Annotated in this window: 60 protein-coding genes, 1 tRNA gene and 1 pseudogene (1 of these 62 only partly in view); 35 read left to right on the plus strand and 27 right to left on the minus strand. The window is 69.7% G+C overall.

Annotated features, from left to right (window positions below):
* Nucleotides 1-537: 537 nt before the first annotated feature.
* Nucleotides 538-1,035, minus strand: coding sequence for a response regulator (locus AB0D94_RS07785; protein ID WP_362047631.1), 498 nt, complete (start codon nt 1,033-1,035; stop codon nt 538-540).
* An 82-nt stretch (nt 1,036-1,117) separates the two neighbouring features.
* Between AB0D94_RS07785 and AB0D94_RS07790 the strand changes: the two genes are divergently transcribed.
* A tRNA-Arg gene (locus tag AB0D94_RS07790) sits at nt 1,118-1,189 on the plus strand.
* A 210-nt stretch (nt 1,190-1,399) separates the two neighbouring features.
* On the opposite strand, the gene AB0D94_RS07795 is transcribed toward AB0D94_RS07790, so the two are convergent.
* Both AB0D94_RS07795 and AB0D94_RS07800 read right to left on the minus strand, forming a co-directional pair.
* Nucleotides 1,400-2,776, minus strand: coding sequence for a site-specific integrase (locus AB0D94_RS07795; protein WP_362047155.1), 1,377 nt, complete (start codon nt 2,774-2,776; stop codon nt 1,400-1,402).
* A complete protein-coding gene (locus tag AB0D94_RS07800; protein WP_349253984.1) occupies nt 2,773-2,946 on the minus strand; it encodes a helix-turn-helix domain-containing protein in 174 nt (57 codons plus the stop codon). Before AB0D94_RS07800 ends, AB0D94_RS07795 begins: the two co-directional genes overlap by 4 nt.
* A gap of 1,020 nt (nt 2,947-3,966) precedes the next feature.
* Here AB0D94_RS07800 and hemC point away from each other — a divergent pair.
* Complete coding sequence (gene hemC, locus AB0D94_RS07805) at nt 3,967-4,884, plus strand: hydroxymethylbilane synthase (RefSeq protein WP_362047158.1); 918 nt, start codon at nt 3,967-3,969, stop codon at nt 4,882-4,884.
* 273 nt (nt 4,885-5,157) lie between these two features.
* Here the strand turns inward: hemC and AB0D94_RS07810 are convergent, their stop codons facing one another.
* A complete protein-coding gene (locus AB0D94_RS07810; protein WP_362047161.1) occupies nt 5,158-5,364 on the minus strand; it encodes a DUF397 domain-containing protein in 207 nt (68 codons plus the stop codon).
* A gap of 371 nt (nt 5,365-5,735) precedes the next feature.
* Nucleotides 5,736-6,176 carry an SDR family NAD(P)-dependent oxidoreductase gene (locus AB0D94_RS07815; RefSeq protein ID WP_362047634.1) on the minus strand — a complete coding sequence of 147 codons (441 nt, stop codon included), beginning with the start codon at nt 6,174-6,176 and terminating at the stop codon, nt 5,736-5,738.
* Between AB0D94_RS07815 and AB0D94_RS07820 the strand changes: the two genes are divergently transcribed.
* Nucleotides 6,090-6,614: a hypothetical protein gene (locus tag AB0D94_RS07820; protein WP_362047164.1), complete on the plus strand. Its 525-nt coding sequence runs from the start codon at nt 6,090-6,092 to the stop codon at nt 6,612-6,614. The genes AB0D94_RS07815 and AB0D94_RS07820 overlap by 87 nt on opposite strands.
* A gap of 359 nt (nt 6,615-6,973) precedes the next feature.
* Here AB0D94_RS07820 and AB0D94_RS07825 read toward each other — a convergent pair whose 3' ends face one another.
* Complete coding sequence (locus AB0D94_RS07825; protein WP_362047637.1) at nt 6,974-7,414, minus strand: nuclear transport factor 2 family protein; 441 nt, start codon at nt 7,412-7,414, stop codon at nt 6,974-6,976.
* Between the two features lie 232 nt (nt 7,415-7,646).
* A complete protein-coding gene (locus AB0D94_RS07830) occupies nt 7,647-8,699 on the minus strand; it encodes a TerC family protein (protein ID WP_362047167.1) in 1,053 nt (350 codons plus the stop codon).
* A 392-nt stretch (nt 8,700-9,091) separates the two neighbouring features.
* Between AB0D94_RS07830 and AB0D94_RS07835 the strand changes: the two genes are divergently transcribed.
* Together AB0D94_RS07835 and AB0D94_RS07840 are read left to right on the plus strand one after the other, a co-directional pair.
* The gene (locus tag AB0D94_RS07835) at nt 9,092-9,571 is read left to right on the plus strand and encodes a DM13 domain-containing protein (protein WP_362047640.1); all 480 of its coding nucleotides are present in this window, start codon (nt 9,092-9,094) and stop codon (nt 9,569-9,571) included.
* 73 nt (nt 9,572-9,644) lie between these two features.
* The gene (locus tag AB0D94_RS07840) at nt 9,645-9,869 is read left to right on the plus strand and encodes a hypothetical protein (RefSeq protein WP_362047170.1); all 225 of its coding nucleotides are present in this window, start codon (nt 9,645-9,647) and stop codon (nt 9,867-9,869) included.
* Between the two features lie 34 nt (nt 9,870-9,903).
* On the opposite strand, the gene AB0D94_RS07845 is transcribed toward AB0D94_RS07840, so the two are convergent.
* The 3 genes from AB0D94_RS07845 to AB0D94_RS07855 all read right to left on the minus strand — a co-directional run bounded on the left by AB0D94_RS07845 (nt 9,904) and on the right by AB0D94_RS07855 (nt 11,570).
* Complete coding sequence (locus AB0D94_RS07845) at nt 9,904-10,152, minus strand: hypothetical protein (protein WP_362047173.1); 249 nt, start codon at nt 10,150-10,152, stop codon at nt 9,904-9,906.
* Between the two features lie 38 nt (nt 10,153-10,190).
* A complete protein-coding gene (locus AB0D94_RS07850; RefSeq protein WP_362047176.1) occupies nt 10,191-10,772 on the minus strand; it encodes a TerD family protein in 582 nt (193 codons plus the stop codon).
* A gap of 222 nt (nt 10,773-10,994) precedes the next feature.
* Nucleotides 10,995-11,570, minus strand: coding sequence for a TerD family protein (locus tag AB0D94_RS07855; protein WP_362047179.1), 576 nt, complete (start codon nt 11,568-11,570; stop codon nt 10,995-10,997).
* Between the two features lie 364 nt (nt 11,571-11,934).
* Between AB0D94_RS07855 and AB0D94_RS07860 the strand changes: the two genes are divergently transcribed.
* The 3 genes from AB0D94_RS07860 (at nt 11,935) to AB0D94_RS07870 (ending at nt 14,250) form a co-directional block, all read left to right on the plus strand.
* On the plus strand, nt 11,935-12,336 hold the full coding sequence (locus AB0D94_RS07860; RefSeq protein ID WP_362047182.1) for a BlaI/MecI/CopY family transcriptional regulator: 402 nt from the start codon (nt 11,935-11,937) through the stop codon (nt 12,334-12,336).
* A 5-nt stretch (nt 12,337-12,341) separates the two neighbouring features.
* Entirely contained in the window at nt 12,342-13,274 is a 933-nt protein-coding gene (locus tag AB0D94_RS07865; RefSeq protein WP_362047185.1) for a M56 family metallopeptidase, read from the plus strand.
* A gap of 85 nt (nt 13,275-13,359) precedes the next feature.
* Nucleotides 13,360-14,250 carry a universal stress protein gene (locus AB0D94_RS07870; protein WP_362047188.1) on the plus strand — a complete coding sequence of 297 codons (891 nt, stop codon included), beginning with the start codon at nt 13,360-13,362 and terminating at the stop codon, nt 14,248-14,250.
* Nucleotides 14,251-14,410: 160 nt separating this feature from the next.
* Here the strand turns inward: AB0D94_RS07870 and AB0D94_RS07875 are convergent, their stop codons facing one another.
* The 3 genes from AB0D94_RS07875 to AB0D94_RS07885 all read right to left on the minus strand — a co-directional run bounded on the left by AB0D94_RS07875 (nt 14,411) and on the right by AB0D94_RS07885 (nt 16,323).
* Entirely contained in the window at nt 14,411-14,866 is a 456-nt protein-coding gene (locus tag AB0D94_RS07875; RefSeq protein ID WP_362047191.1) for a tellurite resistance TerB family protein, read from the minus strand.
* Nucleotides 14,867-14,970: 104 nt separating this feature from the next.
* Complete coding sequence (locus tag AB0D94_RS07880; RefSeq protein ID WP_362047194.1) at nt 14,971-15,999, minus strand: sporulation protein; 1,029 nt, start codon at nt 15,997-15,999, stop codon at nt 14,971-14,973.
* A gap of 105 nt (nt 16,000-16,104) precedes the next feature.
* A complete protein-coding gene (locus AB0D94_RS07885) occupies nt 16,105-16,323 on the minus strand; it encodes a hypothetical protein (RefSeq protein ID WP_362047197.1) in 219 nt (72 codons plus the stop codon).
* 376 nt (nt 16,324-16,699) lie between these two features.
* Here AB0D94_RS07885 and AB0D94_RS07890 point away from each other — a divergent pair, with 376 nt between their 5' ends.
* The 3 genes from AB0D94_RS07890 (at nt 16,700) to AB0D94_RS07900 (ending at nt 20,587) form a co-directional block, all read left to right on the plus strand.
* Nucleotides 16,700-18,034: a hemolysin family protein gene (locus AB0D94_RS07890; protein WP_362047200.1), complete on the plus strand. Its 1,335-nt coding sequence runs from the start codon at nt 16,700-16,702 to the stop codon at nt 18,032-18,034.
* A complete protein-coding gene (locus tag AB0D94_RS07895; protein WP_362047203.1) occupies nt 18,031-19,053 on the plus strand; it encodes a hemolysin family protein in 1,023 nt (340 codons plus the stop codon). The genes AB0D94_RS07890 and AB0D94_RS07895 overlap by 4 nt, the downstream gene beginning before the upstream one ends.
* Before the next feature lie 487 nt (nt 19,054-19,540).
* Nucleotides 19,541-20,587 carry an L-threonylcarbamoyladenylate synthase gene (locus AB0D94_RS07900; RefSeq protein WP_362047205.1) on the plus strand — a complete coding sequence of 349 codons (1,047 nt, stop codon included), beginning with the start codon at nt 19,541-19,543 and terminating at the stop codon, nt 20,585-20,587.
* Nucleotides 20,588-20,833: 246 nt separating this feature from the next.
* Here the strand turns inward: AB0D94_RS07900 and AB0D94_RS07905 are convergent, their stop codons facing one another.
* The gene (locus tag AB0D94_RS07905; RefSeq protein ID WP_362047208.1) at nt 20,834-21,475 is read right to left on the minus strand and encodes a carbonic anhydrase; all 642 of its coding nucleotides are present in this window, start codon (nt 21,473-21,475) and stop codon (nt 20,834-20,836) included.
* Between the two features lie 521 nt (nt 21,476-21,996).
* A complete protein-coding gene (locus AB0D94_RS07910) occupies nt 21,997-22,329 on the minus strand; it encodes a MarR family transcriptional regulator (protein ID WP_362047211.1) in 333 nt (110 codons plus the stop codon).
* A gap of 221 nt (nt 22,330-22,550) precedes the next feature.
* On the opposite strand from AB0D94_RS07910, the gene AB0D94_RS07915 reads away from it, so the two are divergent.
* Nucleotides 22,551-22,871: an STAS domain-containing protein gene (locus tag AB0D94_RS07915; protein WP_362047214.1), complete on the plus strand. Its 321-nt coding sequence runs from the start codon at nt 22,551-22,553 to the stop codon at nt 22,869-22,871.
* A gap of 129 nt (nt 22,872-23,000) precedes the next feature.
* Here the strand turns inward: AB0D94_RS07915 and AB0D94_RS07920 are convergent.
* Nucleotides 23,001-23,298: pseudogene (locus AB0D94_RS07920) on the minus strand (SpoIIE family protein phosphatase); the annotation flags it as partial.
* A 107-nt stretch (nt 23,299-23,405) separates the two neighbouring features.
* Here AB0D94_RS07920 and AB0D94_RS07925 point away from each other — a divergent pair.
* From AB0D94_RS07925 to AB0D94_RS07945, 5 genes are all read left to right on the plus strand, one after another.
* The gene (locus tag AB0D94_RS07925; RefSeq protein ID WP_362047217.1) at nt 23,406-23,648 is read left to right on the plus strand and encodes a hypothetical protein; all 243 of its coding nucleotides are present in this window, start codon (nt 23,406-23,408) and stop codon (nt 23,646-23,648) included.
* An 82-nt stretch (nt 23,649-23,730) separates the two neighbouring features.
* Nucleotides 23,731-24,216, plus strand: coding sequence for a hypothetical protein (locus AB0D94_RS07930; RefSeq protein WP_362047220.1), 486 nt, complete (start codon nt 23,731-23,733; stop codon nt 24,214-24,216).
* Between the two features lie 182 nt (nt 24,217-24,398).
* Nucleotides 24,399-25,115, plus strand: coding sequence for a Crp/Fnr family transcriptional regulator (locus AB0D94_RS07935; protein WP_362047223.1), 717 nt, complete (start codon nt 24,399-24,401; stop codon nt 25,113-25,115).
* A 101-nt stretch (nt 25,116-25,216) separates the two neighbouring features.
* Nucleotides 25,217-25,810, plus strand: coding sequence for a redoxin family protein (locus AB0D94_RS07940; RefSeq protein WP_362047226.1), 594 nt, complete (start codon nt 25,217-25,219; stop codon nt 25,808-25,810).
* Nucleotides 25,811-25,816: 6 nt separating this feature from the next.
* Nucleotides 25,817-26,692, plus strand: a complete 876-nt coding sequence (locus AB0D94_RS07945) for a cytochrome c biogenesis protein CcdA (protein ID WP_362047229.1) — start codon at nt 25,817-25,819, stop codon at nt 26,690-26,692.
* Between the two features lie 834 nt (nt 26,693-27,526).
* On the opposite strand, the gene AB0D94_RS07950 is transcribed toward AB0D94_RS07945, so the two are convergent.
* The 7 genes from AB0D94_RS07950 to AB0D94_RS07980 all read right to left on the minus strand — a co-directional run bounded on the left by AB0D94_RS07950 (nt 27,527) and on the right by AB0D94_RS07980 (nt 33,258).
* A complete protein-coding gene (locus AB0D94_RS07950; RefSeq protein ID WP_362047232.1) occupies nt 27,527-27,832 on the minus strand; it encodes a MazG-like family protein in 306 nt (101 codons plus the stop codon).
* Nucleotides 27,833-27,911: 79 nt separating this feature from the next.
* Nucleotides 27,912-28,412: a hypothetical protein gene (locus tag AB0D94_RS07955; RefSeq protein ID WP_362047235.1), complete on the minus strand. Its 501-nt coding sequence runs from the start codon at nt 28,410-28,412 to the stop codon at nt 27,912-27,914.
* Nucleotides 28,409-29,362, minus strand: coding sequence for a nucleoside 2-deoxyribosyltransferase (locus AB0D94_RS07960; RefSeq protein ID WP_362047238.1), 954 nt, complete (start codon nt 29,360-29,362; stop codon nt 28,409-28,411). Before AB0D94_RS07960 ends, AB0D94_RS07955 begins: the two co-directional genes overlap by 4 nt.
* 25 nt (nt 29,363-29,387) lie before the next feature.
* Nucleotides 29,388-30,230, minus strand: a complete 843-nt coding sequence (locus AB0D94_RS07965) for a PfkB family carbohydrate kinase (protein ID WP_362047241.1) — start codon at nt 30,228-30,230, stop codon at nt 29,388-29,390.
* Nucleotides 30,223-31,047 carry a hypothetical protein gene (locus tag AB0D94_RS07970; protein WP_362047244.1) on the minus strand — a complete coding sequence of 275 codons (825 nt, stop codon included), beginning with the start codon at nt 31,045-31,047 and terminating at the stop codon, nt 30,223-30,225. The genes AB0D94_RS07965 and AB0D94_RS07970 overlap by 8 nt, the downstream gene beginning before the upstream one ends.
* A complete protein-coding gene (locus AB0D94_RS07975) occupies nt 31,044-31,721 on the minus strand; it encodes a hypothetical protein (protein WP_362047247.1) in 678 nt (225 codons plus the stop codon). The genes AB0D94_RS07970 and AB0D94_RS07975 overlap by 4 nt, the downstream gene beginning before the upstream one ends.
* Nucleotides 31,722-31,737: 16 nt before the next feature.
* Entirely contained in the window at nt 31,738-33,258 is a 1,521-nt protein-coding gene (locus tag AB0D94_RS07980) for a radical SAM protein (RefSeq protein WP_362047250.1), read from the minus strand.
* A gap of 212 nt (nt 33,259-33,470) precedes the next feature.
* On the opposite strand from AB0D94_RS07980, the gene AB0D94_RS07985 reads away from it, so the two are divergent.
* A complete protein-coding gene (locus AB0D94_RS07985) occupies nt 33,471-34,856 on the plus strand; it encodes a hypothetical protein (RefSeq protein WP_362047253.1) in 1,386 nt (461 codons plus the stop codon).
* A 9-nt stretch (nt 34,857-34,865) separates the two neighbouring features.
* On the opposite strand, the gene AB0D94_RS07990 is transcribed toward AB0D94_RS07985, so the two are convergent.
* Complete coding sequence (locus tag AB0D94_RS07990) at nt 34,866-35,675, minus strand: SDR family oxidoreductase (RefSeq protein WP_362047256.1); 810 nt, start codon at nt 35,673-35,675, stop codon at nt 34,866-34,868.
* A gap of 314 nt (nt 35,676-35,989) precedes the next feature.
* Between AB0D94_RS07990 and AB0D94_RS07995 the strand changes: the two genes are divergently transcribed.
* From AB0D94_RS07995 to AB0D94_RS08005, 3 genes are all read left to right on the plus strand, one after another.
* Nucleotides 35,990-36,814: an ATP-binding protein gene (locus AB0D94_RS07995; protein WP_362047259.1), complete on the plus strand. Its 825-nt coding sequence runs from the start codon at nt 35,990-35,992 to the stop codon at nt 36,812-36,814.
* Nucleotides 36,811-37,464: a hypothetical protein gene (locus AB0D94_RS08000; protein WP_362047262.1), complete on the plus strand. Its 654-nt coding sequence runs from the start codon at nt 36,811-36,813 to the stop codon at nt 37,462-37,464. The genes AB0D94_RS07995 and AB0D94_RS08000 overlap by 4 nt, the downstream gene beginning before the upstream one ends.
* Nucleotides 37,465-37,668: 204 nt before the next feature.
* Entirely contained in the window at nt 37,669-39,462 is a 1,794-nt protein-coding gene (locus tag AB0D94_RS08005; RefSeq protein ID WP_362047265.1) for a hypothetical protein, read from the plus strand.
* Here AB0D94_RS08005 and AB0D94_RS08010 read toward each other — a convergent pair.
* Nucleotides 39,457-39,873 (minus strand): NUDIX hydrolase, encoded by a 417-nt coding sequence (locus AB0D94_RS08010; RefSeq protein WP_362047268.1) that lies wholly within the window; start codon nt 39,871-39,873, stop codon nt 39,457-39,459. The genes AB0D94_RS08005 and AB0D94_RS08010 overlap by 6 nt on opposite strands.
* 56 nt (nt 39,874-39,929) lie before the next feature.
* Here AB0D94_RS08010 and AB0D94_RS08015 point away from each other — a divergent pair, with 56 nt between their 5' ends.
* The 4 genes from AB0D94_RS08015 to AB0D94_RS08030 all read left to right on the plus strand — a co-directional run bounded on the left by AB0D94_RS08015 (nt 39,930) and on the right by AB0D94_RS08030 (nt 42,954).
* Nucleotides 39,930-40,784, plus strand: coding sequence for a hypothetical protein (locus tag AB0D94_RS08015; RefSeq protein WP_362047271.1), 855 nt, complete (start codon nt 39,930-39,932; stop codon nt 40,782-40,784).
* Nucleotides 40,785-40,940: 156 nt separating this feature from the next.
* Nucleotides 40,941-41,156: a DUF5999 family protein gene (locus AB0D94_RS08020; RefSeq protein ID WP_362047274.1), complete on the plus strand. Its 216-nt coding sequence runs from the start codon at nt 40,941-40,943 to the stop codon at nt 41,154-41,156.
* Nucleotides 41,153-41,665, plus strand: a complete 513-nt coding sequence (locus AB0D94_RS08025) for a hypothetical protein (RefSeq protein ID WP_362047277.1) — start codon at nt 41,153-41,155, stop codon at nt 41,663-41,665. Before AB0D94_RS08020 ends, AB0D94_RS08025 begins: the two co-directional genes overlap by 4 nt.
* 80 nt (nt 41,666-41,745) lie before the next feature.
* Entirely contained in the window at nt 41,746-42,954 is a 1,209-nt protein-coding gene (locus AB0D94_RS08030) for an ATP-binding protein (protein ID WP_362047280.1), read from the plus strand.
* Nucleotides 42,955-43,513: 559 nt separating this feature from the next.
* Here the strand turns inward: AB0D94_RS08030 and AB0D94_RS08035 are convergent.
* Complete coding sequence (locus AB0D94_RS08035; protein ID WP_362047283.1) at nt 43,514-44,371, minus strand: DUF1932 domain-containing protein; 858 nt, start codon at nt 44,369-44,371, stop codon at nt 43,514-43,516.
* Nucleotides 44,368-45,729: a hypothetical protein gene (locus tag AB0D94_RS08040; protein ID WP_362047286.1), complete on the minus strand. Its 1,362-nt coding sequence runs from the start codon at nt 45,727-45,729 to the stop codon at nt 44,368-44,370. The genes AB0D94_RS08035 and AB0D94_RS08040 overlap by 4 nt, the downstream gene beginning before the upstream one ends.
* A 404-nt stretch (nt 45,730-46,133) precedes the next feature.
* On the opposite strand from AB0D94_RS08040, the gene AB0D94_RS08045 reads away from it, so the two are divergent.
* From AB0D94_RS08045 to AB0D94_RS08090, 10 genes are all read left to right on the plus strand, one after another.
* Nucleotides 46,134-46,913 (plus strand): hypothetical protein, encoded by a 780-nt coding sequence (locus tag AB0D94_RS08045; protein ID WP_362047289.1) that lies wholly within the window; start codon nt 46,134-46,136, stop codon nt 46,911-46,913.
* A gap of 311 nt (nt 46,914-47,224) precedes the next feature.
* Nucleotides 47,225-47,647: a hypothetical protein gene (locus tag AB0D94_RS08050; protein WP_362047292.1), complete on the plus strand. Its 423-nt coding sequence runs from the start codon at nt 47,225-47,227 to the stop codon at nt 47,645-47,647.
* 92 nt (nt 47,648-47,739) lie between these two features.
* Nucleotides 47,740-48,915 (plus strand): hypothetical protein, encoded by a 1,176-nt coding sequence (locus AB0D94_RS08055; protein ID WP_362047295.1) that lies wholly within the window; start codon nt 47,740-47,742, stop codon nt 48,913-48,915.
* Between the two features lie 206 nt (nt 48,916-49,121).
* A complete protein-coding gene (locus AB0D94_RS08060) occupies nt 49,122-49,553 on the plus strand; it encodes a hypothetical protein (protein ID WP_362047298.1) in 432 nt (143 codons plus the stop codon).
* 49 nt (nt 49,554-49,602) lie between these two features.
* A complete protein-coding gene (locus tag AB0D94_RS08065) occupies nt 49,603-50,832 on the plus strand; it encodes an NAD(P)-dependent oxidoreductase (protein WP_362047302.1) in 1,230 nt (409 codons plus the stop codon).
* Nucleotides 50,829-51,428, plus strand: a complete 600-nt coding sequence (locus tag AB0D94_RS08070) for a hypothetical protein (protein ID WP_362047305.1) — start codon at nt 50,829-50,831, stop codon at nt 51,426-51,428. Before AB0D94_RS08065 ends, AB0D94_RS08070 begins: the two co-directional genes overlap by 4 nt.
* Nucleotides 51,428-52,339, plus strand: coding sequence for a glycosyltransferase (locus AB0D94_RS08075; protein ID WP_362047308.1), 912 nt, complete (start codon nt 51,428-51,430; stop codon nt 52,337-52,339). Before AB0D94_RS08070 ends, AB0D94_RS08075 begins: the two co-directional genes overlap by 1 nt.
* Nucleotides 52,336-53,223, plus strand: coding sequence for an aminoglycoside phosphotransferase family protein (locus AB0D94_RS08080; protein WP_362047311.1), 888 nt, complete (start codon nt 52,336-52,338; stop codon nt 53,221-53,223). The genes AB0D94_RS08075 and AB0D94_RS08080 overlap by 4 nt, the downstream gene beginning before the upstream one ends.
* Complete coding sequence (locus tag AB0D94_RS08085) at nt 53,223-53,972, plus strand: glycosyltransferase (protein WP_362047314.1); 750 nt, start codon at nt 53,223-53,225, stop codon at nt 53,970-53,972. Before AB0D94_RS08080 ends, AB0D94_RS08085 begins: the two co-directional genes overlap by 1 nt.
* A 13-nt stretch (nt 53,973-53,985) precedes the next feature.
* A protein-coding gene (locus tag AB0D94_RS08090; RefSeq protein ID WP_362047317.1) for a PIG-L family deacetylase crosses the window boundary here: on the plus strand, nt 53,986-54,527 show its 5' portion. It continues 370 nt past the right edge of the window; only the first 542 of its 912 coding nucleotides appear in the window; the start codon lies at nt 53,986-53,988; its stop codon lies beyond the right edge, outside the window.

Consider the following 54,527-nt stretch of genomic DNA (forward strand, 5'->3'; position numbering starts at 1 on the left):
ACGGGGCCAGCGGGGCGCGGCGCTGGAAGCGCGACGGTCGGGTACGGGGGCCGGTACGGCGAGGCCGCGCGGGCGGGGGGCGGCGGAGCGGGCGGCCGGACGCCGCTACGACTGGTACCGCCGACCACGCGGCGGGCCGGTACGGCGGAGCGCGCAGGCGGCGGAGCGCGGGGCCGGGCGGCTCGAAGACCGGTACGGCCAGCCGGTGCGGGCGCAGCGGTGCCGCCGGAACGACAGAGCGCTGCCCGGCGGCGAGGCGCGGTGCCGGCGCCTGGACCCGGTGCCGGCGAACGAGCCCGGGCAAGCACCAATGGGGGCAGCCCTAGCCCGCCCGACCCAGGGGGGAGAAGCCCCTAGACCCCCTGAACCACCCTCCCGACGGGAGCCCTACGTTCTGTCCCCATCCCCTGGAGGCTGTTCCCCTGAAGACTGTTCCTCTGGAGGCTGTTCCCCTGGGGCACTGGGGGCTGTTCCCCTGGGCCCTGGAGGCTGTTCTCCTGAGGGTTGTTGCCTGGGGTGCTATTCCCCCGGGGCTGGTCAGCCCCTCCCCCTCCCGGCGGGAGCGCCTTTCCGCCCGTCGCGCCGGTCCTTGCGCTCGACGAGCCGCCGCACGACGCGCACCAGCTCGGCCGGCTCGAAGGGCTTGGCGACGAAAGCGTCCACACCGGCCGCGAACCCGGTATCCACCTCGTGCTGCGTACAGGCACTGACGATGGCCACCGGCACGTCCCGCGTCCGCGGATCCGCCCGCAGCTGCGCGGCGGTTGCGAACCCGTCCAGGCGGGGCATGACCACGTCGAGCGTGATCACATCGGGGCGCACATGACCCACGACGTCCAGGCACTCGGCACCATCGTTCGCGGTCACGACCTCGAAGCCCTCCAGCTCGAGATTGACCTTGATCAGCTGCCGGATGACCTTGTTGTCGTCGACAACAAGCACCCGGCCCGAGGCGCCTGGCACAACTCGAGAGTAGGTCGACCCGAGCCCCCGCGTCCGGGTTTTTGCCACTTCCACCCCCTGCGGGCGACCCACGCCCACCTCCCCCGCAAACCGGTTCCTGATCACCCCACGGAAGCTGGTAGTGTTCAACCCGTCGCAGCAACACCGACGACACGCCCCCGTAGCTCAGGGGATAGAGCAACGGCCTCCGGAGCCGTGTGCGCAGGTTCGAATCCTGCCGGGGGCACCGCAGTTCAGGTGCCTAAAAGACCCCCTGACCAGGCGCTAAGCCCAGTCGGGGGGTCTGTTGTTATGTGCAGCCATATGCCGCCGGAAGCACCTCTACGACACGTCTCGCGGGACATGCGCGGGATCAGACATGTCGCATATAACCCCCAGGGGCAACCAAAAAGAATGCCCCGAGGGTAGACCCTCAGGGCATTCACTGTGATCATCATCACACATATTCGGCATAGAAATTCTCTACGCGCTGGTTGGCGACAGCCGCTCGGCCGTGTACGCACTTGGCGTACCGCGCCAGGAGCACCTCCACCGTGTTGCCGGCGCGCTGCGCCGCCTCGGTGGGATCCATCCCAGCGTTCAGCCAAGTCGACAGAGCCGAGTGGCGCAGGTCATACGGAACCTCCGCGAGCGGACTGTTGACCAATTCGGGCGGAAGTCCAAATTCACGCGCATCAGACCATACGCGGCTGTATGTGGATGATCCGACCACACCACCACGTTCGTTGAAGAACAACCTTCCGTCGTCAGCCGTACCAAATACGTCAATACCGTCGCGAAGAATGTGAACCAGGACAGGCGGAAGGGGGGCGACCCGGACGTCTTCCGGGGCGCGGTTCTTCAGACCGCGGTCGTCGTGGACCTGGCCGGTCCGAGTCCACTTCTTACCGACGGTCGGACGGGTCCGGTGGAGCGTGGCGTGCCCCCACCCCTCTTCGGGCAGGTAGCAATCCGGTTCCGCCAGCCCCACGGCCTCGGCTGGCCGCAGACCGGCGTAGTACATGCTGGCGAACATGCCGACCAGGCGTCGACCGCGCGCACGTCCGTACAACCCCACGTACGAGACGGCGTCGATGAGGTTGGCAGCCTGGCGGGGGTTTGCGACGACCCGGGGGTCGACTTCCACGATTTTCGGTGCCCGAGTCTCCTTGACCTGCTTGATCGGGTTTTCCGCGAACTCCCCGATCTCAGTCGCGTAGTTCAGCGCGGCGACAAAGCCCTTCCTTTTACGCTTGGCCGTTTCCGTGGCAGCCGCCGTCCCGTCGAGCTTTAGCTTCAGCGCGTCCAGGACCTTGTGGACCAGTTCCTTATCCCCCAGTCCCGCAAGGGGCGGAGAATTCTCGTCCACCCAGGTCAGTACCGCCCGCGCTTGCTCGGGTATCTCCCGGTCAGCCGGCCCCGGCATGACGAACGCCCAGTCCCGCAATGCCCGCTGTAGCGCAGCGTCGCTTGGCCTACCGGGCCCGAGAGGCAGCACCGCCTTCGTGACAGCGGTCAGAGACTCGTTGATCTCATCCCGGTAGTTCGGTGAGGCCATAGGCCAGCGCCGAGCCATGTAGGCCAAGGCGAACTCGTACCACGAACGAGCCTTCGGCTTCTCCTCCATCGAGGGCGGCAGTCCGCTCTCCGTGTCGAACTGTTCGCCCGCGTCCTGGGCCATGAGCAGCTTGGAGTGCAGCTTCTGAGCCAGGCCAAAGGACTTGCGCGAGCGTGAGAATTCGCGCCCCGACACCACCCAGCGCACCTCGTAGGTGTCACGCCCACGACGCTGCTTTGCCCTGATCTCCCACAGGCTCACGTCCGTGGATTTCAAGCGAAAATTTCCTCTCTCTCCTGCAACCATTCCATAAAGTCGCTACGCCACAGCCGCAACTCCCCGTTGGGGAGCTTGAACGTGGCAGGTCCGGTGCCGAGTTCCCTCCACCGGTAGAACGTTCGACGTGATACGCCTTTCAGCTCCGCCAGCACCTCGGGAACCGTCATCAATTCGTCACCGATGCGTACTTTCGCAGCCTTTTGCCTTCTCATCTCGCCCCCAGGAGGCAGTACAACGCAGCCTGGGCAGCACGGTCTGGCGAGGCACGCCTCTTCAAGAGGGGCCGTGGGGAGCGCAGCATGGTGAGGTTCCTAGCGGGAGACAGTCAGGGCCATTCCGAGTCCGAGGGGATTCCTTTCGGCATGGATGAGGAATCGACGCCGGAACTCGGGAGCCAGCGGGAAACCAGGGCACGTGCCGGTCCACCGCCAAGCAGCCGTCACGCACCACTGATGGTCCACACGATCCCCGGTTTCGGAAACCGGGAATCGTCGTGTATATATCCGCCAGCAGGTAGTTCCCTATCGGCTGACAACCCAGTACGTCCGCACTGCCGCCCCCTCGGCGTCACATGCCACGAGGCCATCAGCCGCCAGCCGTTCAAGGCTCGCCTCAGCCGCACGGGGGGTGAGATCGAGACCACGGGTGACGCACGCGAGGCTGGCTTTTGTGTGGGTCGCTACGTACGCAAGGACACGCCGGTCGCGGCGCAGGTCGTGTTGGAGTTGGTCCTCAACGAAGAGACCGCCAGCGCTCAAACACAAACACAAGGCGGTGGCCAGGGCCCCCCGATTCCCGTCCATTTGGGCCGTGATCGCGTTCAGCAAGCCGAGGCCGAAGAGAGCAGGGGCGGTGAAGCGCAGAGAACGAAGCAATGTCTGGGACAGGTGACCTCCTCGGTCAACGCTGGGGCCAGCGATGGGCTGAGGCGCCCTCGGCACCTTCATTGTGGCGGGTGTGTAGGTTGACATGCAGCTGCCAGCTATTCCAGTCCTGCCAGGGATTTCTCTGTCTGCTGTGAGCGATCCGATGCCTGTCCCTTGGACTTCTCCGGGGACGCGGGCGAACCGGCACCAGAGGCCTCGAAGTTGGGCACTCCCCTCTCGTCAGGGCCCCGTTACCGCCGGCGTGTCTGTGGACAAGATGTCGGCATCCGCCAGTGCGGAACGGGCCTAAGGTGGCTAGCCATGACGCATCGCATCAGAATTGCGAGCCGGGCCTCGATGATGGCAAAGGCTCAGGTCGATTGGCTGCGCGGCCAGTTGGCCGTGCGTGATCGCTCGGTGGTAACAGAGTTCCTTCCGGTGACCACGGAGGGGGATGCCTGGGCCGGATCACTCTCGGGAATCGGCGGAAAGGGAGCATTCACGCGGGCCGTCGAGCAATCACTGATGGACGGCCGAGCCGAGCTGGCCCTGCACTGCCTCAAGGACGTCCCCGGTGACATCCCGATCGCTGAGAACACCACGCTGCTATTCCCAGCCCGCGGGGACGTACGCGACGCACTGGTTCACGGGGGCGGACTCAGGCTCGATGATCTCCCGGATGGCACGCGGATCGGAACTTCTGGGCCTCGGCGGGCGGCGCAGCTGCGGCGCAGATATCCACGCCTGACGCCTGTGCCAGTACGGGGCAACGCCGACACCCGTCTCGGGCTAGTCGCGGCGGGAACCGTCGACGCGGTGATCCTCAGCTACGAAGGACTACGCAGAATCGGCCGTGCCGACGAAGCGACGCAGATCCTGGAGATGAACCAGATGCTGCCGGCCATCGGGGCTGGGCAGCTGGTGATGCAAGTCCGCGCTGGGGACACTAACACCCTTGCGGCGGCGGGCAGGCTGACCGATACCTCTTCGACGACGGCCGCAACGGCCGAGCGGATCCTGCTGGAGAACCTGGCCGGGCATTGTCATGCCCCCATCGCCGGATACGCGTCGGTGAAGGAGGGGATCGTGAACGTCACGGCCTCGGTCTGGTCCCCTGACGGCTCGCAAGTGATCACCACTGACGCAAGCGCCTCCAGCCCGCAGTCCGCCGGGTGGGCCGCCGCACATGACCTGATCGGACAGGGTGCTGACGCTCTGCTGTCAGCCTGCCGCCGCTAGACCCGGCAGGGGACGCGGCCAGGGTTACCGCATGGCACCCAGGGTGAAGCAGGGGCCCCGAGTCCTGCCTCCTCCGGAAGCACGGCCACAGGCGTCACGCCTGGATGTCGGCGCCGGCTTACCGCAAGCCCTTGCCCTTGGCCATCAGGCACCTGACTCTGCCCGCGCCATTCCCTGACCGCCAGGGACAGTCCACCTCTGGAGCCCTATCCCGCGCCGTTCAGGATGGGGCTCTGCGGCTGGCGGCACCGTGTCCAGCATCTGGTGCGTTGGCTACCGGAGGGAATCAGCGAACGTAGCCCACGCAGTGCCGGAGAACGCGACAACCGGCTGCCCGAGCTCGTCGTTCCGCTTGGAGTCCCGAATGAGGACCGCACCCAGCTGCGGGCACGCCTCCAGGCATTCCCCGTTGGGGTTACCGCTGTAGGAAGACTTGAACCACTGCCCGTAGGGGCGGCCGGTGGCGGTGGTGGTGCTCATGGTGATCAGACCTCTCGTGCTAGTCGTTCGAGGAGCTTGGGAGCTTCGTAGGCGTGCGTGTGGCTTTGTTCGCGGCGTTGGGTTCTGGCACAACTTCTGTTTGCGCCGTGAGGCCCAACAGAATGTGTGCCAGCACCCGAGATTGGGAGGCACCTGGCGGCCGTCGAGATTCGAACGCCCTGCCCGGTCTGCGGGAGCTACCGGCTACGGCATATCCGTGGGCGGGCCACCCGGCGAGGGGCGGCCCGCTCCAGCGTGCCTGGGGCCCCGGGACCACTGGCGGCCGCGCCCGGGAACGGTGAGCTGACTGTGACCGTGGTCTTCTCGCGCCTTGGGCGGGTCGGTTGTCCTGCCTGGCGCCCGGGGTGGTGTCAGGCGTTGGTCTCGTCGTGGCGGAGGTCGCCGCCGAGCTCGCGGGAGGCCTCGGCCTGGGCGAGGAGTTCCCGGGCCTTGGCCGTGGCGCCTTCGATGGCGTCGGCGCCGGCGAGGAAGCGCAGCGGCGGCTGGTCCTGGTCGGCGATGGCCAGAAGGGCGTGGGCAAGCTTGGCGGGGTCACCGGGCTGCTGCCCGCTGATGCTCTTCCAGGCTTCGACCGTGGCGGTGGTGCGTGTGGCGTAGTCGTCGATGGTCGGCTCGGGCCAGGTGGTGGAGGCGTCCACGAGTAGCTCGGTGCGGAAGAAGCCGGGCTCCACGATGGTGGTGCGGATGTTGTACGGCTTGATGTCGTGGTGGAGGGATTCCATCCAGCCCTCGACGCCGAACTTGGAGGCGGCGTACGCGGCGTTGAACTCGGCGCCGACGAGGCCGGCGATCGAGGAGAGCGCAACTTCGCCCGCTTCGTCTTCCTCGACGAGGCCGCCCGCACGCTGTACGCCGACTGGGAACGGGTCGCCGGCGACTGCCTGGCCGCGCTGCGCCTGTACGCCGGACGCCACCCCGACGACCCGCAGCTCACCGAGCTGATCGGCGAGCTGTCCCTGCACAGCGACGCTTTCCGCCGCATGTGGGCCGACCACAACGTCGTCGCCCACACCAGCGGCACCAAACGCCTCCACCACCCGCTCGTCGGCGACCTCACCCTCGACTACCTGGTCCTGGCCGTCGAAGGCGACCCCGAACAGACCCTCACCATCTACACCCCCGAACCCGCCTCCCCCTCCGCCGAAGCCCTGGCCCTCCTCGCCAGCTGGACCGGCACCTCCGGCACCCGGCCACAGGCACCCGAAGAGACACACAACGGGGCCGGCTGACCGGAAAGCTCCCGCCGTGCAAGGGCACCGAACCCCAGCGGAGCGTCGCTCCGGCGAGGTTCCGCATGATCGTTCTCACTGATAACCGCCGCTGGACCGATGTTTCCCGAGGCCGCAATCAGCGAACTCACCTCGACGCTCTCGCGCCAGCAGGAGGATTCGAACAGTCACCAACCGTCCTGCCTCCCGAAGTGGTGAACATCTGCTGCTCGTTCTCGTTCTCGTGAACAAAGCCAGGTCGATGCATGTGACCGAGGATCGCAGTTGGCGGATAGTACGGCGACGATGTCCGCGCCAACTCGATGCGGGCCAGGCTGAGGCCAGACTCGAATCGCGGCGGGCGTGGGGATGCTGTCAGCTCATGAAGGCGACGGAGCGGCTGCTGTGATGTGGCTCAGCACGCACAGCCAGCGGCCGTCCTGCCTCACGAAGACATCGGTCGTCCACTCGTCGGCATCGGACTGTCGGCCTCCGTAGTGGGCCGTGTTCGTGGCGCGCGCCGTGAACACGGCGGTATCACCGTGCACGCGGATCCTGGGCGGGCTGATGAGTTCCATCGCCGAGTGGGTCAGCGCGCCGGACTCGACGAACGCGAGGAACTGGTCTTTGGTGGAGATGCCCGAATCGGAGACGATGACCCAGTCCTCTGCCATGAAGCTCGCCATCCGTGCGACGTCATTGGAGACGATCGCAGCCGCCCACTCCTTGACGACTGCGGTCAGCTGCGCGTGGTCCGCGTCGTCCTCAGGAAGCTTCGGGGGTAGATGGGCACCGTCGCCCCTGTGCCGTGGTTTCGGCATGTACTCGGGACAGTCGGGGTTGTGGCACGGCCCTGGGCCCCACTGGGGTACGAAGATGCCGAGTGTCTTGTGGCGTGTGATCTCAGCTGTGACGGGCTGCTCGCACGCTGGGCAGACGTACGTGTCGGGGTCACGCTCTTTCTTGACCATTTATTTACGATATGCCCGTATTGCAGAGTCGGATAGTGGCAGCGTTGTGGTTCCGCCGTCGGGGTGAGTGCTGGCTGCAGGGCTACCCATCGGACCCGGGGGGATCGGATTGCCGGTTACCGTCGCCGTGCCCGGTGCCATGGCCGGGGTCTGCGGGCTGCTCGTCCTGGCCGCCGGACGTGTGTCCCTGTGGGCCGTCTGGCTTGGCGGGCCGCTTCAGGCTGAGCACGACGGAGGCGGCCAGGACGGTGATGATCACGGCCAGGCTCACCGGTGTGGGGATCTCCGGGATGCTGGTACTGATCATCTTGTGGGACGCCTGAAGGATGAGCTTGACGCCGATGAAGGACAGGATGATCGCCAGGCCCTTGTTCAGGTAGTGGAACCGGTCCAGCAGGCCAGCGAGCAGGAAGTAGAGGGCCCGCAGGCCCAGGATGGCGAAGGCGTTGCTGGTGTAGACGATGAAGGCGTCGTCGCTGACCGCGAGGACGGCCGGAACGCTGTCGACGGCGAAGATCAGGTCGGCGGCCTCGATCGCGGCGACCACCGCGAGCAGCGGGGTGCCCACGCGCTTGCCGGCTTCCTTGACGAAGAACTTCGTCCCGGCGTACTCGTCCCGGACCGGGATGACCTTGCGGAGCATGCGGACGGCGAAGCTCTTGCCGGGGTCGAAGCTCTCTTCCTCGTCCTTGAGGAGCTTGTAGGTGCTGTAGAAGAGGACGGCGGCGAAGGCGAACAGGACCGCGGTGAAGCGGCTGACCACGGCCACACCGAGGGACAGGAAGATCCCGCGGAAGACGAGCGCACCGATGACGCCGAAGAACAGCACACGGTGCTGGTAGGGGCGCGGCACCTTGAAGTACGCGAAGATCACGGCGAAGACGAACAGGTTGTCGACCGACAGGCTCTTCTCCAGCAGCCACGCGGTCGTGTACTCGGTTCCCGCCGTCGCGCCCAGGACGAGGAAGACGACGGCGCCGAAGATGAGTGCCAGGCTCACCCAGCCAGCACTCCACGCAGCGGCTTCCTTGAATCCGATCACGTGGGCGGTTCGGTGCGCCAGCAAGTCCACCGCGAGCGAGACCACCACCGTCGCGGCGAACGCCCCCCACAGCCAAAGCGGGACATCAAGCACACCGGGCCACTTTCACCACGGCCGGCGCGAGGACGCCGACCTTATACAGCAGTCTGCGGCATTCGGCCTGGCGCGGCGCGTCGGCGTACCCGGCGTATCGCGCTCGCCGGGCGGCGAGCGCAGGGACCGGGTGGAGTTGTGTGAGGGGTGAGATGCCCGGGGCGTGCGTGCGGAGGCATGATTGTGCCAGGCCATGGGCAACGGGTGCGGTGCTGTGGGCAGGCCGTAGGTTGACCGCACGGCCTGGGAAGAGCGCTCCGTGCGCCGCCCGCACATGCAGGCAGGGCCGGGCGCTCGCAGCGGGGACGGAGGACCGGATCGTGGCAGGTGAGCACGTGCGGCGGCGGCGCAGACCGCTGCTGATCGGCGGGCTGGCAGTGGCGGCGGGCGGGATGGCCTTCGGCCTGTACTGGTTCGAGCCCTGGCAGCTGTGGGCGGACGAGACCGTTGACGAGGCCGTCCCCTCGGTATCCGTACCCCAGTCACCCGGCACGTCGGGCATCCCGGCTGGCCAGCCGCGCACGGTGGCCCAGGGCACTCTGATCAGCCACGAGCACACCACCACCGGCACGGTGAAAGTCCTGCGCCTCGCCGACGGCTCCCATACCCTGCGCCTGGAGAGCCTGGACACCAGCAACGGCCCGGACCTGCGGGTCTGGCTGACCGATGCCCCCGTGATCGAGGGCCAAGAGGGCTGGCACGTCTTCGACGACGGCAAGCACGTCAGCCTGGGCGAGCTCAAGGGCAACAAGGGCGACCAGAACTATCCCGTCCCGGCGGATGTGAACCTCGCCGACTACAGCAGCCTCTCCATCTGGTGCGACCGCTTCGACGTCTCCTTCGGTGCGGCCACCCTCAACCGCACGCCGTGATGTCCCGAGAGACAGGTGCGTGATGGCTGGCCGTCACCATTTCCACGTCGACGTTCACGGGCATTCCGTGACTGTGAACATCCGCATCGGTCACCGTGGGGTGATTGAACTGATGGTCGACGGCAAAGAGACCGGCCGTGCGCAGCTGAACGGGAAACGCCCTGTGATCGTTTCCGGGGAGCTGCCGACGGATCCCCCAAGGCCGGTGAGCGTGAGGATCGCGCCGGGGCCCGGCGTGCCACGCTGTACGGCCGTGATCGACGGGGAGGATATCCCCATGTCCCCGCGTGCCTTCTGAGAGTCCGTCCCCGGTCCGGCAAGCCACGGCGGCTTCAGTGGTCGTCCCAGTGCCCGTCGTGTTCGGCGTGGCGGTGGCTGTCGTGGACGTAGTCGACGTGGTCGCCGTGCGGGACGCTGACATGTCCGCAGCCTTCACCGTGCTGGTGTTCGTGGCTGTCGTGGCTCGTGTGTCCGGCGGGCTCGCACTCGTCCGTGTGATCGCCGTGAGGGCGGTGGATGTGTCCGTCGTGGGCGTAGTCGGTGTGTCCTTCCCGCCCGGACGCTGCGCGGCCCTCGTTCACGGCCGCCGGCGGCGTGGGGCTTGAGGTGCCGGGTGCGCTCAGAGGTGGGAGGCGATGGCGGGCAGCAGGTCCTTGAAGGTGCGGCCGTCGGCCGGTTCCCCGATGGCGGACATGTTCCAGCCGGTGCCGGAGCGGTGGACTTTGGCCATGACCTGCGCGGTGTACTTGCCGCCGCCGGAGAGGGTGTAGCGGGCCAGCTCCTGGCCGTTGCTCTCGTCGATGAGGCGGCAGAAGGCGTTCTCCACCTCGGCGAAGGTCTGCCCGGTGAAGGAGTTCACGGTGAAGATGATCTGGTCCACGTGCACGGGCACCCGCTGGAGGTCCACCAGGATGGATTCGTCGTCCCCGCCCTGGCCGGCGCCGCCGACACGGTTGTCGCCGGTGTGGCGTACGGAGCCGTCCTTGCTGGTCAGCTGCTGGAAGAACACCACGTCCACTGGGTCCTGGCCTGCGAAGAGGACGGCCGATGCATCGAGGTCGATCTCCTTCGCGGTCATGCGGGCGAGAAAGCCCTTACGCGGTGCCGCCTGCCAGCCCAGCCCCATCCGTACGACGCTCAGCGCACCGCCGCCACTCTTCTCCAGGCTGATCTGCTGGCCCTTGCTCATGTTGATGCCCACCGGTGTCCTCCTGGTGCTCAAGGGGCCGAAACGCCGCGTCCCCGCTGCCGGGGCGCAGACCAAGATAAAATCTACATCACTGTAGATTTGGGAAGCTCGACCCGGCGACGCTGCATCTACGCCGAACGGCCGCCCGACCGCTTGGTTCGACAGTCGGCCGGGAAGAGCCGGGGGCAGGCCGAAACGCGGCGGTCCACCCCCCGGCCGCCTCGTACTGCCCGGTCAGACGCCGACGCCGAAGTCGGCGGCGATGCCGGAGAGGCCGGAGGCGTAGCCCTGGCCGACGGCGCGGAACTTCCACTCGGCACCGCTGCGGTAGAGCTCGCCGAAGACCATCGCGGTCTCGGTGGAGGCATCCTCGGAGAGGTCGTAGCGGGCGATCTCCGTTCCGCCGGCCTGGTTGACGACTCGGATGAAAGCGCCCCTGACCTGGCCGAAGCTCTGACCGCGGCTCTCGGCGTCGTGGATGGAGACCGGAAAGACGATCTTGTCGACGTCTGCGGGCACGGTGGCGAGGTTGACCTTGACGACCTCGTCGTCCCCCTCCCCTTCGCCCGTGAGGTTGTCGCCGGTGTGCTCGACGGAGCCGTCGGGGCTCTTGAGGTTGTTGTAGAAGACGAAGTGCTGGTCGGAGGGGACCTTCCCGGACGCGTTCACCAGCAGGGCGCTGGCGTCGAGGTCGAAGTCGACCCCGGTGGTCGTCCGTACGTCCCAGCCGAGGCCGACCAGCACGGCGGTCAGGCCCGGGGCCTCCTTGCTCAGCGAGACGTTGCCGCCCTTGGACAGACTCACACCCATGTCTTGACTCCCTGTTCCGCGCCACCGCGCCCAGGCGGGGTTCGCCCGGGCTGCTGGCTACCTCCACCAGAATCTACAGCAATGTAGAAACCTGTTGGGGTGAGTGGCACAGTGGGTCTGCGGGTGGCGAACACCTTTCGGCCAAGGCGATGCCGGTGCAGGAGAGGCGATGGGCGCCGACGGTAACGATGCATCAGGTGGTCGCCATCGCAGCACCGGCACGCCGTGTTCGTGGCTGCGAGTTCAGCGGAGCCCGAGGCTGCCTGGCTGGGTCGCCTGCGGGCCGGTGGGAAGATCGTCTGGTCTGTACGATGAACCGCCCCTCCGTGCGGCGGGTGGGGCCTTGAGGTGGGAGGTTGACGGCATGACGGTGCAGAACACGGGCGGTGCCGACCCTTCCCGCCGCCGCGGTCAGGGTGAGCTGGAAGCACAGGTGCTGACGGCACTGGGCCGGGCGCCGGGCCCGGTCACCGCGGGCTGGGTGCAGGAGCACATCGGTGGCGGTATCGCCTACACCACGGTGATGACGATCCTGACCCGGCTGCAGGCCAAGGGCGCGGTCGCCCGTGAGCGGGTGGGCCGGTCCTTTCAGTGGACTCCGGTTGCCGACGAGGCCGGGCTGGCCGCCTGGCGGATGCGGCGGGTCCTGGACGCGGAGAGTGACCGGCAGGCGGTACTGGCCAGCTTCGTGACCACCCTCTCGCCCCGGGACGAGCAGCTGCTGCGGGAGCTGCTGGCCCAGGCGCCCGAGGATGGGGAAGACTGACCGTCATGGGGGTTTTCGTCTTCCTGCCGCTGGTGCTGCCCTTAACGGCATGGCCCGTTGCGCGCCTGGCCGAACATCATCTGCATCCGCGGACCGCGACGTGGCTGCTGACCGGGGTCGCTGCGGTGCTGGCGGTGTGCAGCACGCTGTGCCTGGCGCTGCTGATGGTGGTCGGGACCGCGCAGCTTCCCGGCAATCCCCTCCCCGACGGCTGGTCGGATCCCGAGGTCCGCGAAGCGGTCCCGTACGACGAGGTCGCGGGCAAGGCGGCCATCCCGGCCCTCCTCGCGGTCATCGCCTCCTGCTGGTCTGCGGCGTGGCGGCACCGCCGGGTCCGCAAGGCGAGCGGGCGGGCCCTTCGAGGTCTTCCCCCCGCCCCGGTCGCCGTGCTGCCCGACGAGATTCCGTATGCGTACGCACTGCCCGGCGGCCGACGGGACCGGATCGTGGTGAGCACCGGCATGCTCGCCGCCCTGCCCTCACGTGAGCGCCGGGCCTTGTTCGCCCATGAACGCGCCCACCTGGCCGGACGTCACCACCGGTTCCTGCTGGCCGTACAGCTGGCCGCACGGGCCAATCCGTTCCTGCGCCCGCTGCGCTCCGCGGTGACCTACACCGCCGAGCGGTGGGCGGACGAGGAGGCGGCCCGCGCGGTCGGCAGCCGCCGCACGGTGGCCGTGGCGATCGGCAAGGCTGCTCTGATCAGCCGTGGTTCCCCGCTGGCCACGCTCGCCTCACTCGCCGAGGCGGGCCCGGTGCCGCGGCGGGTCGCCGCCCTGCTGGGCCCTGCCCCCCACGCCCACCGCTGGCCGTCGCTGTTCACCGCGGTGGGGCTGGCCACCTGGGGCGCCGCGGCCGGCACCACCGTCTCCGCGCTGTCGTCGGCGAACTCGGCCGTCACCCTCTTCTTCATCCTTCACGCCGCCACCCCCCTCTAAGCCCTGCTGGCACACGCGCCGTCGGCGGGAGAAGCTGAAGAGGGCAGCGGTCAGCGTGTGAGGGCCGGTGACGGGAGGCGAAGCGATGTCCGGGCCGGTAGTGGTCGGGGTGGACGGCTCCTCTGCTGCTCTGGCCGCCGTGGACGTTGCCGCTCGCGAAGCGCGGATACGGGACGCGGAGCTGCACATCGTCCATGCGTTCGTCTGGCCCGCCCTGCACGTCCCGCGGGGAACCTCGCCTCTGGGCCCGCCGGCCGGGGGTGTGCGCGAGAGGGTCGAGCAGATACTCGCCGAGGCCCTCATCCGGGCCCGGGCCGCGGCCCCCGGAGTTCAGGCGAGCCACGGCGTGATCGCGGGTGAGGCGGTCACCGCGCTGGAGGCGGAGTCGCGGACCGCGCAGCTCCTCGTGGTCGGGCATCGCGGCCCGGACGGCTTCGTCCATGTGCTGCTGGGGTCGACGGCGGTCCACCTTGCCGCCCACGCCTCCTGCCCGGTCATGGTGGTCCGCGGGCGGCCGCAGCCTTCCGGGCCCGTGCTGGTTGCCGTGGACGGCTCCTCTCAGGGGGAGGCGGCGGTCGCGTTCGCGTTCACCGAGGCGGCCCTGCGCGGCGCTGAGCTGGTCGCTCTGCACGCCTGGACCACCTGGACCGACGCCGAGAAGCCCGCCCCGGGCCGCCCGCTGGAGATAGTGGACCTGATCGGCGACGTGCGCCAGCTGCAAGCGACGGAGGAGCGCCTGCTGACCGAGGCCCTGTCCGGGCACCGCGAGCGGTACCCGGACCTGACCGTTCACCCGCGCCTGGTGCGCGGACGCACCCGGCTGGCACTGATCGAGGCAACCGGCAGCGCCCAGCTGATCGTGGTCGGCGCCCACGGACGCGGGGGTTTCACCGGACTGCTGCTGGGCTCGGTCAGCCAGTCCGTCCTCCATCACGCCCAGTGCCCAGTAACCGTCGTACGCGCGGGCGTCGAATGACACTTCTCCACACGCTCGCGCACGGCAGGACCCAGCGCCCACCGCTCCGCGCATGGACCTGGCCGCTGCGGAAGCGAAAGGCGGCCGCCGCCTCAGCGCGTAGCCCGGTCTACGGAAGCCGCGCGGCCCCAACACCCATGGGGTGGGCGGGCGCCGGCAGTCAGAGGTCGAACTCGTGCGGGGGAAGGTCGAGGGTGTAGCAGGCTTCGCGGACGACGGCCTGTTCGGTCTTGTCGAAGTCGCCATCCGCGCCGCCGATGACGATGCCGATCTGGATGACGGCGCGGGCCTCGGCGGGCTTCTTCTTCGCCTTGGCGATCTCCTGCAGGATGCTGACCTTGCCGAAGTCGAAGTCAGCGGTGAGGGTGTTGAGGTAGCTGTCGAAGCGTCGCTGGAGGTCGTCGGCAGGGAAGTTCTGCAGGACCTCGTTGGTGGCGATCAGGTGGGCCACCCGTCGGCGTTCGGAGTCGTCGATCGTGCCGTCGGCGGCGGCGACCAGGGCGCACATGGCCATGCTCGCGTCGCGGAACGCACCGGATTTCAGCTCGTTCTTCTTCGCTTCCAGCTGTGTCTGCATCTGCTGGGCGGATTCCTTGAAACGGTCCCACAGGGCCATGGAGAACTCCACTGGTTCGTAGGGGTGTCCGGGCCGGAGGGCCGGTCCGGACCATTCATTTCTACACCAACGTAGAAGTTGGTGGGGTGGGCGAAGCGCGAGCCTTACGCCTCCTCGTCCCCGCCCTCGTCGTCGCCTTCGAAGAAGTCGCCGATCTCGTCGACGGCTTCGGCGGCGACCATCCCGCCCACCACGCCGACGGCCAGGCCCGCGGCGCCGGCGGCAACGACGGTGCCCATGCCGGGGCCGGACCGGTGGCCGCCGTGGTGGCTGTCGTGGTCGTGGTGGCCGTGCTCGTCCTTGTGGGCATGGCCGGCGTGGGTGTCGCCATGTCCGTACGGGTGGTGGGCGGTTCGGGCGGTGTGGGCGTCGATGAGCTGGCTGATCCAGGAGCCGACGACGGCGTTCCAGTCGCGGTGCGCCGCCCCGTCGTGGCTGACGACGTGGCGGGCGAGCGCGTCGTGGCCGCCGGAGAAGAGGCCGGCGCGCTTGTCGGCCTCCAGGACGATCTCCATCCCGCCCGGGTTGGCGAGGAAGGTCACCTCGATCTCGTTCACCTGGTGCGCGTACTGCGGGGCCGGGGTGAGTTCGAGCTCCTGGTAGAAGGGCAGTTGCTGGCCGGTGCCGCCGATACGTCCGTATTCGAGGTCGGCGGACTTGAAGCCGAAGCCGAGCTGGCCGAAGGCTTCCAGGATGGCCTCCTGGACGGGCAGCGGTTCCACCGTGAGGGGGTCGAGGTCGCCCTTGTCCTTGGCTCCGGCCACCCCGAGCTCGGTCCGCACACCCAGGACGATGCCCAGTGGCTGGCCGTGCAGCTGAGTGATCGGGGTCTCCCACGGGAGCGTGATCGCGAACGGCACGGCGCGCTGCTCGCCTTCGGCGAGGCGGAAGCCGCCGCCGACGTTGAACCGCTCGAAGACGGCCGTGCCCTCGTGTTCGCCGTCGTCGTGCTCGGCCTCGACGCGGGCGACGAGTTCAAGGGTGATGTGCTCGATGTCGAAGTCGGCCCGCCCGCCGGTGAGGCGGACCTCGCCGGTCAGGGTGCCGCCGGGCACTGCGGTGACCGGGTCGAGAACGGTGTCCACGGCGGGGCCGCCGACACCCATCGAGCCGAGCAGGCGCTTGAACACCATCGTGGCGTTCTCCTTCACATGTGTCGCTTCGTGATGTCGTGTGGTGCACGCAGCGGCGCCGCTGGCCAGGTTCCGGGCCTGCGGCACCGCGCGGGTGCGGGGGTGTTACTTGGCCGCGTCCAGCGCCGCGAGGGCCTTGGCCCAGCCGACGTACTTCAGCTCGGCGAGGTCGGCGACGGTCTTGACGCCGAACGCCTCCTTGAGCAGCTCCCCCTGCCGGTCCGAGACGCCCTTGAGCGCGGACACGGGCGCGGCCAGCACCTCGGGCAGGCTCTTGTCCGCCCACGCCTTGTCCAGCACCTTGTCCAGGTCGATCGAAGCCATGCTGTTCCCCTCCAGCCCGGCGCACCCCGAAGGGTGCGCGCACGTCACCGGGCAGCACGGAATACACCGCCCCGCCCTGGCGTAATCTACAAGCATGTAGAAGCATAGGAGCAGTGCGACAGCTACGGAGTCCGCAGGCGCAGGTTGGCCGGGAAAGTCTGCAAAGCACCACTCTTCTCGCCGTGTGAGACCCGCTGGCCAGGGTCTTTACTACTCCTTTACAGTTGTGTCGCCGATACTGACCGCCAAGCCCCAGGACCGCGCCCCGGTCCGCCGAGTGAAGAAGGAGCAGCAGACCCGCAATGGGTGAACCTCCCAGTACGAGCCGTGCTACGCCTTGCCCGCAGATTGTTGAGCCGGGAGCGGGGGTGGCACGGTGACCGAGCTGCTGCTGCTCATGCTCGCTCTCGCGCTGACGCTGGCGTGTGCGGTGTTCGTCGCCGCCGAGTTCTCTCTCACCACCGTCGAGCGCAGTGAGCTCGAACGCGCCGCCCAGGCCGGTGAGCGGGGTGCCGAAGGCGCCCTGAAGGCCGCCAAGCGCCTGACCTTCCAGCTCTCCGGTGCCCAGCTGGGCATCACGGTGACCTCGCTGGTCATCGGCATGCTCGCCGAGCCGTCCGTCTCCGCACTGCTGCGCGGGCCCCTGGCCTCGGCCGGCCTGCCCGAGGGGGCGGTGTCGACCACGGCGACCCTCCTAGGCGTCGCGATCTCGACCGTCGTGCTGATGGTGGTCGGTGAGCTGGTGCCGAAGAACTGGGCGATTTCCCGGCCGCTGGCCGTCGCCAAGGTCGTCGCCGGACCGCAGCGCGCCTTCACGGCCGCGTTCGCCCCGCTGATCCGGCACCTGAACAACACCGCCAACCGCCTGGTTCGCCGCTTCGGCCTGGAACCGGCCGAGGAGCTGGCCTCCGCCCGCACCCCGGAGGAGCTGGTGGCGCTGGCCCGGCATTCCGCCCGCGCGGGCGCGATCGAGGCGGACTCGGCCGAGCTGTTCGTCCGTACGTTGCACCTGGCCGAGCTGACCGCGGAGAACGTGATGACCCCGCGGGTTGATGTGCAGGCGCTGGAAGCCCACGCCACCGCGGCGGATGCGGCGAACCTGACGCTGGCCACGGGCCTGTCCCGCTTCCCCGTCTACCGCGACGCGCTGGACCAGGTCATCGGCACCGTCCACATCCGCGACGTCCTCGCCCTGGAGGAGGACCAGCGGGTCAAGACCGAGGTCACCGAGCTGATGACCGAGCCGCTGCTGGTGCCGCACTCCCTGCCCGTGGACACCCTCCTCGGCCGGCTGCGCAAGGCCCGCACCATGGCCGTGATCATCGACGAGTACGGCGGCACCGCAGGCGTCGCCACCGTAGAGGACATCGTGGAAGAAGTCGTTGGCGAGGTCCGCGACGAACACGACCCCCACGAGGTCCCCGACCTCCTCGAAGCCCCCGAACAGGACGGCCGCCGGGCATGGGAGGCCGGCGGCAGCGTCCGCGTCGACGAGCTGGCAGAGATCGGCTTTACCGTGCCCGAGGGCCCGTACGAGACCCTCGCCGGCCTGATCGCCACCCGCCTGGAGCGCATCCCCGTCGAAGGCGACACGGTCACCGTCGACGGCTGGGAACTCACGGTGCTCGACATAGAACACCACCGCGCCGACCGGATCACGCTCACCGCACCGGCCGATACCACCGCTACCGACGAGGAGACGGGCCGATGACCGCGATCCAGCTGCTGATCGGCGCCTTCACGCTGATCACCAACGCCTTCTTCGTCGGTGCCGAGTTCGCCCTGATCTCCGTACGCCGCAGCCAGATCGAACCGGCCGCCCTCAAGGGCAACCGCCGGGCCAAGACCACCCTGTGGGGCGTGGAGCACCTCTCGGCCATGATGGCCACCGCCCAGCTCGGCATCACCGTCTCCTCCCTCGTCCTGGGCGCGGTCGCCGAACCGGCCATCGCCCACCTGCTGGAACCCCCCTTCCACGCCATCGGAGTCCCCGACGCGCTGATCCACCCGATCGCGTTCGTCATCGCGCTCACCCTGGCCACCTACCTGCACATGCTCATCGGCGAGATGGTGCCCAAGAACATCGCGCTCGCCGCCCCGGCGCCCACCGCCCTGCTCCTGGGCCCGCCGCTGGTGGCCCTCACCCGCGCCCTGCGCCCGTTCATCTTCGGCATCAACGCCTTCGCCAACATGCTGCTGCGGCTGCTGAAGGTCGAGCCCAAGAACGAAATCGCCGCGGTCTTCACCGACGACGAACTCGCCCGCCTCGTCAAGGACTCATCCGCCGCCGGCCTCCTCGGCCCGGAAGACGGAGAGCGCCTCCAGGACGCCCTGGAGCTCGGCACCCGCCCCGTCGGCGAAGTGATGGTCCCGCTGGAGCGGATCGTCACCGTCGGCCACGACATCACCCCGCAGGGCCTGGAAAGGGCGGCGGCCACACACGGGTTCTCCCGCCTGCCGGTCACCGGACCCGGCGAGGCGATCCTGGGCTACCTGCATATCAAGGACGCCCTTGCCGCCCACGACCGCACCGCCCCGTTCCCGCACAGCGCGCTCCATCCGATCACCAAGGTCGCCCTCGACACCCCCCTCGACGACACCATGACCGCCATGCGCGCAGCCGACACCCACCTCGCCGCCGTCACCGGCGCCAAGGGCACCGTTATCGGCTTCGTCACCATGGAAGACGTCCTGGAGGAACTCGTCGGCGCCCACGACCCCAGCGCCTGAACCACATAGAACAGCGGCTGGCATCCCCTGCTCGGGATGCCGGCCGTCGGCGTCCCACCCACCCGTGCGCCTGGCCCGCACAACGTCTCAACGTCGCCGCGCGCACAGCGTCCGCAAACCGGGCCGGATCTGGCCGGGCCTTCACGCCGAGCAGGACCCGGTCGCCGTGCTTCTGGAAAGACGTGTCCCGCTACTACAGCCTCGAGGCCGACGGCCTGACGAATCCGGATGCCGCCTGTCTTTGGACCGCGAAGGACCCCGCGGCGCCGACGACGCCTGGCGGATACTGCTGGCCCTCGGCCTGTGACTGCTCGGCCGGGCCCCGGGGCAGACTGCCTCCCTCGCGGCGTGCGCGGCCTCCGCCTCGCTGGTCGCCATCGGGGAGGCCGGGCCGGCGACTGGCGCCGCCGGACAGCCGGAACCGTGGTTGGGCTGAGATTGATCATGGCCGTCGCTGGTCCTTGACGCGCCTTAGGATTCGAGGGTGATGGCAAGCACCAATGACATCGAGAAGGCGGCCGGTGTGCTGCGCGCCGGCGGCCTGGTGGCCCTCCCGACCGAAACCGTCTACGGACTGGGCGCCAATGCCGAGGACCCCGCCGCCGTGGCGCGGATCTTCCAGGTGAAGGGGCGCCCGCCCTCCCACCCCCTGATCGTCCACATTGGCGGCGCGGAGCACCTGGACGACTGGGTCCAGGACGTCCCCGCGACGGCCCGCCTGCTGGCCGAACACTTCTGGCCTGGGCCGCTGACGCTGGTCCTGCGGCGCGGTCCCCGGGTGCCCTTCGAAGCGACCGGTGGCCAGGAGACGGTGGCCGTGCGCGTGCCCGACCACCCCGTCGCACTCGGACTGCTGGCGGCCTTCGGCGGCGGCATCACGGCTCCGTCCGCCAACCGCTTCGGCCAGGTCAGCCCCACGACCGCGAACGACGTCCGTGCCGAGCTCGGCGACGCCATCGACTTCGTGCTGGACGGCGGCCCCTGCGAGGTCGGCGTCGAGTCCACCATCGTCGACGTCACGGGCGAGATGCCGACCATCCTGCGGCCTGGCGGTGTGACGCGCGAGGACCTCGAAGCGGTGCTGGGTTCCCCGCTCGCAGTCCCCGCGGCCAGCCCGGTCCGGGTGCCGGGCCAGCATCCGTCCCACTACGCCCCGCGTGCGCAGGTCGTCCTGGTCGAGCCCGAGAAGGTCGTCGCCGACGCGGAGCTGGCGCAGGAGTTGGGGCACCGGGTGGGCGTCTTTCTGCCTGCCTCCTGCGCCGACGCCCTGGTGAAGGCGCATGCCGTGGTGTCGGTTCCCGCCTCGATGGCCGCCTATGCGCGTGGGCTGTACGGGTTCCTGCGTGACCTCGACCAGCAGGGGTGCGATCTCATCGTCGCGTCCTTGCCGGTGGAGGAGGGGCTGGGACTGGCGATCGCCAACCGGCTCCGCCGCGCCGCAGGGCCCCGGACCACCGGTGTGACCAGCAACGACGCCGTGCCCCGACGGCTTCCGGGCGCGGGGGCTGGGCGGATTCGTGACGGATTCGACTGAGGCAAGTGCTCTGGCAGGCCGGACACAGTTCGTGCCGCCCCTCGTCGGTGACGACTGTTCCCCATCCCCTGCACACCTCGCAGCCCGCGCCCCGCGCCAGGTCGGCGCGGGGCTGGGTGTGGTCTACGTGAGCCATCGGGGATGCGCATTCGAGGAGGGTCAAGCGGCGAACACCATGGTTCCCTCCACGTGTGCGCAGGTTCTCTGGCCGCGGCAAACCATGCTGAGCACCCACGGCCGGGGCGGTCAGGACGCGGTGGGAACCGCCGCATCGAGGCCGCGAGAGGCGACAAGCTGTGCACTGCCGTCGGCCAGCCGGTAGGAAAGCCCCACCACGCCGAGGCGGCCGGCGGCCACCCGCTCGGCCAGGACGCGGGAGCGTTCCAGAAGCAGGTCCACGGTGTGCTCGATGTGCTCGGCCACGATCTCGTCGGCCGTCTCGCGTCCGGCGGCGCGGGCCGCCAGCACGCTCGGGGTCACCCGTTCGACGACGTCCCGGACGAAGCCGCCCGGCGTCTGCCCGTCTTCCAGGGCTGAGCGGGCCGCGCTGACGGCGCCGCACGAGTCGTGGCCGAGGACGACGACCAGCGGCGCGTTGAGGACGCTCACGCCGAACTCGAGACTGCCGAGCACTTCCGTGCCAACGACATGCCCCGCGGTGCGCACCACGAACAGGTCGCCCAGGCCGCGATCGAAGATGATCTCGGCGGCCAGCCGGGAGTCGGAGCACCCGAACAGCACGGCGAAGGGCTGCTGGGACGGTGCGGTCTCGGCGCGGCGGACGGCATCCTGATTCGGATGCTCGGGGGCGCCTGAAACGAAGCGCTGGTTACCCGCGAGCAGTAGCTTGAACGCGTCGCGGGGCGTCGGGGCGTGGATCTCGGTCATGGCGGCAGCCTACGAGGCGGCACCGGCCGTCGCACCGCCTGGTCCCGCCGGAGCTCGCCGGGGGGCCACTCCGATGGCTTGGGCACCACTCCCAGGCGCCGGGCGAGGGCGGCTTCGATGGAGAACCTCAATTCGCGGCGCTGCGGCCCGGCCCCGTACGTCCACTGGTCCAAGACCCTCCGTTGGTCGTCCACACCCGCACAACGAACAAGGCGGGGCCCGCGCTGTCGGCCGAACGAGGGCGGCCCGCCCGGGATCACCCGCCGTCTCCTCTGTTCCGGGCCTGCCCCAGCGGTTTCGTCACGACGTCCTTCGTGCGGTACTCGGTCTGCCGGGCGAGTGTGTCGGTCGCCTCGTCGCTCGTGCCGTCGAGATCCGCTTCAGAGCCTTTCCGGCTCCGTCGGGTTCTTCACCCGGGTGCGGATCTTCTTGGAGAAGATCCGCTTGCAGACCGGTCGTGCGTATCCAGCTGGCTCTGCAACTCCTGCTTCGGTCGAGCAGCGCGCGTTACCCGATCCGGATCAGCTTGCCTGGCCCTCACTCGCCCGCCGGGGAAGATCCTCGCGGTCGCGGCCGGTGAACGCCTCCAGCAGGGCCCTGACGGTCAGGTGGGCCTCCGCCGGATGACGCAGCCTCTCGTCCATGCGGAGGGTGTAGTGCGTGCGCCGTCCGTCTCGCTCCCGGCTGAGGTACCCGGCCTGTTCGAGGTCTCCGACGATGGTCTGGGCGGTGCGTTCGGTGATGTGGCAAGCTGCGGCGATGTCACGGATACGCGCAGCGGGATCGTGTGCGATGGCCAGCAGCACGTGCGCATGGTTGGTGAGGAAGGCCCATCCTCCGGCCTGCTGTTCCACGATCAGCTCTGCCCCTTCGTCGGCCGGGCCGGCATCACCTGGAGATTTCTCGAAACCTGGTTCATCCATTGTCTGCGGGGCAGCAGTCCGTGGGGGAGGACCGTGAGCCCCTCCGGCGGTATCGGACGGGCTCTGTCGGGTAGGTAGGACGGCAATCTCAAGGTCCCGTACGAGGCTGTTGGGCAGGCACTGTGGATGATCTTCCTTCGGTTGAGACGACCGTGTCCGGCCTCTGCCTGGTGGCGAAGGTACGCGGGGTCATGGACTACGTCACGCAGCCGGAGCTGCGTGAGGGGCTGAAGCAGGTGATCGCTCGCGCGGAGCGAGCGGTCGTGCTGGACCTGACGGATGTGTCGTTCTGCGATTCGGCGGGGCTGAACACGCTGCTGGGAGCCCGTCGGGAGGCGGAGAGAGCAGGGGTGACGCTGGTCCTGGCCTGCGTCCCGGGCCCACTGCACCGGATCCTGGAGAGGACCGGGGCCGATCAGGTCCTGCGGGTCTTCGGCACCACTGCCGACGCCGAGGCCGCCTTCAGTATCTGACGCTGTCTTCCCGAACCGGCCCCGCGCTATACCCACCGAGCGTCGGCAGCTACCAGCTGTACGAGAACAGGGCACAGATCCCCCAGCCGGGCCGACTGGCTGCCGGGACTTCGAGGTACCCGGCGGGACTCACCGGCGGACGACGACGAGGGCGATGCCGGCCAGCCGCCGCCTGCCAGATCGAGGCGGACCAGCAGTGTGTCGGCGAGCTGCTCCGCCCTGAGTCCGGCGCATTCGCCCAAGACGCTGGTCAGACGGTTCAGGCCGCTGTCGGTGTCGTCCTCGCGGCGTTCGACGAGTCCGACGGTGTACAGCACTAGGCTGTCGCCGACGTGCAGTGGATGCTGGCCTGCGGGCGGGGCACGTGCTGAGGCCGTGCGCCCAGCGGCGGGTCGGTGGCCTGGTCCGACAGCTCCACCCGGCCGTCGGCCTTGGCCTCCAGGGCCTGGTTGGTCTCCAGGGGCTCACGACATCCCGGTGGGGTGACCGCTCTGGTGGGCTTTGACGAACGCGGTGATGTCCTTCACCAGGTGGATGATCCATGCCACGTCGCCGTCCGAGAGGGTCTGTCAGCCGGTCACGGAGATCCAGGTCCGCCTGGACCTGCTGCGCATCACCGCCCCGGCCCGCCTCGCCGACGCCGGCGTCGACCTGGAGGCGGCCCCGGCCGTACTGGACGCGGCCCGCGCCGCCGTCACCGACGGCGTACTCGGCTACGCGCTGCTGACCGCGGTGAAGTCACCCGGACAGCCCGGCGATCTACCGCCGGGTACGTAAGCGCCCTCACATACCTGCATGGGCCCTGCGTCCTAGCGTCAGCGACGAGAACGGACAGACCGCAAGAGGGAGGACGATCGCCATGGCCACCACCGTGCAGGCATCCCCGAAGACCGCCGCGATCCCGGTGTACGCGGTGTGGGGCGCCGCGGCCGGCCTGGTCGGCGGCATCGGGATGGGCATCTGGATGTCGGTGTCGAGGCCGATGATGGACACCGCCATGATCACCATGGTCGCCGGCCTCCTCGGCTCCACCAACGCCTTCGCCGGATGGCTGATCCACCTAGCCATCGCCACCTTCGCCGGCATCACCTTCGGCGTGGTGCTGGGGCAGTTCGCCCAGCGCATCGCGCCCGGGGTCGTCCTCGGCCTGGTCTACAGCGCGGTGTGGTGGACCGTCGGCGCGCTGTGGATCATGCCCGCCAACATGGGCATGCCGGTCTTCGCCTGGAACGACGTCACCGCCTCCAGCCTCGGCGCCCACCTCGTCTTCGGCCTCCTCGCCGGAGCGGCGTTCGCGTCCATCGCCCAGGCGATGGGCAAGCACACAGGCACGGCCCGGGGATGAGCCCCACAGCGTCAACGCCTGGCCCCGCCAGCCCACGGCCGGGCGCGGCACCGCGCCGCACAGGCCCGGGCGATGGTGCGGTGCCCTACTGTCTGGCCAGCAGCGCCGAGGCGCTGGCCAGCCCGGCGTGGGGTGCCACACCCCCGCCGTGGGCCCCGGGACGACGCGAGGAGACGCACCACATGAACCACGCCGCATCGGACGAGGAAGCCGAGCGGACCTGGTGCCTGGCCGAGGTCGACATCTTCTGCGACCTGAACGAAGCAGAGATGGAAGCCATCGCCGAAGCGGCACCGATGAAGACCTACCACGCAGGCGAGATCCTCTACTCGCCCACCCAACCGTCCGAGGTGCTGTTCATCCTCAAGAAGGGCCGGGTCCGCGTCTTTAGGGTCTCCGCCGACGGCCGCGCCCTGACCACCGCGATCATCTCCCCGGGCACCATCTTCGGCGAGATGGTCCTGCTCGGACAGCACATGTACGACAACTACGCCGAAGCCCTCGACGAAACCGTCGTATGCGTGATGAGCCGCACGGACGTCAACCGGCTACTGCTGACCGACGCCCGGATCGCCGCCAGGATCACAGCGATCCTCGGCCGGCGGCTGTCCGACCTCGAACAGAGGCTGTCCGACAGCGTCTTCAAGACCGTCGCCCAACGCGTGGCGACCACCCTGGTCACCCTGAGCACCGCCCAGCCGTCCGGCAGCCCGCTGCGACCGGGCGGACGCCACCCCCAGATCGCCCTCACCCACGAACAGCTCGCCGCACTCGCTGGCACCTCCCGCGAAACCTGCACCAAAGTGCTCCGCGAGATGGAGGACCGAGGGCTCCTCCGGCTCGCCCGCGGCCGCATCACCGTGCTCGATCGCGAGCGGCTCCAGGACTCGGCGGGCTGACCCCGCTGCAAGCGTCACCGAACCGTGAGGCCACCACCACGCCCGCGACCCGAGTGCGCAATCTAGTCTCGCCTCCGGTCCCCGACAACCAGGAGCCATCCATGCGCCCCCGCACCGTCCTTCCGGCAGCCCTCGCCGCCGCCCTGCTCGCCCTCACCGGCTGCGGCTCGAACGGCAGCTCCGATGCCGCCGGCGATGAGGGGGCTGTCTCCCCGTCGACGGCGTCGTCCCCCGCCCAGCCGCCGGCCGGCTCAGACGGGAGCGGCACCGGGGCGAACGGGGCCAAGGTGCCCTCGGCCCTGAACTTCACGGCCACCACCGTGGACGGCAAGCCGTTCGACGCGAAGACCCTCGCAGGCAAGCCCACGGTGCTGTGGTTCTGGGCGCCCTGGTGCCCCAAGTGCAAGGCCCAGGCCGCCGAGACCGCCAACGTCGCCGCCACCTACCAGGGCAAGGCCAACGTCGTCGGCGTCGCCGGCCTCGACAAGAACACCGCCATGAAGGACTTCGTCGCCGACACCGGCACCGGCTCCTTCCCCCACCTGTCCGACGAGAACGGCGAGGTGTGGAAGCGGTTCAAGGTCACCGAGCAGAGCCGCTACGTCATCCTCGACAAGAACGGCACCACCGTCTACGAAGGCGTACTGCCCAGCGGCAAGGGGCTGGCCGACAAGGTCGCCGGACTCACCGGCTGAACCGCCATGTCTGATCTGCCTCTCGCCCTTGCCCTCGGCGCCGGGATGCTCGCCGCCGTCAACCCGTGCGGCTTCGCCCTGCTGCCCGCCTACCTCTCCCTGCTCGTCCTCGGCGACGACGCCCCCAGCCGCACCGTCGCCGTCGGCCGGGCCCTTGCGGCCACCGCCGCGATCACCGCCGGATTCGCCGCCCTCTTCGGCGTCTTCGGCCTCGCCATCCAGCCCGTCGCCGGGCAGGTCCAGCAGCACCTGCCCTGGTTCACCATCGCCTTCGGCCTGCTCATAGCCACCGCGGGCGGATGGCTGCTCGCCGGCCGCCAGCTGCCCGCCCTGGCCCCCAAGCTCCGCCGGGCACCCAAGGTCACCCGCTCCCTGCCGTCCATGGCGCTGTTCGGCATGGCGTACGCCATTGCCTCCCTGGGCTGCACCATCGCCCCCTTCCTCGCCATCGTCGTCTCCGCCTTCCGCACCGGCTCCACCGGCGAAGGCATCACCCTGTTCACCGCCTACGCCGCTGGCATGGGCCTGATCGTCGGCGCCGCCTCACTGACCGTCGCCGTCACCCGCACCACCGCCGTCACCCGCCTGCGCCGCCTCGGCGCCCTCGCCCCCCGCGTCGGAGGCGGACTCCTCCTCCTCGTCGGCGGCTACGTCGCCTACTACGGCTGGTACGAAATCCGTGTCCAGCACGACCCCGCCACCGCCGACCCCGTCATCGACGCAGCAGGCACCCTCCAACGCCTGATCGCCGACACCCTGGACGGACTCGGCCCCGCCGTGATCGCCATCCTCTTCACGCTCCTGCTCCTGGCGGCACTCGTGATACGCCGCCGACGAGCCCGCCGCACCAACCACTCCGACACCGAATCGCACCCCGCCTGAGGGGATGTCCCAGCGGGAGGGCCCCGAAGGCGGGGCCCTCCCGCAGATCGCGGTCCGCGCCCATTTCGAGAGCAGACAGCCGCAGTGAACGCCGATAGTGGCGACACGGACCAGCCGGCATGGCCGTCCACGGCGAGCCTGCCGCATCCGCACGGTGCTGGCCCCGGAGTGCTGCAGTAGGGCGTCCACGTAACTCGCCTTGCACGTGAAGCCATTCCCCTAGGAGGACGGCCGGAACGGTGCGAGGTGGTGGTTGGTGGTTGGTGGTTGGTGGTTGGGCGGTTCACCTCCACTCGGTGGGGTCCTGCATGTCTCTTGCCTCGAACTGGCCAGGCCGCTCTGCTGGGCCGATGTCAAGGCAGACCGCTTCGTGCCCTATCACTGCGTCCAGGAGGAGGGGCGGGCGCGGGAGCAGGATGTTTTGCGGGTACCCGGCGGGGACGTCCAGTCGCTCCAGCCACCAGCGGGCCCACCCGTAGATCACCGACGGGTACAGGTCCACCGGCCTGGGTTCCTCGCTGCGGACCATCACCGTACCCGGAGGGTTGCCACACCCATCGCGGCTGCACCCGTACCCATACCAGCGCGCTCCGATCGCCGGTCACCCCGCCGACGATCACCGCTCCCGATGGTTTCGTGGTTCACCGCGAGCGCAGCCATGATCGGGCGACCGCAGCAGCCCGCGGGGCAGCATCGCCCCGGTGACCACGGCGGTCAGGGTCACGGCCAGCCAGGCCCAGCCGGTACTGGCTGGCTGTGCCGCACCGGTGACAGTAGTGCCTTCACCACCACCACCCGCGGCAGTGAGCCGGGGCAGCACAGATAACCGCGGAATTACGCTTCAACGGTTCGGACCTGTGCCCCGTGCTCGTTTCGCGTGTATGTGCGGCGCGCGTTCTTTTCGATCTTCCGGGCGACCTCGGACTCCAGGTCCACGCCGTTCATCTGCGCCAGGGCAGTTAGGTAAAGGAACACGTCGGCCAGCTCCTCCCCGAGGTCGGGCAGCCCCTTGCGCCAGGCGGTGAAGGCCTCGCCAACTTCGGCGGTGAGAAGGCCGAACTCCAAGGCGACGTCCGTGGTGTTGAACCCCTTGAGGGTCTTGTTTTCCCATGCGAGCTTCTGGGCGGACCCGATCTCCAAGACTCCTCCAGCGGCGGTACGGCAGGTGCCCCCGAAGCCTAGCGGGAGCAGTGTGCCGGAGGGCTGGCTTAGGAGGTCGTCACCCTGCCGAGGGGAGTTCGAGGGTCGTGGTGTCGAGGGTGAGCACGCGGGCGTAATCAGCGAGAGTGGAGAAGACCCTCTCGTACCCCGTGACCAGCGCGGAGACCTCCCCCAGACTGACAGCCTCGCCATCACGCGAGAGAAGCCGCTGGCGGATGATGGCTGGTGGTGCGGTCAGGTGAACGAGCACGCCGGAACGCTCGATGACGCTCTCAGCCAGGTCGATCGCCTGGCTCCAGTTGATCCGGGAACGGCCCCGGTGAAGTGGTCCATAGACGAGTTCGCTGATGAAGCATCGGTCGAAAATGATCCGCCCCGGCCCGGCGAGGATGTTCCTGTAGCGGCTGGCCAGGTCAAGGTGGTCCGGGGTCCTCGGCGAGTGCACCACGACGAACCCGTTGTGCGTTGATAGGCGTTCGCCGAGCGTGCTCTTGCCGACTCCGTCACAGCCCTCCAGGACCAAGGTCTGGTACTCGCCGGCGATCTCGTCGAGGTTCATGCGGCCAGCCAGGACAGGACGGCCTCTTCATTGTCGAGGTGAGCGTCGGCGGCGTACTGGATCATGAGGTTGCGCCAGTTGGGCTCCCGGCCATGAGCGTGGGTGAATGTCGTGCGCGGCTGGAAGGCCGCGATCCGTACACCGCTGGCCAGGGCCGCGCCGATGAGCAGGGCGGTGCCTGGTGGTGTCTCGGGGCCGGATACATCGGCCAGCAGCCGGGCAGCCGAGCGGACTGCATTCAGATCGTCCAAGGCACCAGCGACCGGGTCCGGTGCTGTGAAGCGTTGGGGCACCACCACGGTGTGGCCGGCATCCATGCAGGCCTTCGCCAGGAGGTCTCGCCCCCATGCCGTGTATGGCGACGCCTCGAAGTACACGGGCGCACCCATGCCCGCAGGCGAGCCAGCGGGGAGGGAAGCACGATCCGGTAGGTCGAGCAGGGCCTCGACGGCCGCGTCGAGGGCCGTGTTCGTCTGGGCCGCGTTGCGCGCTTGGAAGGCCTGGAACCGTGACCCGCGCGGAGCTGGCGGCAGGGCCGGTGGTCCGAGCTTGGCCACGCGCACGATGCGGGTCGCCACTGCCTGGAGGAGAGGGTCTGGGAATTCGAGGTGGGCGCCGGCCTCGGTCATCGAGTAGGTCTGGAAATCGCTGGTGAGTACGACGACGGGAACGCCGGAGGCGGCGGCGTACCCGATCTCCATGCAGACCCCATCGTCGAGGCTCGGGCCGTGCAGGATGGCGATCATGGCGTCGAGGTGCCCGAGGCGTTCGCGGTCCAGCTCGAACAGGCGACGCCCCTTGACCTCGACGACGAGGTCCTCCTCGTCGGTGTCGCAGAACGGCAGGAAGACGCGATCGGGGCCGACCTTCGTGGCGAGTCGATCGGCGAGGTCTGCAGCGAGAGCACGGTCGTGGGCGGCGAAGAGACGGTGGGCTATGTAGACGGTCACGGAAAGACGTTCCCCAGTTGGTAGGTCAGCCGCGTCGGGGCGCGGGGATCGGAAGGGGCGGGGCCGCGACGTACCTGGAGGCGGCTGCTGTCGCCTCGGCCAGGGCTCGGGCGGTCGTCGCGCCGCGCAAGCGGTGGGCCAGGAAGGTGCCGGCGAGGGTGTCCCCGGCGCCGGAAACCTCCCGCGCAGCGTGTGGTGGCGGCACGGCGGATGCGACCTGATGCCCGAACCTCCGGACTACGGCTGCCCGGGGCCCGTCGGTGACGACCACCTCCGGCAGCGTGCCGCAGTCGACCGCCTGGTCCAGGAGCTGGAACTCGGCGGCGTTGACAAACAGAGTGGTCGCCGCAGGTAGCCAGGGCGAAGCAGCGCGGATCATCGCTTCCGCGCTCGGCAGGAAGAAGTCCACGCTGAAGTCCGCCGCAGTCTGGACGAGGAGCCCGAGCACCGCCGCAACGTCCAGCGGGCGGCGGCAGCAGACGTGAAAGGTGGCGCGCGGGTATGTGTCCACATGTCCGAGCGCATGCTCGGTCAGGGCCTCGGCCACGCCGTAGTCCGTGCGAACTGACACGAGTTCGCCCTGCAGGTCGTACGCCAGGTCGAAGGTTGTGGACGTGCCTTCCGCCTGGAGCCGCGCCGACCAGTCGAGCGTGTCCAGCTCCGGAGTCTCGGGGAGGTGGGCGAGATCGCTTCCGAGGACGCAGACGGGAGTCGCCCGGCGGCCGGCCTTCGTCGCTGCCAACGATAGGAACAACGCTGCGCCACCGAGCCGGGCCCCGCCACGGTGGTCGGGATAGCGGGTCAGGTCCAGGCTGATGTTGCCGATCACGTCGAGCCGTTCCACGTACGCCCCCAAGAGATCAGGCAATCCGGGTCGAGTGTGCGCAGCCGACGACCTTCGTGCAGACCGGTCGCCGGCGGCAGAGCTGCGGGGAGGGACCGTTGAGGTACAGGCGTTTGAAATAGATCAAAACGAGGTGCACCCACCACGTCGGTTCCACCCCGTCCGGGATGGTGACCTGGTACTCGTTGTCGGTGACCAGGGAGCGGAACTCGGCCGAGCGGGCGTGAACGACCGCTTCAAGGAGATGCCGCATCCGTTCGTGTGCCACGGCGCCCGAGGGGAGGACGATGCCCAGAACGGGCGCCAACTTGGTGACCATGCCGGAGTCCACCGGGATGATGCCGCAGTGGTACCCGCGGGCGGTAAGCAGTGCGCACTGGGCGACCTTGTAGGACGCACCGTGCACCCGTGTGGCGAATTCGTGGAGCAAGTCGTCGAGATCCGCCGACTCCGCTGCCGGATCGACCCCTTCCTTTTCCCAGCCCTGGAGCAGCTCGGCGAGGGAGCGCACGTAGTCGATACGGGTCTGCGGAAGGCCGATGGGGCGCACCAACGAGGCCAGCTCGGCGTCCGTGCTGGCGACGAGGTCGTCGAAACCGCGTGCTTCCGCCGATGTGATCACTTGGGCGTACGTGTCCACCATTTGGTAGGAGACCCGGGTGGACCAGCCGGCGGCGAGCATCCGTACCCGCGGATCGCTGATCGAGGTGGGCCACCACCGGTTCTCGTCGTGATTGGCCTCCACCTCGGCCTGCACGTCCGGCAGGCCGGCGGCGCGAGCAACGAGCCGGTGGACGCGCCGGATCTCGATCGCCTTGGGTTTCACGCGTTCGATCGTCATGTACCGACTCCAGCAGGAACTCGGGCCGCTAGCAGCGCCATGGAGAGATTGGACGACAGCACCGGCTTCCTGAACCGACGCTCCAGTTCGGGGATCACCGGCAGGGTGTGCCACCCAGTGCACGACAGGACCACCGCCCCAGAGGCGTCGAGGGCGGCTTGCGGCAGTCGCTCCACCAGGGCAAGGACCTGGTCGGGCGGGACATCGGGGTAGCCGTCGGTCAGGCCCAGGCTCGCGTGGGCCAGGACCTCCATGCCGGCCTCGGCGAACGCCGCAGCTTCCGCTTCGGTCACCGGGTCGGGGTAAGGCGTGACGAGGACCACGCGTCCCACGGCCGCCTCGGTCAGAGCCTGCAGGAGGGCGTCGAAGGCGGTGAACACGCCGCCCGGCAGCGGTGGGCCACCCGCGAAATGTGCTGACGTGCATGCCAGCATCACCACATCGAGCGGGACGTGCGACAACGAGTCCAGCGCCTGAACCGATGCCTCGCGAAGCCCGTGCCAGAAGGAGGCGTCGATCGCTGTCGTCCGGGACGCGGGCACGAGCCGGGCGTGGTGAAAGGCTATGTGGTGCAGGCCGAGGCGGGACAACTCGGTCTCCACGGCGACGTTGGCCCAGGGCAGCAGCAGACCCGCACGGATGGTGCGGTCCGCTGCCGCGTCCAGGGCCGCCAACGTCGCGAGCGACCCGTCAGGAAGGCGACGCAACGCGTTCCCCGTAGATCGCGCGTGGCGAGTGACCGGTGACCACGAGGTCACCGGTGGTCCCGAGCGGCACCGCCGCTCCCCGCTCGACTACCTGGATGGAGTACGAGCCCAGCCGCCGCCAGTAGGTGCCCTCTTCGCTGACGAAGTAGCTGTGCAGTCCGGGCACACGCAGGCCGGTCGGGTACACCCGCTCCTTCATCGGCTGGTCCCAGGTGAAGTCGATGTCCGCTTTCCACGACGTGAAGTGTTCGGCCGACGGCAGCGGCTCCTGCCTACCGAGTGCAGCGAGCGGGGTACCGGGGAACGCCCGCGCGAGGCGCACGTTCGTGCGATGGCAGAGCAGGCCGGCGTCGAGGATCCCGGCCAGGCCGCGAAGGTTCGCCACGTGCGTGCCGTGGGTCTCCCCGGGAAGGCCGTAGATGAGGTTCAGGCCCGGAAGGAGCATGGGCAGACCGCCGGGGCCACGAACTGCACCCGCCGTGTTCACGTGCTCGACGGCGCGCACCAGGATTTCCTGCGTGCAGGTGAGGGTATTGCGCTCGATGACGGCCGGGTCGAAGGACTCGATGCCCATCGGCGCGCAGTTGCCCTCGGTGCAGAAGTCCGCCACCAGCTTGGCGATGCGCAGCCCGACGGGGGCGGCGACGGCCAGCGGATCGGCGTTGTCGATGTGGAGCACCTCCAGCTCGGGGCAGTGCTCGCGGATACCACTGAGCAGGGCGCGGATCGCGTTCTCGTCCCGTTGGCGGTAGGAGAAGAAGCAGGTCTGCTGGCCGAGGCGGAAGTTGCGGATGCCGGCAGCGTAGAGCTGGGTCGCCTCCTCGACGACGTCGTCGACCTCGCGGAAGGCGACGACTGGTGACTTCGCCGGTTCGTTGCAGAAGTCGCAGAACCTGCGTCGGGTGCAGCCGCGGTACAGCTCCAGCTCGGCGATCGGACGCCAGGGCATCTGCTCGACGAGGCCGGCGAACGAGTCGCGTTCGCTTCGCATCTGCTCGTAGTCGGCCGGGCGCCGACTGCCGAGCAGCAGGTCGCCGGACGTCACGGTGTGGGTGTGGATGGCGTCGAACAGCCCGGCGTACTCCGCAGGGGCGTCTAGAGCGTAGGTGGACAGCGGGCCGAGCAGGTATCGGCGGCCCCGCGTGCAGGCGAGCGCGCGAGCGATGTCCTCGAACGATCCGTTCACCGCGTGGAGATGGACGGACGGGACCGCGTCTCCGGCGATGACGATCACGATCTCGGCGTCCCGCAGGAGCTGGACGGCGACGTCCCGGTTGACGGTGACGGAGTAGGTGAGCCGGTCGCTCAGGGGCGGTTCGACGCTGGGCTTACCGCCGGCCAGGCACCAGCGGACGTCGTCGATGGTCACGTACCGTACGTCCGCCTCCGGCCGAGTACGCCGCAGTGCCGACCAGGCGTTTCGGACGTAGGGCGACAGGTAGGGCGGTACGCCGAGGCCGCTCGGTTCGACGGTGTAGCAGTCCAAGATCACTACAGGCTGCATTGGTTCTCCCTCCACTGCTGAGGGGCGACGGCGGCGTTCCAACGGCGTCCTTGCCGGGAATGGCCGTGGGCCCCACAGCCCTTCCAGTGTCAGCGTTGGCCGGGCACGGGAGGAGGGGGTGCCGGGGTTGTTCGGTTGTACGGGGGTTGCGTTTCCGTGGCTCTGTGTCCGAAGACTGGGACGCAGGGTGATCCACAAGGCATCATCTACACATGGGCAGTTCAAAGGCGAGCGGCGAGGCCAATGCCGCATTCGCGGCTGTGCTCGGGGAAGCCGGCTGTTCGCACGCCGCCCTGGCGCGCAAGGTCAACGAACTGGGCGCGCTGCAGGGCGAGGTCTCCCGCTACGACAAGGCATCGGTGACTCGATGGCTACAGGGGATGACCCCGCGAGGCCGCGCCCCGGAGTTCATCGCCGCCGCCCTGGCGGGGTTCTTAGGGCGGCCCGTTTCTCCCGTCGACATCGGCTTCGCAGAGCAGGCCCAGAAACCGGTCGTCGCAAGGGCCTTGACGTACCGTGAAGATGTGAGTGAGACACTTCATACGCTCGCGGAGCTTGGTTCGACCGACATCTCGCGGCGCAGCCTCCTGGGCGCGGTTCCCTACGTCGCGACTGCCCTATTGGACCCTCAACGGCATTGGCTGCTCTGGCTCCTGGAGGAAGAACAAGCCCCCCGGCTCGCTGTAGTGGCCGGCAGCGGTCCTGCCGAGCAGGTCCAGGCGATGATCGGGATGTTTGACGAGATGGACAACCGCTTCGGTGGTGGTGGAGTCCGAGCCAGCATCGTGCACTACCTGAGCACCGAACTCGCCCCCATGCTGCAGCAGCGCAACCTGCCCCAGCACCAACGCCGACTTCTTTACACCTCGGCCGCGAAGCTGGCAGCAATGGCTGGTTGGTGTTCGTACGACTCCGCCGACTACGGTCTCGCGGAGCGATACATGATCCAGGCGCTGAGGCTGTGTGCCGAAGGAGGCGATCGCGTGCTCGGCGGGCAAATCCTGGCCGGAATGTCACACCTCGCCACCAGCCTCGGCAACCCCGCCGAAGGAGTTTCGCTGGCGAGAGCGGGCATCGCGACCGCCAAGTCGGCGGGCAGCCCCCTCGGGCTCATGCGCCTGCACGCCATGGCCGCCCGAGGGTACGCCGTCCTGGGCGATTCCCGGCGCGCGACGGCATCCCTCCTGGAGGCCGGCAAGGACCTGGAGACCAGCCGGGGCCCCGCCGAGGAATCGCCGTGGGTTCGCTTCTTGGACCACCACTATCTGGAAGCCGAGGCCGCCCTGGTCCACCGCGATCTCGGCGAAGCAGAACAGGCAGAGCGCCTCGCCCTGGCGTCCGTCGAGGCGAATGGCGACCGTCGCCGGCGGCAGGCCATCAGCCGCTCCGTGCTTGCGACGGCGTTTCTCCAGCAGAACAGGCTGGACGAGGCGGTCGGCACCGCAACCAATGCCGTGGACCTGCTCGCCGGCGTGCACAGCGAACGCTCCGTCCAAGCCCTGCGGGATTTCCGTGCACGTCTCGCTCCCCACCGCGGCGAGGCCGTCGTCCGCGACTTCGAGCGCAAGGCTCGGCCGATACTCGGCGCAGCAGCCTGAGGGCACCGGTCAGTATCCCCCCGGCGTCGGTGCGTTCTGGCCCTTGTCGACGGGCAGATTGATCCCGGTCACCGCTCGCGCTTGGTCCGAGAGCAGGAAGGCGATCACGTCCGCTACTTCCTGCGGCCTCACCAGCTCGCCCCCCGGGAACTCCGCGCGGAATCGGTCGAAGGCCGAAGGGTCCTCCCGCTGCATCCGATCCCACCGCTTCCCCGGAATGAGCATCGATCCGGGCGAGACCGCGTTCACACGGATCCCAGCCGCGGCCAGCTCCCTGGCCAGGGACGAGACCATGTGAATCTGGGCCGCCTTCGCCGAGCCGTACTGGGCCTGCGGCCCCGGCTTCCATCCGGAGACCGAGGCCACCACTACGATCGATCCGCCACCGGCTGCACGCAGGTGCGGGGCACTCGTAGCGACGAGCCGGGCGACATGGCCGACGTTCATCTGCCACGTCGCCGCCCAGTCCTCGGCAGACGCCTCGGTAATGCCGCGCCCCCGCGCGCCGCCCGCACACGCGACAACGCCGTCCACCCCGCCCATCTCTGAGGCGGCCTCCTCCACGAAGTGCTCCAGCAGTTCCGGCACGGCGACGTCCAAGGACCGGACAAGCAGCGCAGCCGGCGACTCGAGCGAACGCTGGAGCACCTGGAGCGGCTCGGGCTTGCGGGCGCACGTCGCCACCCGCGCTCCTTCCGACAGGAGCAAGCGCACGACATGTTCTCCCAGTCCCCTGGAGCCTCCCGTCACCACAATGCGACGGCCCGCGAACCGCCCTGTCAACGCCGTCTGTCTGCGGTCATGCCCTGTATCCGTCATCTGCGCAACCTCCAGCAACCTGCCAACCCGCGTGCCCGGAGACAACCTCCGTGCACCCTTCTTACCGGGCTCCAGGGGCGGTTCCCTTATGGACGTGCCCGGCCCGGGCCGACCTGCATGGCGATCAGCCAGCACCGGCTCCGCGGACCCGAGCGCGCCACGAACCCGGGATGCCAGTCCACCACCGCTCAACCGTCGAACCCGGGTCAGGCGGTCCCCACCACGAAACGAGCGAGAGCCAGCGGCACCCCGCGCTCCTCACGCCAGTCGGGAGGCACACCGTGTCCCAGGCACCACACCCGCGAAACAGGCTCATGCTGGCCGCCACGCCCAACGCCGTGGGCCTGGCACGGCTGCACACCGCCGACGTTCTCTCCCGCTGGGGCGTGCCCTCCGACGTCGTAGAGACGGTCCAACTCATCGTTTCGGAGTTGACCACCAACGCTGTGCAGCACCCCGCCGAGGGCGGAGAGCAGGACTCACTGTTCTCCCCGCGGAACACGCCGGAGACCTTCGAGCTGCTGCTGGAGATGGCTTACGATGCCGTCAGGGTGTCCGTGTGGGACCGAGACCAGAGACCACCCGTCCTGAAGCAGGTCGGAGTCGAGGCGACCGACGGCCGGGGGATCTTCCTCGTCGCGGTGATGAGTAGGACCTGGGGCCACTACCCGGCTCGGGCCGTGGCCGGGAAGGTCGTGTGGGCCGAAGTCGGATTGGTCCCCGCGAGCCGTCTCAGTGAAGACGAGAAGTTCGAGCGCTCTCCGGGCCGGCCTCCGTCGACTTGGCGCTCGGTGCCCCCGGCGGAACGATTGAACCCGAACCTTCCCACGGCTCCGGAACCTGGCATGGACTCTCGTGTCCGCACCACAGGCCATCGGCGACAGCCTGCGCCTATTGCCCAAGGAAGGAGCTTGGCTGTCCTGACCGGCGCCGCCGTGTCGGCCGTGGGCGCCAGCGACGCGCTCAACGCCCTCGCCCATCTCGCGGTGACCGAGGTAGAGGCCTCAGCTTGGGCGCTGCCAGCCTTATCTGTACCGGATCTGTGGGAGCCCGGAGTGGACAACCTGGATGCCGGCTGTTGGATTTCGGACGACACCGCGTCGGCCGACATGCCTCTCGCTACCTGGAAGGGCAAGTGAGCGCCAGCAGCGGCCGGGTCCGCAACCGGCCGGTCGGTGCCGTACCCCACCGGGACATGTCACCGACGAACGGGCTGTTCAGCGGAGCCTTCTACCTCACCGTCGGGGAGGAGAACGCGCCGCTGCTGTTCCGCCTTGAAAATCACGAGGGCTGGGCGATCTGCTCCGCTCTGATGTCCGAGGGCGAAGGCACGCCGTACCGGGCCGCGCTGCGGGCGCTGGAGGAGTGGACAGGCCTGACCGGTCCGAAGCTCCCTTCGCTCCTCGCGGTGGACTTCGAGAGCACCCTGGTGGGAGCTCGGACGGCGCCGTGCGCGCGGTTCGTGTACGACGGCGGGAACATCTCCGCAGACAAGCACCGCGCGCTCGTACCGGGCGGTCCGGTGGAGAAGATCGCGTGTCCCCGTCCCGACCGGCTGACGACCATCCCTGGTCTGGATGTGGAGTCGGCCGAATATCTCAAGGTGCTGGCACGAGCCCGGGTCACGGGGCACACCGCCTACCTCCATAACGGGTGGAAGGTCACCCACTGGGGTGGTGGGGAAAACGTGAAGGACTGGCAGGCCGACAACGTGCGCACCAACAAGCACGTGCTGGAGAACTCGGACCACGGCAAGGGTGGAACCCTCGGGCCGGCCGAACAGACGTAGCCCTCAAGCATGCAGTCGGCCTGCCTCTTCCAAGTCGCTCCAAGGGGCGAGCCGACTTCGCACCACGCCACTGCTTCCGTACGCCGCGGCGCTGGCCGTGAGACCTACCCCTTCGCAGACAGAGAGGGCCGCCCCATGCCCAAGACCACCAAACCCGTCGCTAGCTGCGCCGCGTCCCCAGTCCCCCTGACTGGTGAGGAGTGCATGACCGACACGTTCTCGAAGAGGGCGCACGGTGACGGCACCGTTGCGAACGAGAGGACCGCTGTAGGGACGGCCGCACGCGTGGCTGCGATGCACGGACTGAGCGCGGACCAGGACCCGATGCACCCGGTCGCACCCGTGCTGGCGCTCGGGATCTTCGAGCGCGTTGGCTCGAACTGGCTGTCGGACTCGCTGCGTACGGTGATGCCGCAGCACAACGAGCCCTTACGGCAGCAGCTGGGCAGGGACCATCCTCTGTCGGCACTGAACCCTTCGCCGGCAGGTCTGGACGCCGAGCTGGGAGGCTTGGGGCGGCATCATCTGGCCTGCGCGCTGAGTGACCTTTACGGTCGGCCCAGGCACTTGGTCAAGGAGACCAACCTCTTCTTCGCCACCAGCACCGTACTGGGTCTGCTGCCCCACTCTCCGGCAGTGATCCTCACCCGTGCTCCCGTGGGGATCGCTTCCAGCTTCGCCCGCGGTGGACTGTGGACCCGCTGGAAGTACGTTGAGCGATACCAGCAGCTGGCCCGCGCGGCACGTACGCCGCAGTGGCAGGACTTCGCTCCCCTCCTGCCGCAGGACGACCCCGAGGCGCCCGTCGCGCTGGCGCGCCTGATCGCGGTGAACGCGCTCCTGCTGGCCCACGCGCTTACCCCCGGCCCAGCGGGGTGCCGGCGAAACTGCACGGTCGTCTCGTACGAGGAGCACGTCCGCGACAGCTCGGCGACGCTGGCCGCCCTCGCTCGCCACCTCGGGATCGAGCTGCCGCCCAACCCTCCGGCCCGAGCGCCGGGTCTACCTGCTACGGCTGCCGAATCGACGTTCGCGACGACCAGGCACAAGGACACCTTGACCGCCGAGCTGGAGCCACGCGACGCGGAGTTGGTAAGTCACCACGTCGCAACCACGGTTGGCATCGCCGAGAAGGTACTCGACCCGCAGACCACGGCAACCGCTTCCGGCTGGCTGACTGGCGATGACCTCTACGAGCTGCGCGAGCCCGCCCGTCGCAAACGAGCTGCGGCACGGACGCCGCAGGACGGTCAGCGCTTGCCGGCCCCGGGATACCGGCCCGTCACCCGGCTTTCCTGGCGGAACCTGCTGGTCACCAACCTCGAGATGGCTGAGCTCCTCAACGACCTGCACGAGGCTGGGGTGCCGAACACGAGGGGTGGTACGAACCTTCTGGTGTGCCCGATGCCGCACGAGCGCGGCGGGCGGCTTCACTTCGACTCCGGCAAGCAGCGCTGGTCGGTCAGCCGCGGCTACGAGTCCCACCCCGCCTACTGGGTCACATGGGTGGGCGCCGTTGCCAGGGCCGCTTGGTCCGGGGCTCGCCTGCCTACCCGAGCCGAAGCCCTGGAGGCGACGTTCAGTGCCCCGCCCCCGGCTAACTGCGCCTACGCGGTCGGCGACACCTCCCCGGTCGCCGAGCCTGGCCGCGGCTCCGGCCAGGTCCACCATCTGGTCGGCAACCTCCAGATCTGGTGTGACGACGGACCGGACAGCACCGATGAGGAGCCGATACGGAAGTACCTGTTCGGTGCGGCGTGGAACACCCCGGGTACCAAACAGGAGATCGCGGCCGTGCGCTCGCGATACCTCCTGGGCTCCTCCCGAGGGGTCGGCGTCCGCCTCGTCCGCGAACCCGACACCCCCGCATGCACCGCGCTCGGCGTCTGGGAGATCGCGCACCGGCTCAACCGCTGGGTCGCAGAGCTCGACGGCCCCGCCCGCCCCCTGGGGGAGCTGGACCGTCGCCTGGTCACCGCGCTGACGAGTGGCTCATAGCCCGATGGCTGCCTTCGGTCCCATGTACATCCCGGCGCCGGGAAAGCCGTCCTGGCACAGGGCCATGAACTTCTCGCTGAACCCCAGGCCCGGCAGCTCGGCAAGTTTCACGAAGTCGACCTGCCGAATCGGACGCGTGTCCGCGCCCTCCATGACGGCCCCGACCCTCCCGCCGACGCGGCGTACCTCGAAGGTGATGTGAACGACATGAGCGGCTGTGTGGTCGCAGACGTACAGCAGACGGCCGACCTCGACCTCAACGCCGGTCTCCTCCAGCATCTCCCGCTTCAGGGCCTCTTCCAGGGTTTCGCCGGGCTCGACCTTGCCCCCTGGCAGGCTCCACGAGCGATCGCCGTCGGTGTCCTGGTCGAGCAACAGGATCTGGCCGTCCTCAATGACGATGCCCGTCACGCGTGTATGCATCCGCCGACGCTACCGCCTTCCAACATCTCCCGGGGAGAACACTGGTGAAAGCGCAACCGGCCACGGCAGTGGTAATCGCCGCTGGAGGACTGGGCACTCGGGTCGCCGGCTGGTCGCCGTTCCTGCCCAAGGAATTTCGCCCGGTCGGGGGACGCCCCGGCTTGCTGCACGTCCTGGAAGAGTCCGCCGCCACCGGTGCGGTGCGCGCCGTGGTGGTGCACCACCCGTACTACGCACCGCTCATCAACTGGACCAGCCAGGTTGTCGCCCCCGGCGCCCTGGCCCGATACCAGGAACTCGCCCAGCAGCCGATCGGGCACTCGCCCACCGAGGGCCTGCAGGTCGACTTCGTCTCCCAGCACGGCCGCTACGCGGACATCACCTCCGCGCTCAACGGCGCCGACCACTTGGGAACCGAGAGCGTATGCCTCGCCTTCGCCGACAACGTCGACCCCAGCCACACCGCCCTGTCCCGGCTCGCCAGCACCGCCTCGCCAGACACACCGGCGGTTCTCGCCGGCCCGTTCAGCATCGAGGCCGCCGCCAGTCACGGCGTGATCATCTGCACCGGCACGGGTCCGATTCGCACCATGGCAGCCCTGGTCGAGAAGCCCGATCCTCTGCATGCCGCCCAGCTGGTCGCCGACCACGGCACGGACAACCTCCGCTTGCTGCAAGGCCGCGCTCGCTTGACACCACGCCTTCTGCAGCACCTGTACAAAGCCGCGCGCATCACCGGTGCTGAGCCGAAGCTGTCCCTCGCCGTGGCTGAATACGCACGCCACCACCGGGTCGAGGTCGTCACCAACAACATTCCCATGGTCGACCTCGGGGCGCCGGACCCGGCGGAAGCCCGGACCGCCGAGTTCGCCACGGCGGCCGACAGCCGCAGCGACTGAGCCCCGTGCCACCCTCCCCTGCGTGAACGACGCTCTCCAACGTCAGGCGATCGCCCTTCACCCCCTGTACCCCCGACGTCCGTCGAAAGCAGCCGGACCGAGTTTCCACCGTCCTGCCGCCGGCGCCGACTGAAGGCCCAATCCAGAGGAACGTCCATGTGTGAGCACCAGACCCCATGCCCGTCGGCGGAAGCCAGCGACCGAGAAGCCGCACGCCCTCTGGTGTGCCATCCGGAACAGGGCTGGTCCCTGCTGTGCAACGGGGTCGTGCTCTTCGACGACACCGGTGAGCTGCTTCCGAACGGACAGCCCATCGGCCCGCACCGCCCGTTCGCCGACAGCGCGACAAACGGGAGCGGGGCTCACGTATGACCGTCCGCTTGCTGCCCGGCGCCCGCTGGCTGGCGCAGCAGGCCGGTTACGCGCGGCCGACCGCTACCCATCATCCGTGGTCGCGTGGTCCTCTCGCAAGCATCCCGATCGGGCTCGAGTTCGCGGTGGTACGCGTGCCGGAGGCCGCCGCCTCCCGGGTGGCCGATCACTTGGCGCAGCAGGGGGCGCCGACGGGACCCGTATTGAACTTGGGCCACGTCCGCGCGTTCCTCGTGCATCCAACCCTTCGTGACGGTCGCCTGATTCCTGGCGGCGTGCTCCTGGTCGGTGCTCTGGGGGAGGAGCTGCGCTGCCCGATGCCCGGGCGGCCGGCGAAGCTGCCCCGCTTCTGGTCGGTGCCCCCCGATGGGTCCGGCGATCTGCTGGACCCGTACCGACTCGCCGAGGCCCTGCGCGTCACGTGGACTCCCCTGCCGGGACCACTGGCCCAAGCCCATGCGGACGCTCAGGACGAAGGGCTCCCGGCGGATGCCGGCGCGGTCTCGTAACCACCCGCACGCCGTCGGCCGCCTGACGACCGGATTCCGCTTCCCTCCCCCTTCCCCCCTTCCCTTCCGTGAGGAATGACATGGCTCTCCTGCAGGACGCGTCGCTGATCCTGGCGCCGACCGGCCTGGCTGCCGCAGGTGCCGCATCAGCTATGGCCTGGTACTTCCGGCGGGCTACCCTCCGAGCCAACCAAGCCCTCCAGGAGGGACTGGCCCGGGTCAAGATCCGCGACGAGGAAGTCCTTCACCTGGCCACGGTGCGCCTGCCCGCCCTCGCGGCCTCCCCCGCCCCGGCCGACCCGGCGCACGCCGGCCCGCTGCTGCACCCGCAGCTGGGCGCCACCCCGTTCGGCATGGCCCTGCAGGGATTTATGAAGCAGACAGTCACTCTCGTCGGCGATGTTCAGCACCGCGCCGAGACAGCGGCGCACGACCAGGTCCAAGCCCTCCTGCAGCCGCTCGCGGCGATGGTGAACCGGCAGCAGAGCGCAATGGTCCAGGTGCTCGGTACGGCCGCGGACGAAGAGGTGCTCGCTCACGCCTTCGCCGTCGACCACACGGCCACCCTGCTCACCCAGCGGATGGACATCATCCGCGTCCTGCTCGGCGAGGATGTCGCCAGTCGGCACCCCGACCTCCCGCTGATGACCGTGCTGGCCGGAGCGCGGTCCCGCGTACAGGACTACACCCGCGTACAGACCGCCGCCGGCAGGGAGGACTTCGTCCGGGGGCGAGTGGCCGGACCGGTCGCCGTCGCCCTGGGTGAGCTCATGGAGAACGCTGCCCGGCACTCCACCCCGAAGTCCCCGGTCGCGGTATGGGTCATGGGAGTGGAGAACGGCCTCTGCGTCGTGATCGACAGCAGCGGCCCCCTGCTGCGCCAGGACGAATACCAGCGGGCGGCTGCTCTGCTTCCCGGGCAGTCCCACCCTCGCCTCACCGGGCTGGGCGAACGATTGGGCTTTGCCGCGGTCGGCGTACTGGCCCGCCGGCACGGATTCCAGGCGTGGCTGGATCCGAGCTGGGGCGGCGGCGTCCGCGCGGTGCTCCACCTCCCCGCGCACCTTCTCGTCCGCCCGCCCGTCGCCGACGAGCTGCAGCAGCACGGATCCCCCGCCGACGGGGCGGGGACCAGTGCGGTTCGGGCGGATGCCGGGAAGCGGCTGGCGGCTTTCAGTCGCGCTGTCCGCGCCGCCGGCCAGGCTCCGCCGCAGCCGGGCAACCCACCGGCACGGCCCAGGGCCCAGGGTGCCGGATGGGCTCCTGCTAGTCAGGAGGCTGCCCGATGAGGACGGCCCGTAGCCAGGGGATGACACCGGACGGCCACCTGCCGGCACTCGCCGCCTCTCGCTACCGCCAGCAGGAATCGGTGGTGCTGGCCGTACGCCGGCGGGGCCATCCCCCGCGGGTGGTCAGCTACATCTGCTCCCCGTCCGAGCGGGGTGAGGGGCACGCCGCGCTGTCCCGGTGGGCGGCGGGGCGGGGCTGGCTCGTGGACTGCCACACCTACACCGATCGGTGCGAGCCCGGCCCCGTCGGGAAACGTACTCAGCTGCGGACCGCACTGGACCGGGTGTTGACCGGCCGTGCGAACGGACTGCTCGTGCCGGCGTTCGAGCACATCAGCCCGGATCTGACGGAGTACGGGGATCAGCTCCACCAGGTCCGGTCCTACGGCAGGTTCATCGCTCTGGTCCTGCCCGAAATCCCGAGAGGCGCACCCCGGGGCACGCACGACCGGAGGACTCCGCGAGGGGCGTCCGGTGCGCAACCCAGGCCCGCAGGTGCCCGATGAACACCGCGGGCACGAGCAAGGCCGCAGGCCGCCGCCCGGCCGGGCCGGTGCGGCTAGCGGGGGTGAAGGGTCGGGTCGGCGGAAGTGTCGTGGAGGTGTTCGAGCGCCTCGCGCGGCGTAAGGTCGCCGCGGTCCTTGTCCGCGTCCCAGCGCCGCATGGTCTCGGCGGCAGCGTGGGCGAGCTGAGGTGGCAGGTGGGCCGCCTGCAGGGTTTCGGCGACCTCGTGCATTTCCGGGGCCCAGCGCCACGCGCGGGCGGCCACGCTGGGAATGTACTCACGGTCGGCGAGGATGGCTCCGGGCATGGTGCGGGCCTCCTCGGCGAGCAGGTCCCCGACTCCGTGGTCGTCCGCCAGGGCGTGGGCCACGGCCGCGAGGGTGCGGGCCGCCTTCTGGTAGCCGCCGAACGCCATCTTCAGGGCCGAGGCGCCCCCGGCCCGGGGCCCCGCGTCACGGACCTTCACCGCGGTGTCCTCGAAGACGCCGCGCACAAGCGCTTGGTGTTCTTCGGCGCCGGCCAGGTAGAGCCGGGCCTCCTTTCCGTCGGCAGGGGGTGGGCCGATGATCGCGCCGTCCAGGACGAGGGTCGGGCCGAGGAGCGAACTGATGGCGTCCAGGCGGGCGGGGCTGATGGCGTTGCCCTCGACGTAGAGGCCGGTGTATCCGAGCTCGGCGACGGAGCGGGCTACCTCTTCGGCGGCGTGCGGCGGGCAGACCGACAGGACGATCTCGCTCTCACGCAACGCGCCAGCGAGGTCGGGCCGTTCAGTCAGGCCGGCTTTGTCGGCGCGGTCGCGGGTCGCGGCGCTTCGGCCGTCGGACACCCACAGGACCGTGTGGCCGTTGGTGACGGCCCAGGAGGCGAGCGGGGCGCCCATCGCTCCGGGGTGCAGCAGCGTGATGGTTGTCAACGGGTTCCTCCGGGCGGCAGGGACAGGGGGTCGTGCTGATGGTGGTCGGCGAGGGCTTCGCGCAGGCCGATGGCCGTGGGGCTCGTGGCCGCCGGGTGTGCGCTGAGCGTGCGCTGAAGGTGGCCCAGGCGCTTGCGGACGCTCTCCGTGCCGCGCCGGGCGTGGACTTGGAGGACGTCGTGGACCTGGTGGGCGGCTCCCTCCAGGTCGCCGCGGCCGAGGCGGGCCAGGGAGAGGTCGAGGCGGGCGAGGGACATCTCCCCGAGGCGGCGCTGCTCGACGGGCGCGCTCTCGAACAGTTCGACGGCTTCGTCGGCTGCTGCTTCGGCGTCGCTGAGGTGCTCGTTGCCTCCGAGCCACAGGTGGGTGCTGCTGGCGTAGAGGAGCTGCTTCTCCCGGGGGAAGGACATCATGCCGCCGGGGAGATCCTCCGTGTCGCCGAGCCGCTCGCGCATGGCGTCGGCCTCCAGCAGGGCGGTCAGTGCGGCGGTGGGCTGGTTGAGCTGGCCGAGCGCGCGGGCCCTGATGCTGGCGAGACGGATGTGGGCCGTCCCTTCCTCCGGGACCAGCCCCCGGCCGGCTTCCGCCAGGCGGACCGCGTCTGCGGGACGACCGTCCCAGTAAGCGATCAGGGCCTGCAGGCCGCGGACCCAGACGCGGAGCCCGTTGTGCCCGGCGAGTTCGCCGCACATGTGGGCGGTGCGGGCCTGGGTCTCGGCGGCCGAGTACCTGCCGAGGTCGAAGGAAGCGTTGGCCAGGACCCCGCAGAAGACACCGGCCGCCATGTACAGGTCGCGGGTCTGGCTGGGGGTCTGGCGGCCCTCCAGCTTCTCGAAGACCCGGTCGCGCAGGGTCCGCACCTCTTCGAACAGGGGGCCCACAGGCCGGTTGGGGTAGGTGGTGACGATCCGGCGGAGGTCGGCCTCCAGCTGTTCCATGGTGTGAGGTCCGACGTTGCTGGCCTCGACGCGGGCCGCGAAGCCGGCGGATTCCTCGGCTGCTGCCATCACGGCGTCCTCCATCGCGGCCGGGTGTTCCGTACCGCATTGTGCAGCACGGATCGCTGCGGGGGCGTTCTCGGCCGAGCTGGCCGGCGCGAAGAGCATCTCCACCGTGAAGGGGCGGAAGAGGTGGGCCAGCACTCGCCGGGCCTCGCGGCGGGGAAGGGTCCGCACGTCGTTGTGGGCCCACCGCAGGAACTGGCGCTTCTCGATGGTGACCGTGGCCAGGGCGGCCGGTCCCTCCAGCGCGGAGAGGTCTCTCGCCGCCTGTTCGAAGCGCGGCAGGAACCGGTCGTAGTCCTGCCAATCGCGGTCGACGATCAGCTGTTGGAACAGCGTTCGCTCGGAATCTTCCATTCCCGCTCACCTTTCCGGGCTGGCCCGGCACCTGCCGGACGTCATCACGCTAGAACAGCAACTCCGCTTTCAGACAGTCCCTTTGGCCTCAACCCCAGCGCTCCGGCCCACATGGCACCGCCGTGTCCGAACACGACGCGACATGACATCGCTAGGGCACTCGTTACGTCGCACCGCGGACGCCAGACTTCGGGCCCAGCACTTCTCCCGTCCCGTATCTCACCTGCACGACGTGGCATGCCGACCGGGACACCGCCCCGGCTTTTCCAAGCCCCCGCCTCCAATCTGCCCGTGGGAGTCAACGTCATGGCCGCATCCCCGCACCACCCGGCACCCGGTCGGCGCGACCCGCGCGGGCTGTGCCCCCTGCCGTACGCGAGCGCCTCGTCCTTAGAAGGTGTGGCGTGACGACGATCCTCTCCTCGCTCCGGCTGGTGGCCTCGGACCAAGAGGACGACGAGGTGTGGCGCCGGACCCTGCATGATCGGGTCAGGGCCTACCTGGAGCCGATTCCGGTCAGGCTGGGGCAGGCGGACACGTTCGATCTGGTGGTCACGCCCTGGGTGCCCGAGGCGGAGCTGTTGCGTCAGGCGGTGCACGCGATGCAGCAGCCGCACGGGTGCGGCCCCGTCCTCGCCGACCCCGACCACGCCCAGCTGTACTGGGCCGTCCCGCCGGGCACCGCCGCAACCTGGGCGTACCCGTTCACCGCCTGCCACGGAAGGGGCACAGTGCACCTGCCGGCACCCGCATGCCAGCAGGGTCCGGGCCTTCACTGGCTCTCGCCGTGGAAGCGCACCCACTTGGTGGCGCCCCGGGTGCTGATGGCGGCCCTCGCCGACCTGCCTCGCGCCGTCGCCGTGCACGCCGCCGAGTCCGCCCGGGCTGCTGCCCAGCCCGCGCCCGGCCCGCGCGGCGACATCGCCGCCTTCTTCCGCCCCGCACCCGGCGGTGCGGCCGACGGTCTGGCCGATCCCCAGGGGGACACGGGGAGTGCGCCGGACCGATCCCCGCTCCGCCCGCACGCCTCCCCGCGACGGGATCACGGAGCAGCGGCGGGACCCTCCGCACCGATCCCCACTCGTCCCCCGGGTGCGGAGGCTCCCGCCGCCAACCACACGGTGGAACCCACGCCGCGCGCTACCCAGGCGGAGGCCGTTGCCCCGCAGGTGGCCCGCTCCTGAAAGCTGCCGCCTCGGCGCCGCTGCAGCAAGCGTGGCGCCGAGGCGGTCACCACACTTCCCGGCCCAACAGGCCCCACAGCGGGGCCGACACGTCCGGTCCCACACGGCGCGAGCCGGTGCGGGCCCACCTCGGAGAGGACTACGACATGACCGTTCAAACGGACGCGCGTGCGAGGCAGGACGTCGGTCCGGGCAGCCGGAACGGGCGGCCGGCGCCCGTCAGAAAGGACTCCCCTGCCCGCGCCCGGCGGCTCGCTGTCGCTGTCGTCGCGCTGCGCCGTCACCTGCACCACGGGAACCGGACAGAGACGGTGCGCTCCCGTCCGCGGTCGCGGTCGCAGATCGCGCGGGAACTGGGCTCCGCACTGGGCCTTTCCGAATCATTGGTCGCCGCAGCGCTCACCGTCCTCGAACAGCGGGGCGACATCGCGGTCGTTGACGGGAGTGCGATCTACCTCGAGCCGGGACAGCCGCACCCCGACGACGCCGAGATCACCGCCCACATCCGCGCGCGGATCACGCCCGACGGCTACCGCCCCGGCCAGGCTCTGCCACTGGGCCTGATCGCCCACGACTGCAAGGTCCCCGTCGCCCAGGTCCGCCGCGCCTGCCGTCCCCTGATCAGCACCCGGAACCTGCGGAGCCTGCCCAACGGCCCACACGGCCCCGGCGTCTACGTCCGTGAAGCGCCCTCCGGAGCGCCCAGGCCGCAGGCCGCAGGCGACCAGGAGTGAGCAACCGCAACGGCATCCTCCACGCGGAGAGCCTCACGCGTACGGCTTCGCCTTCCCTTCCCCGTTCGCCGCACCGCTCCAGGAGGCAGCCCATGCCCGCGCTCACAGCCGGCGTGTCCTTCACCGACCTGTCGGCGTACGCCACCCACCTGGTCGTCCGCGCCGCAAGGAAGCTCGGCCCCACCCCGGTCGTCGTCGCCTCCATCCCGTCGCTGGATACCTTCGCCTTCCACGTCCACATCGGCGACCTGCGCCTGATCGCGAAGGTCAGCATCCTCGGGGTGCCGCTGGCCGTCGCGCTGCGTGGCACATACGGCGACCTCGGGCAGCTCAATGCCCGTATGGCCGCGTACACCCGCACGAGCGCGGACCGCGCCGCCGAACAGCAGCAACACCTCCTGCTGCTGGCGGATGCGGGGCTGAACGCGGTCCACCCGGCGGGCGCCGTCGGAGGCGTGCTGTTCACCCACGCCGTCGACGAGCGCACCCCACTCTCGGAGATCCTGCGTACGCAGCCGGAGCGTGCCGACGAGCTGCTGGGGGCCGTACTGACCAACGTCCGCACCGCGCTGCGCAGCCCGGACCTGGCCAGGGCCTCGCTCGACGTGCCGGGCTGCAAGATCACCAGCTCCCTGCTGCACGGGCTGGGCGCCAGCAGCAACTGGGCCTACTTCCTCGGACAAGCCGGTCGCCTGTCCGGCCCCCGGGTGCCAGGCATCGTGGCAGTCCTGGACGCCACCGTGCGGCGTCTCGTCCCGCTCGTACGTTCCCTGGAGGGGCCAAGGGGACTGGTCTACGGAGCTCTTCACCCCGACCACGTCCTCGTCGGCGACGCCGCCCAGAGCACGCCGGTCCTGCTGAGCCCGTCGCTCCAACGCGGGCCGCTCGAAGCCGACCCGGCACGGCTGATCTCGCGCACCGTCCTCGGTGTCGTCACCGACCCGCACCCCCAGCATGGCTCTGAGCCGGTGTTCCACGCGATCGACCAGCTCGTCGCCGGCCTCACCGCAGTCCGCCCTCCCCATGCCAGGCATCAGATGCTGCGCGGCCTGCTGACCTTGTGGGCAGCCGACACCGCCGGCACGCTCGCCGCCGTGCTGACCACCCCCCGCTCAGTGCCCGTCCCGGCCGGCGCTCTGGCCATCGTCAACCAGGCCACCGTCGTCTGCACCCTGCTGCACCGTGTGACCAACGCGGCCATGGCCTACGCCGGTGGCCTCGAAGCCGCCTGGAAGAACCTGCTCGCCGACCTCCCCGACCTGCGATGACCGAAGACCCCGCGCACTCACGCGCACCGCCCGCCACTGGCACCGGCGGCACCGCTCGCTGGCACCCCGCCGATCGATACAACGCCAGTCCCATGGCGGCCGTTTCGGGTCAGGGCCGCACCTCGTACCGCGACACAGAACGGAGGCACCGCGATCTTCATCCACTCCCAGCCGTCTGTGCACCTCTCCCTGCAACGGAGTTCGTCATGAGTCTGACCCTCCCGTCTGACCACCCCGTCGGCCGCTGCCCCCTTCCGGGCACGGAGGCGGAGGACCTGGAGCGTCCCGAGGTCGCCCTCGCGGTCGCCTCCGTGATCGGCATGGCCGGCCTCGTGATCCGGTCCCGTGGCTGGACCAGCCACTACCAGTCACCCCAGGTACCCGAGGACGCCCACCACCCCTGCACGATCCGGCAGGCACTCGACGCCGTCACCCGCGCCTCGTCGGGCCTTCCCGCAGCTCTGCGCGACCACGCCCTACGGCGCCTGGACGCCGCCGCCTCCGAGCGGGCCCAGGCGGGACGGCACCGCTGCGAGATCACCGTGGAGACCTGGGAGAAGACTCACGGCCGAACCCCGGCCGACGTACTGGACCTGCTGACCTCGACAGCCCACCGCCTCAGACTCCACGCCGCGTGACCCACCGGCGCCATCTCCTACCTGCCACGCCGACCTTCCGGAGCCCGTTATGAGCGTGTCCCTCGAACCCCCCGTCACCCCGAAAGCGCCGCACGAGAGCATCGTGCGGGCGGCGACGGTGGCCGCGGACCAGTTCTTCGCCACCCTGCCGCTGCCCGAGCGGGTCGACGCAATGGCCAGCGTGGTCATCACGCACGTGCTGCCCGGCCAGATGAACTTTCTCCCCGCTCTGGACCGGATGCTCCCTGTCGCGGCCGTGCTGCCGAAGCCCAAGTCGGCCGACCGCCGCACCCTGGACCAGGTGTCCGCGGTCTACCCGTGCGACCAGCTCGACCGTGACCGGTTCACCGACCCGGACTGGCTCGGCCCGTACCTCCACGACCGCGCGGCCGGGCGCAGGCTCGTACTGGCCGACATCGGCGGCTACTTCGCCCCCTGCCTGAAGGATCTGGTCACCTCGTACCCCGACCTGATCGCGGGTGTGGTGGAGGACACCGAGAACGGCCTGCGCCGCTACCTGGCCCTCCCCGAGGTGCCCTGCCCCGTCTTCCACGTCGCACGCAGCCCCCTCAAGGAGCCCGAGGACCAGCTCGTCGGCGCCGCGATCGTGGTGTCGGTGGAGAGCCTGCTGGGCCGTCTCGGCGAAGTGCTGTCCGGGCGGGAAGCCTGTGTGCTCGGATACGGAAAGATCGGCGCCGGCATCGCGGCGGCACTGATAGCGCGGCGGGTGCGCGTGACCGTGATCGACACCGATCCGATCCGGCAGACCCAGGCCGTGGCCAGCGGCTTCACCACGGCCCCGCTCCACGAGGCGCTCGCGCGCAGCGAGCTGGTGTTCAGCGCCACCGGGGCCCGGGCCCTGGGAATGGAGCACCTGGGGCTGCTGCGGGACGGGGCGTTCATCGCCGGCGGTACCTCGGCGGACGACGAGTTCGACCTGACGCCGCTGGGCAGCGCGAGCAGCGGGTACCGGCGCGAGACCGTAGCGCCCGGCATCGCCCGGTACGAACGGGAAGGCCGCGCCTTTCACCTGCTGGGCAACGGCAACGCGGTGAACTTCGTGCACAGCTCCGCTCTCGGACCGGCGATCCACGTCATCAAGGCCGAGATCCTGGCAGCGGCCGGGATGCTGGCCACCCAGCGCATCCCCGCTGTGCTCCACGAGGTGCCCAACACCACGCGTTCGGTCATCGCGGCGAAGTGGCTGGAGGCGTTCCAGCCTGTTCCCTCCGCTCCCGTCGTCGCGCCTGCGGCCGTCGCGCACGGAGGGACCCAGTGATCGTCGCGACCGAAGGCGTGAGCTGCACGGGCAAGAGCACCCTGGCCTCCGAACTGGGCCGCCGACTGGGCTACCCCGTGATCGGCTGCTACCGGCACGTGACCGGGAATCCCGACGCCCTGGGAGCACCCGAGGCCCGGTCCGCGGCCGAGCTGCTCGCGGCGCTGGAGGCCCACCTCGTCGTCGAGCAGACGCGCAACGAAAGGGCGCGGGAGGCAGTAGCCGTGTACGGGGGCGTGGTCCTGGACCGCAGCGCCGACACCCTGCTGGCACACCTGTCCGCCATCGACGCCCTCCACGGGTTCGGCGCCCTGACCGCGGGCCGACGCCGGGTGAAGGAGGCTGTCTCCGCCGGCGCAGTCGCGGTCCCCGACCTGACGCTGCTGCTGACCGCCCGGCCGGACACGCTGGCCGAGCGAGCCCGCGAACGCCCGGGGCTGCCGGAGATCTACTACAACCAGGCGTTCGCGGAGCACTTCGCCCGCCACTTCGAAGAGCCGGTCGCCGCCCGGGTGGTGCGGGTGGACGCCGACCTGCCCGCCCTGAAGGTGGCGCAGGACGCGCTCGGACACATCGCGGATGCGGGGCGAGCGTGATGTTCGCCTTCGGACTCTGCGTCGACCGGCGCTACCTGCTTCCGTCACTGGTCACCCTGACCTCGCTCGCTGACTCCCTCACCCCTCGAAACCGCACCCAGGCCGCGGTACGAATCCTCACCCCGGACCTGAGCCGGGGTGAGGCGCGGCTGATGGCCGACCTCGCAAAGCGGGCCGGTTTCGGCTCGTTCCGGCTGCGGCGCCAATCACCCCCGAGCGGGGCGGTCATGGCCGACACCGCCTACATCACCGACACCGCGTATCTGCGGTTCGGATTCGACACCCGCTTCGTCGACCGCCCGTACCTGATCTACGTGGATGGCGACACCCTCGCCGTGGACGACATCTCCACGCCCCTCGCCTCGCTCCCGCCGGGGCGGCTCGGGGTCGTGCACGACGACTTCAACCCGGCCATCGGGCAGTCCAAAGCCCTGCCCGGCCTCGCCGAGGACCAGCCGCAATTGGTGGGACGCCCGTACTACAACGGCGGGATGTGGTGGCTGGCCACAGCGCTACTCCCCCACATCCACACGGGCGTGCGCACCGCGTTGCGCACCGGCGCCCGCTACATCTTCCACAACGACCAGGACGCCCTGAACCTGTGGGCCCTCAACCGGTGGGCGCAGGACGGCACCGAGGTACTGCACCGCGTACCGGACCGGTTCAACACCTTCGAGCTGGGTCGCTTCCTGGAACGCAGTAACTGGGTCCGCCGCTACACCCTGCGGCCGGCCGAGCGCAGTGACGCCGCGCTCGTGCACTACGTCGGCAGCCAGAAACCGTGGCTGCCGTCCTGCCCGCCGACGCCCGACGTGCGCCTGTACCGGACGTGCCTGGCCCGCACGGTGCGACAGCTTGACCGGCTCGGCCATCACAGCGTGGACGGCGCCGAGTTCGCGGAGGCGTCATGACCGACGCATCCGGCCTCGGTGCCGTACGGACCGCGTGCAACCGGCTGCTCGGTGCCGCGCCCATGCGGGCGGTCCCGTTGGCGCGGTCCGAGCACTCGGCCGTCTTCCGCGTCTGGCTGCCCGATGTCGAGCGGCCGGTGATCGTCAAGGTCTACCAGGGCACGGCCGCCTGGAAGGCCGCCAAGGAGCAGCGAGTCATCGAGGGGCTCGCCGCTAGCGGGCACAAGGCGTTCACGACGCCGGCGGTGCTCGCCGCAGGGCTGCTGCCCGACGGCGTTCGCGCTCTGTGCCTGCAAGACGGCGGGACCAGCCTGCAGGACGCCCTCGACCAGTTCCGCTACCCCCGCACCAAGGCCCTGTCCGTCCTGAACAAGCTGCTCGCCGGCGTCCACCTCCAGCCGGATCTGCAGGTCCCCCGCCTGCGCTCCCTCGCCGAGCAGGTCCGTCACCTCCAGGACCGGCTGCCGCCCTCGGTGCACGACGCCACCGCGCAGGTCCTGGACGACGTCCTGACCGCGGGGGCGCGGGCCGAGCAGGTGTGGTGCCACGGGGACCTGCACTTCGCCAACATCCTCCTGCCCGAAGGCCAACGGGACGCTCCTCCCTGCCTCATCGACTTCGAGGAGACCACGTACGCCCCGGCCGCCTACGACCTCGCGCAGAGCGCCGTCACCACCGAGACCCTCGACCCGGCCGGTCTCGCCATGCTCACCCGCGGCCACGACGTCGACCCCCGCCTCCTGGAGGGCCTGATCGTCTTCCATTGCCTGCGCGGCCGGTTCTACGCCGACCGCGACACCGCCCGCTGGCACACCCGGCTCGAGGCCGCGCTCACGCGTGCCCACCACCCCCGTACGCACTCCCTCCGACCGAGAGGCTTCTGATGAACCCACCCGAACCGCACCGGCCCATGGTGTCGGTCGTCATACCGGCATTCAACGAAGCCGGGTACCTGCCCGACCACCTGCCCACCGTCCTGGACTCCCTGCGCACCTGGGAGAAGGACAGCGGCCACCAGGGCGAAGTGATCGTCGTCGACAACGCCAGCACTGATGACACCGCCGCCCTCGCGGCCGGCCTCGGAGCGCGCGTGGTGGCCGAACCGGTGCGCGGCATCGGACGGGCCCGCAACACCGGAGCCGCAGCCGCCCACGGACGCTTCCTCGTCTTCATCGACGCCGACGTCCTGTTCCCCATCGAAGGCATTGCCGACGCCGTCGCCGCCATGGACTCCGGGTGCAGCGTCGGTGGGGCGATCCCGCCCCACTACGCCCCGACCAAGCGCGCCACCCGTCTCCTGTTCGCCATGTGGGCGTTGATGCGGCGCTTCAAGGGCGGCGCCCAGGGCGTCACCCAGTTCTGCACGCGTGACGCGTTCGCCGCCCTCGGCGGCTACGAGGCCGAGATGTACATGAGCGAGGACGTGGAGTTCTTCGCCCGCCTCACCCGGTACGGGCGCAACGTCGGCCGGCCGATCGTCTACCTGTCCCACCTGCGCGTCATCCCCTCGCCCCGCCGATTCGAGACCTGGCCCAGCTGGCGGATGATCTGGTGGACGAACCCGGTCGTCGCCCAGCTCGCGCCCCGCTCCCGCCGCTTCTGGAACCGCTGGTACGACAAGACCGTTCGCTGAGGTGACCTCCCCCATGACCACGCACACGACAGCCCTGTTCCCGATCGCCCTGCCGCTGCCCGACGCCGATGGCGTCTACTCCTTCGCCGACGACCTCGCCCGCGCCCACGCCAGCCACCAGGCCCTGCTGGACGCTGCTGCCTGCGACGGCGACACCATGCTCGTGGACGTCACCGCCCCCTACAGCGGCGCCCGCTACCGGGTCGCCCGCCGGCCCGGCACCGGCCGGCCCCTGCTCGTCCTCGAACCGCACCACGACGACCTGGTCCTGTCCGCCGCCGGAACGCTGCTCGCCCAAGGCCGCCCCCTGGTCGTGATCACCGTCTTCACCAAGTCCGCCAGCGCCCACCGCACCGTGCAGGCCACCTACCCCGGAGAGCAGGAGATCTCCGCCCTCCGCGCCGCCGAGGCCCACCAGAGCCTGCTGCCCTTCGCCCACCGCCACATCCAGCTCGGCCACGCCGATGCCCGCCCCCCGTACCGGGCCTACGACCCCGCACTCCTCGACACGGTGACCACCGCGCTGGAGAGGGAGATCGCGATGGCCGGCGACGG

It is taken from the genome of Streptomyces sp. NPDC048255 (assembly GCF_040652415.1).
GTDB lineage: Bacteria > Actinomycetota > Actinomycetes > Streptomycetales > Streptomycetaceae > Streptomyces.

Bases quoted from the DNA above. Each gene is read 5' to 3' on its own strand.
- AB0D94_RS08055 (WP_362047295.1), top strand. From the start codon at position 47,740: ATGCCCGCGCTCACAGCCGGCGTGTCCTTCACCGACCTGTCGGCGTAC.
- AB0D94_RS08085 (WP_362047314.1), top strand. From the start codon at position 53,223: ATGAACCCACCCGAACCGCACCGGCCCATGGTGTCGGTCGTCATACCG.
- AB0D94_RS07885 (WP_362047197.1), bottom strand. From the start codon at position 16,323: ATGGCTTCGATCGACCTGGACAAGGTGCTGGACAAGGCGTGGGCGGAC.
- AB0D94_RS07835 (WP_362047640.1), top strand. From the start codon at position 9,092: ATGGCCTTCGGCCTGTACTGGTTCGAGCCCTGGCAGCTGTGGGCGGAC.
- AB0D94_RS07865 (WP_362047185.1), top strand. From the start codon at position 12,342: ATGGGGGTTTTCGTCTTCCTGCCGCTGGTGCTGCCCTTAACGGCATGG.
- AB0D94_RS07855 (WP_362047179.1), bottom strand. From the start codon at position 11,570: ATGGGTGTGAGTCTGTCCAAGGGCGGCAACGTCTCGCTGAGCAAGGAG.
- AB0D94_RS07925 (WP_362047217.1), top strand. From the start codon at position 23,406: ATGATCCATGCCACGTCGCCGTCCGAGAGGGTCTGTCAGCCGGTCACG.
- AB0D94_RS07985 (WP_362047253.1), top strand. From the start codon at position 33,471: ATGGGCAGTTCAAAGGCGAGCGGCGAGGCCAATGCCGCATTCGCGGCT.
- AB0D94_RS07895 (WP_362047203.1), top strand. From the start codon at position 18,031: ATGACCGCGATCCAGCTGCTGATCGGCGCCTTCACGCTGATCACCAAC.
- AB0D94_RS07875 (WP_362047191.1), bottom strand. From the start codon at position 14,866: ATGGCCCTGTGGGACCGTTTCAAGGAATCCGCCCAGCAGATGCAGACA.
- AB0D94_RS07870 (WP_362047188.1), top strand. From the start codon at position 13,360: ATGTCCGGGCCGGTAGTGGTCGGGGTGGACGGCTCCTCTGCTGCTCTG.
- AB0D94_RS08020 (WP_362047274.1), top strand. From the start codon at position 40,941: ATGTGTGAGCACCAGACCCCATGCCCGTCGGCGGAAGCCAGCGACCGA.
- AB0D94_RS08025 (WP_362047277.1), top strand. From the start codon at position 41,153: ATGACCGTCCGCTTGCTGCCCGGCGCCCGCTGGCTGGCGCAGCAGGCC.
- AB0D94_RS07905 (WP_362047208.1), bottom strand. From the start codon at position 21,475: ATGACCGAGATCCACGCCCCGACGCCCCGCGACGCGTTCAAGCTACTG.
- AB0D94_RS08060 (WP_362047298.1), top strand. From the start codon at position 49,122: ATGAGTCTGACCCTCCCGTCTGACCACCCCGTCGGCCGCTGCCCCCTT.
- AB0D94_RS07825 (WP_362047637.1), bottom strand. From the start codon at position 7,414: ATGCCGAAACCACGGCACAGGGGCGACGGTGCCCATCTACCCCCGAAG.
- AB0D94_RS08065 (WP_362047302.1), top strand. From the start codon at position 49,603: ATGAGCGTGTCCCTCGAACCCCCCGTCACCCCGAAAGCGCCGCACGAG.
- AB0D94_RS08030 (WP_362047280.1), top strand. From the start codon at position 41,746: ATGGCTCTCCTGCAGGACGCGTCGCTGATCCTGGCGCCGACCGGCCTG.
- AB0D94_RS07980 (WP_362047250.1), bottom strand. From the start codon at position 33,258: ATGCAGCCTGTAGTGATCTTGGACTGCTACACCGTCGAACCGAGCGGC.
- AB0D94_RS07995 (WP_362047259.1), top strand. From the start codon at position 35,990: ATGCTGGCCGCCACGCCCAACGCCGTGGGCCTGGCACGGCTGCACACC.
- AB0D94_RS08040 (WP_362047286.1), bottom strand. From the start codon at position 45,729: ATGGAAGATTCCGAGCGAACGCTGTTCCAACAGCTGATCGTCGACCGC.
- AB0D94_RS07945 (WP_362047229.1), top strand. From the start codon at position 25,817: ATGTCTGATCTGCCTCTCGCCCTTGCCCTCGGCGCCGGGATGCTCGCC.
- AB0D94_RS07930 (WP_362047220.1), top strand. From the start codon at position 23,731: ATGGCCACCACCGTGCAGGCATCCCCGAAGACCGCCGCGATCCCGGTG.
- AB0D94_RS07990 (WP_362047256.1), bottom strand. From the start codon at position 35,675: ATGACGGATACAGGGCATGACCGCAGACAGACGGCGTTGACAGGGCGG.
- AB0D94_RS07940 (WP_362047226.1), top strand. From the start codon at position 25,217: ATGCGCCCCCGCACCGTCCTTCCGGCAGCCCTCGCCGCCGCCCTGCTC.
- AB0D94_RS07810 (WP_362047161.1), bottom strand. From the start codon at position 5,364: ATGAGCACCACCACCGCCACCGGCCGCCCCTACGGGCAGTGGTTCAAG.
- AB0D94_RS07970 (WP_362047244.1), bottom strand. From the start codon at position 31,047: ATGACGATCGAACGCGTGAAACCCAAGGCGATCGAGATCCGGCGCGTC.
- hemC (WP_362047158.1), top strand. From the start codon at position 3,967: ATGACGCATCGCATCAGAATTGCGAGCCGGGCCTCGATGATGGCAAAG.
- AB0D94_RS07800 (WP_349253984.1), bottom strand. From the start codon at position 2,946: ATGACGGTTCCCGAGGTGCTGGCGGAGCTGAAAGGCGTATCACGTCGA.
- AB0D94_RS08080 (WP_362047311.1), top strand. From the start codon at position 52,336: ATGACCGACGCATCCGGCCTCGGTGCCGTACGGACCGCGTGCAACCGG.
- AB0D94_RS07955 (WP_362047235.1), bottom strand. From the start codon at position 28,412: ATGAACCTCGACGAGATCGCCGGCGAGTACCAGACCTTGGTCCTGGAG.
- AB0D94_RS07860 (WP_362047182.1), top strand. From the start codon at position 11,935: ATGACGGTGCAGAACACGGGCGGTGCCGACCCTTCCCGCCGCCGCGGT.
- AB0D94_RS07900 (WP_362047205.1), top strand. From the start codon at position 19,541: ATGGCAAGCACCAATGACATCGAGAAGGCGGCCGGTGTGCTGCGCGCC.
- AB0D94_RS07935 (WP_362047223.1), top strand. From the start codon at position 24,399: ATGAACCACGCCGCATCGGACGAGGAAGCCGAGCGGACCTGGTGCCTG.
- AB0D94_RS07880 (WP_362047194.1), bottom strand. From the start codon at position 15,999: ATGGTGTTCAAGCGCCTGCTCGGCTCGATGGGTGTCGGCGGCCCCGCC.
- AB0D94_RS08075 (WP_362047308.1), top strand. From the start codon at position 51,428: ATGTTCGCCTTCGGACTCTGCGTCGACCGGCGCTACCTGCTTCCGTCA.
- AB0D94_RS08005 (WP_362047265.1), top strand. From the start codon at position 37,669: ATGACCGACACGTTCTCGAAGAGGGCGCACGGTGACGGCACCGTTGCG.